We start from the raw sequence: 43,845 nt of genomic DNA, 5'->3' as shown, positions 1-43,845 counted from the left end.
CGCCGGCGTGGTTGCCAAGATCATCGACTAATAAGTCGAAAATCCGGCCAAGACTAGCGCCCATCGCGGATGGGTGCTAGAATAACGGATTCACTGTTAAGTTTTACGTAGGGGCGTAGCTCAATTGGCAGAGCGTCGGTCTCCAAAACCGAAGGTTGGGGGTTCGATGCCCTCCGCCCCTGCCACCGAATCTGGTGCAGGGCACCGAAAGTAAAAAGTAAATGTCTAATCAATCCGTGCAAACCGTTAGCACGACGAACGATAAGTTCAAAGTCGTGTTGGCAGTTGTGGCGCTGGTTGCAGGCGTAGTCGGGTTCTTCTACCTGGCAGGAAAACCAACCTGGGTGCGGGCAGCCGCGCTTGTGGTTGGTTTGCTTATTTCCGCCGCGATCGCGTACACCTCTGCTGCAGGCCGTGATTTCCTGAATTTCGCGAAAGAATCCGTCCGCGAGACCAAGAAGGTCGTGTGGCCGACCCGCAAGGAAGCCACTCAGATTACCTTGATCGTTTTCGCGTTCGTGGTGGTGATGGCGATCTTCCTGTGGGGCACGGATAAGATCCTCGAATTTGTGTTGTACGACCTCATCCTGGGTTGGAAGAAATAATGAGCGAAATTGTACAAGACGAGCCGGGCCAGCCTGAGCAGCCAGTATCGACCCCAGTCAGCAACAAGCGCTGGTATGTCGTGCACGCTTACTCCGGTATGGAGAAAAGCGTCCAGCGCGCCCTGATGGAGCGCGTCGAGCGCGCCGGTATGCAAGAACAGTTCGGCCAGATCCTGGTGCCGACCGAAGAAGTCGTTGAAGTCCGTAACGGTCAGAAGTCCGTTACCGAGCGCCGCTTCTTCCCAGGCTACGTTCTGGTGGAAATGGAAATGACCGACGAAACCTGGCACCTGGTGAAGAACACCAGCAAGGTGACCGGCTTCATCGGCGGCAAGTCGAATAAACCGACCCCGATCCCTGCGCGCGAGATCGAAAAGATCATGACGCAAATGCAGGAAGGCGTGGAAAAGCCACGTCCAAAAGTGCTGTACGAAGTGGGCGAGCAAGTCCGCATCAAGGATGGTCCGTTCACCGACTTCAACGGCAACGTGGAAGAAGTCAACTACGAGAAATCCAAGGTGCGTGTTTCGGTCACCATCTTCGGCCGCGCGACCCCAGTCGAACTCGAATTCGGCCAGGTCGAAAAGATCTAAGTTTCAACGCCGGCCTGAGCGTCTAATCAGGCAAACAAGAGGAGCCCCGCCGCGTGCGGGGCGCTACTACTCAAACCAACGATAGGAAGTGCCCAAATGGCAAAGAAAATCATTGGCTTTATCAAGCTGCAAGTTCCAGCTGGTAAGGCAAACCCATCCCCTCCAATCGGCCCAGCACTGGGTCAGCGCGGTCTGAACATCATGGAATTCTGCAAGGCGTTCAACGCGCAGACCCAAGGTATGGAACCAGGCATGCCAATCCCAGTCGTGATCACTGCGTTCGCTGACAAGTCCTTCACCTTCGTGATGAAGACTCCTCCAGCAACCTTCCTGATCAAGAAGCACTCCGGCGTGCAAAAAGGTTCCGCTAAGCCACATACCGACAAGGTAGGCAAGCTGACCCGCGCTCAAGCTGAAGAAATCGCTAAACTGAAGACCCCGGACCTGACCGCTGCCGATCTGGAAGCCGCTGTGCGCACCATCGCTGGTTCCGCACGTTCGATGGGCATCACCGTAGAGGGCATCTAATCATGGCAAAACTGTCCAAGCGCGCTCAAGCCATCAAGGCTAAAGTAGACCGTACCAAAGTGTACGCCTTCGACAACGCTGTTGCTCTGATTAAAGAACTGGCGACCGCCAAGTTCAACGAATCGATCGACGTGTCCGTCCAGCTGGGCGTGGACCCTAAGAAGTCCGACCAGGTGGTGCGTGGTTCCGTGGTTCTGCCAGCTGGCACCGGTAAGACCGTTCGCGTTGCTGTGTTCGCAACCGGCGACAAGGCTGAGCAAGCTAAAGCTGCCGGCGCTGACGTGGTTGGTATGGAAGACCTGGCTGAGCGCGTCAAAGCCGGCGACATGCCTTTCGACATCGTGATCGCTTCCCCAGACACCATGCGTATCGTTGGTACCCTGGGCCAGATCCTGGGCCCACGTGGCCTGATGCCTAACCCGAAAGTTGGCACCGTTACCCCTGACGTCGCTACCGCTGTGAAGAACGCGAAAGCCGGCCAGGTTCAGTACCGTACCGACAAGGCAGGTATCATCCACGCCACCATCGGCCGCAAGTCGTTCAGCGACGCTGATCTGAAGACCAACCTGGTTGCCCTGATCGACGCCCTGAACAAAGCTAAGCCAGCTTCGTCCAAAGGCGTGTACCTGCGCAAAGTATCCCTGTCGTCCACCATGGGCGGCGGCGTACGCGTAGACCACGCTGGCCTGTCGGCTTAAGTTTTAAAGAATTAAGTCCCAGTCGGAAGACTGGGCGGATCTTTGGGATTGTCGGCGGTGTAAGCCGTCGGCAGGCCTTCAAAGACCGTTGGGCCGGATGCATCAGGTAGGCATCTGGTTAATCGGCCCAAGGGCCCCCCAACGCAGATGGTGTACCCGAACAAGTTTATGTAGTCCCTTGAAAGACTCCTAAACCTCGGACGCCGTTGTTCGAACCGATGCGAGGCGCAAGCCAAGCATTATTTAAGGAGAAGACCGTGGGTCTCAATCTGAATGACAAGAAGGCCGTAGTCGCCGAAGTTTCCGCAAAAGTAGCAACTGCGCAAACTATCGTCGTGGCCGAATACCGTGGCATCCAGGTTGGTCACTTGACTAAACTCCGTGCTAATGCGCGTGCGCAAGGCGTGTACATCCGTGTTCTGAAGAACACCCTGGCACGTCGTGCAGTAGAAGGCACGCAGTTCGCCGCTCTGGCTGACTCCATGACCGGTCCGCTGATCTACTCGATCTCGGATGATGCTGTTGCTGCTGCGAAAGTCATCGCTGACTTCGCAAAAACCAACGACAAGCTGGTCCTGAAAGCCGGTAACTACGCAGGTAAGCAGCTGGATCAAGCCGCTGTTACCGCGCTGGCGAGCATTCCTTCCCGTGAAGTCCTCATTTCGCAGCTGTTGGGCGTTATGCTGGCTCCGGTGTCGGGCTTTGCACGTGGCCTGGCTGCTCTGGCAGCCAAAAAAGAAACCGAAGCCGCTTAATCGCTGGCTTAGTTTCTTAGTCAATACCAATTCTGTAGTATTACAAACAAATTAGGAGTTTCAAATGGCAATTTCCAAAGACGACATCCTGAACGCAGTGTCCGAAATGTCCGTAATGGACCTGAACGAACTGGTTAAGGCATTCGAAGAAAAGTTCGGCGTGTCCGCTGCTGCAATGGCTGCTCCAGCAGCTGGCGGCGCTGCTGCCGGTGGTGCTGCTGCTGAAGAGCAGACCGAATTCAACCTGGTTCTGGCCGATGTTGGCGCGAACAAAGTTGGCGTGATTAAGGCAGTTCGCGAAATCACCGGTCTGGGCCTGAAGGAAGCTAAAGACCTGGTCGACGGCGCACCGAAGACCGTGAAAGAAGCAATGGCTAAGGCCGACGCTGAAGCAGCTAAGAAGAAGCTGGAAGAAGCCGGCGCGAAAGCTGAGCTGAAGTAATTAAACTGGGCAGGGTAACCTGTCTTAGTTTGGGAAGCCAAGGAGGCGGATTTCACCCGGAAGGGTGGGTCCGCCCTTGGCTCCTTTGTCGTCTCTGAAGTAGTTGTTGTTGTTTTTCGTAGTGAATTGAGCCTTGCGTTGCGCCCGCAATGCTGAATTCTCTACCTTTTCCTGTCTCACACGGAGTGTCCATGCACTACTCATTTACTGAGAAGAAACGCATTCGTAAGTCCTTTGCGAAACGCGCCAACGTCCACAACGTTCCGTTCCTGCTGGCTACCCAGCTCGAGTCTTACGAGAACTTCTTGCAAGAGCACACTCCCGTTGCAAACCGCAAGAACGAAGGCCTGCAATCGGCCTTCACGTCGATCTTCCCAATCGTTTCCCACAACGGCTTCGCCCGCCTGGAATTCCTGTCCTACGTCCTGGGTGACCCAGCGTTCGACGTCAAGGAATGCCAGCTGCGCGGCCTGACCTTCGCGTCGCCGCTGCGCGCCAAGGTGCGCCTGGTGATCCTGGACAAGGAATCGCCAACCAAGCCGGTCGTCAAGGAAATGAAGGAACAGGAAGTTTACATGGGCGAGCTGCCCCTGATGACGACCACCGGTTCGTTCGTGATCAACGGCACCGAGCGTGTCATCGTGTCCCAGCTGCACCGTTCGCCAGGCGTGTTCTTCGAGCACGACCGCGGCAAGACCCACTCGTCCGGCAAGCTGCTGTTCTCGGCCCGTATCATCCCTTACCGCGGTTCCTGGCTGGACTTCGAGTTCGACCCGAAAGACATCCTGTACTTCCGCGTCGACCGCCGCCGCAAGATGCCGGTATCGATCCTGCTGAAGGCGATCGGCATGACCCCGGAACAGATCCTGGCGAACTTCTTCGTCTTCGACAACTTCACCCTGCGCTCGGAAGGCGCCGAGATGGAGTTCGTGTCCGAACGCCTGCGCGGTGAAGTCGCGCGCTTCGACATCGTCGATCCGAAGACCGGCAAGACCATCGTCACCAAGGACAAGCGTATCAACGCCAAGCACGTGCGCGAAATCGAAGCGGCTGGCCTGCAACACATCTCCGTACCGGAAGACTACCTGCTGGGCCGCGTGCTGGCCAAGAACATCGTCGACCAGGAAACCGGCGAAGTGGTGGCCCTGGCCAACGACGAGCTGACCGAGGAAACCCTGGGCAAGCTGCGCGACGCCAACATCAACGCGATCCAGACCCTGTACACCAACGACCTGGACCAGGGTGGCTACATCTCGCAGACCCTGCGTATCGACGACACCGCCGACCAGACCGCTGCCCGCGTCGCGATCTACCGCATGATGCGTCCTGGCGAACCGCCAACCGAAGAGTCGGTGGAAGCCCTGTTCAACGGCCTGTTCTACAGCGCCGACCGTTACGACCTGTCGGCCGTGGGCCGCATGAAGTTCAACCGCCGCATCAGCCGCGATGAACTGACCGGTTCCATGACCCTGTCGAACGAAGACGTGCTGGCCGTGATCAAGATCCTGGTTGAGCTGCGCAATGGCCGCGGCGAAGTCGACGATATCGACCACCTGGGTAACCGCCGCGTGCGTTGCGTGGGCGAACTGGCTGAGAACCAGTTCCGCGCCGGCCTGGTACGTGTTGAGCGCGCCGTCAAGGAGCGCCTGGGCCAAGCCGAAGCCGACAACCTGATGCCGCACGACCTGATCAACTCCAAGCCGATCTCGGCTGCTATCCGCGAGTTCTTCGGTTCGTCCCAGCTGTCGCAGTTCATGGACCAGACCAACCCGCTGTCGGAAATCACCCACAAGCGCCGTGTCTCCGCCTTGGGCCCTGGCGGTCTGACCCGCGAACGCGCCGGCTTCGAAGTGCGCGACGTGCACCCGACCCACTACGGCCGCGTGTGCCCGATCGAAACGCCTGAAGGCCCGAACATCGGTCTGATCAACTCGCTGGCACTGTACGCCCGCCTGAACGAATACGGCTTCCTGGAAACCCCATACCGCAAGGTGGAAGGCTCCAAGGTCACCGACAAGATCGACTACCTGTCCGCCATTGAAGAAGGGCGCTACATCATCGCTCAGGCAAACGCCAAAGTGAACGATGCAGGCCAGCTGGTCGACGAACTGGTGTCGGCGCGTGAAGCCGGCGAAACCATCCTGGTTTCCCCAGAGCGCGTGCAGTACATGGACGTTGCGCCAGGCCAGATCGTATCCGTGGCAGCATCGCTGATTCCATTCCTGGAGCACGATGACGCGAACCGTGCACTGATGGGCGCCAACATGCAGCGTCAGGCCGTACCTTGCCTGCGTCCTGAAAAGGCGCTGGTCGGTACCGGTATCGAACGTACCGTTGCAGTCGACTCCGGCACCACCGTGCAAGCACTGCGCGGTGGCGTGGTGGACTACATCGACGCGGGCCGCGTCGTGATCCGCGTGAACGATGAAGAAGCACAGGCTGGTGAAGTCGGTGTGGACATCTACAACCTGATCAAGTACACCCGTTCCAACCAGAACACCAACATCAACCAGCGTCCAATCGTCAAAGTGGGCGACCGTGTGGCCAAGGGCGACGTGATCGCCGACGGCGCATCGACCGACCTGGGCGAACTGGCACTGGGCCAGAACATGACCGTGGCCTTCATGCCATGGAATGGTCTGAACTTCGAAGACTCGATCCTGATCTCGGAAAACGTCGTCAAAGACGACCGCTACACCTCGATCCACATCGAAGAACTGTCCGTGGTTGCGCGTGACACCAAGCTGGGCGCGGAAGAAATCACCCGCGACATCTCGAACCTGGCCGAGAACCAACTGGCTCGCCTGGACGAATCCGGCATCGTGTACATCGGCGCCGAAGTGCAAGCCGGCGACGTGCTGGTCGGTAAGGTGACCCCGAAGGGCGAAACCCAGCTGACTCCAGAAGAAAAGCTGCTGCGCGCGATCTTCGGCGAAAAAGCATCCGACGTGAAAGACACCTCGCTGCGCGTTCCATCCGGCATGGTTGGTACCGTCATCGACGTGCAAGTGTTCACCCGCGAAGGCATCCCACGCGACAAGCGCGCCCAGCAGATCATCGACGACGAACTGAAGCGCTACCGCCTGGACCTGAACGACCAGATGCGTATCGTGGAAGGCGACGCCTTCCAGCGTCTGGAAAAGATGCTGATCAACCAAGTCGTGAACGGCGGCCCTAAGAAGCTGGCGAAAGGTGCCAAGATCACCAAGGACTACCTGGCCGACCTGGACAAGTTCCACTGGTTCGACATCCGCCCTGCCGACGAAGACATGGCCAAGGCCCTGGAAGCCATCAAGGAATCCATCGCCGAGAAGCGCCACCAGTTCGACCTGGCCTTCGAAGAGAAGCGTAAGAAGCTGACCCAGGGCGACGAGCTGCAGCCTGGCGTGCAGAAGATGGTCAAGGTGTACCTGGCCGTCAAGCGTCGCCTGCAGTCGGGCGACAAGATGGCAGGCCGCCACGGTAACAAGGGTGTTGTGTCCCGTATCGTTCCGGTGGAAGACATGCCATACATGGCTGACGGTACCCCGGCAGACGTGGTGCTGAACCCACTGGGCGTTCCGTCCCGTATGAACGTGGGCCAGATCCTGGAAACCCACCTGGGTTGGGCAGCGAAGGGCCTGGGCATCCGTATCGGCGAAATGCTGCAAGCGCAGATCAAGGTCGAAGAGATGCGCAAGTACCTGACCACCGTGTACAACGAGTCCGGCGCCAAGGAAGACATCGCTTCCCTGTCCGACGACGAGATCATGAAGCTGGCCGCCAACCTGAAGAAGGGTGTGCCATTCGCGACTCCGGTGTTCGACGGCGCGCACGAATCCGAAATCCGCCGCATGCTGGACCTGGCGTACCCGGACGACATCGCCAAGCACCTGGGCATGACCCCGTCCAAGAACCAGGTCACCATGTACGACGGCCGCACCGGCGAAGCGTTCGAGCGCAAAGTCACCGTGGGCGTGATGCACATGCTGAAGCTGCACCACCTGGTCGACGACAAGATGCACGCGCGTTCCACCGGCCCTTACTCGCTGGTGACGCAGCAGCCTCTGGGCGGTAAAGCCCAGTTCGGCGGCCAGCGCTTCGGTGAGATGGAGGTGTGGGCACTGGAAGCGTACGGCGCCTCGTACGTGCTGCAGGAAATGCTGACCGTGAAGTCCGACGACGTGAACGGCCGTACCAAAGTGTACGAAAACCTCGTCAAGGGCGACCACGTGATCGATGCCGGCATGCCGGAATCGTTCAACGTGCTGGTGAAAGAGATCCGCTCGCTGGGTATCGACATCGACCTCGAGCGCAACTAATTCGCCTTGCACGCCGCCCCGCTGCAAACGCAGCGGGGCACTTTAAAGAATTCGTCACTATCTGGAGTGATACATGAAAGCCCTGCTCGATTTATTCAAGCAAGTACAGCAAAACGAGTCGTTCGACGCGATCAAGATCGGTCTGGCCTCTCCTGAGAAAATCCGTTCGTGGTCCTACGGCGAAGTCAAAAAGCCTGAGACCATCAACTACCGTACCTTCAAGCCAGAGCGCGATGGCCTGTTCTGCGCCAAGATCTTTGGCCCGATCAAGGACTACGAATGCCTGTGCGGCAAGTACAAGCGCCTGAAGCACCGCGGTGTCATCTGCGAAAAGTGCGGCGTTGAAGTGACCCTGGCCAAGGTGCGCCGTGAGCGCATGGGCCACATCGAACTGGCATCGCCAGTCGCCCACATCTGGTTCCTGAAATCGCTGCCGTCGCGTCTGGGTATGGTCCTGGACATGACCCTGCGCGATATCGAACGCGTGCTGTACTTCGAAGCATACGTTGTGACCGATCCAGGCATGACCCCGCTGAAGAAGTGCCAGATCATGTCGGAAGACGACTACGCCGCCAAGTACGAAGAGTACGGCGACGACTTCACCGCCTTCATGGGCGCTGAAGGTATCCGCGAACTGCTGCGCTCGATCGACATCCACCGCGATGCCGAAGCCCTGCGCGTGGAATTGAAGGAATCCAAGTCCGAAGCCAAGATCAAGAAGTACGCCAAGCGCCTGAAAGTGCTGGAAGCATTCCAGCGTTCCGGCATCAAGCCAGACTGGATGATCATGGAAGTGCTGCCGGTGCTGCCGCCGGAACTGCGCCCACTGGTGCCACTGGATGGCGGCCGCTTCGCGACCTCCGACCTGAACGACCTGTATCGCCGCGTCATCAACCGTAACAACCGTCTGAAGCGCCTGATGGAGCTGCGTGCTCCAGAGATCATCACGCGCAACGAAAAGCGCATGCTGCAAGAAGCGGTCGACTCGCTGCTGGACAACGGCCGTCGCGGCAAAGCGATGACCGGCGCCAACAAGCGTCCGCTGAAGTCGCTGGCTGAAATGATCAAAGGTAAGGGCGGCCGCTTCCGTCAGAACCTGCTGGGTAAGCGCGTCGACTACTCCGGCCGTTCCGTGATCGTGGTGGGTCCACAGCTGAAACTGCACCAGTGCGGTCTGCCAAAGCTGATGGCCCTGGAACTGTTCAAGCCATTCATCTTCAACAAGCTGGAACTGATGGGTCTCGCGACCACCATCAAGGCCGCCAAGAAGCTGGTCGAAGTGCAAGAGCCAGTGGTGTGGGACATCCTGGAAGAAGTGATCCGCGAACATCCGATCATGCTGAACCGTGCACCAACCCTGCACCGTCTCGGTATCCAGGCTTTCGAGCCTGTGCTGATCGAAGGTAAAGCGATCCAGCTGCACCCGCTGGTCTGCGCCGCGTTCAACGCGGACTTCGACGGTGACCAGATGGCAGTCCACGTGCCGCTGTCGATCGAAGCACAGATGGAGGCCCGCACCCTGATGCTGGCTTCGAACAACATCCTGTTCCCATCGAACGGCGAACCATCGATCGTTCCTTCCCAGGATATCGTGCTGGGTCTGTACTACGCGACCCGCGAAGCAGTCAACGCCAAGGGCGAAGGCATGATGTTCCCGGACGTGTCGGAAGTGATCCGCGCGTACGACAACAAGGAAGTGGAACTGGCGACCCGCATCACCGTGCGTATCGTTGAGAATCCAAAGGATCCTGCAACCGGCGAGTTCGTCCGTACCCTGACCCGTTACGAGACCACCGTTGGCCGCGCCATCCTGTCCGAGATCCTGCCGAAGGGCCTGCCATTCAGCGTACTGAACCGTCCGCTGAAGAAGAAAGAGATCTCCAAGCTGATCAACACGTCCTTCCGCAAGTGCGGCCTGCGCGCCACCGTGGTGTTCGCTGACCAGCTGATGCAGTCGGGCTTCCGTCTGGCAACCCGTGCCGGTATCTCCATCTGCGTGGACGATATGCTGGTACCGGACGTCAAGAAGACCATGATCGCGACCGCCGAAGCGGAAGTGAAGCAGATCGAGCAGCAGTACGCTTCCGGTCTGGTCACCGCCGGCGAACGTTACAACAAGGTCGTCGACATCTGGGGCAAGACCTCCGATGAAGTCGGCAAGGCGATGATGGACCAGCTGAAAGTCGAAGACGTGATCCGTCGCGATGGCACCAAGTCGACCCAGGAATCGTTCAACGCGATTTACATGATGGCCGACTCCGGTGCGCGTGGTTCCGCAGCACAGATCCGCCAGCTGGCCGGTATGCGAGGCCTGATGGCCAAGCCGGACGGTTCGATTATCGAGACCCCGATTACCGCGAACTTCCGCGAAGGCCTGAACGTTCTGCAGTACTTCATCTCGACCCACGGCGCCCGTAAAGGTCTGGCCGACACCGCGCTGAAGACCGCGAACTCCGGTTACCTGACCCGTCGTCTGGTCGACGTGACCCAGGATCTGGTGGTGATCGAAGACGATTGCGGCACTTCCAACGGCACCCTGATGAAGGCGATGGTCGAAGGCGGTGAAGTGATCGAAGCCCTGCGCGACCGTATCCTCGGCCGCGTGGCAGGCACCGACATCGTCAACCCTGAAACCCAGGCAACCCTGTACGAAGCCGGCACCCTGCTGGACGAAGACATGGTGGAAGAGATCGAACGCGTCGGTATCGACGAAGTGAAGGTCCGCACCCCGCTGACTTGCGACACCCGCTACGGCCTGTGCGCCAAGTGCTACGGCCGCGACCTGGGCCGCGGCCTGCTGGTCAACGCCGGCGAAGCGGTTGGTGTGGTGGCAGCACAGTCGATCGGTGAACCTGGTACCCAGCTGACCATGCGTACCTTCCACATCGGTGGTGCGGCATCGCGTGCAGCAGTGGCATCCTCGGTGGAAGCCAAGTCGAACGGCACCGTGCGCTTCACCGCGACCATGCGTTACGTCACCAACGGCAAGGGCGCCCAGATCGTCATTTCCCGTTCCGGCGAAGTGCTGATCACCGACGACCACGGCCGTGAGCGCGAGCGCCACAAGGTGCCGTACGGCGCGACCCTGATCGTCAAGGATGGCATGACCGTGAAGGCCGGCGCTCCTCTGGCAACCTGGGACCCGCTGACCCGTCCGATCATTACCGAGTACGCTGGTACCGTCCGCTTCGAGAACGTCGAAGAAGGCGTGACCGTGGCCCGTCAGGTCGACGAAGTGACCGGTCTGGCTACCCTGGTGGTAATCGACGCCAAGCGTCGTGGTTCCCCAGGCAAGGCCCTGCGTCCACAGGTGAAACTGCTGAACGAAGACGGCGGCGAAGTGAAGATCGCCGGCACCGAACACGCAGTGGCGATTGGCTTCCAGGTCGGCGCGCTGATCATGGTGAAAGACGGCCAGCAAGTGTCCGTGGGTGAGGTTCTGGCGCGTATCCCGACCGAATCGCAGAAGACCCGAGACATTACCGGCGGTCTGCCACGCGTGGCGGAACTGTTCGAGGCACGTTCGCCGAAAGACGCGGGCATGCTGGCGGAAGTCACCGGTACCGTGGCCTTCGGTAAGGAAACCAAGGGCAAGCAGCGTCTGGAAATCACCGACATGGACGGCAACAAGCACGAGTTCCTGATTACCAAGGACAAGCAAGTGCTGGTGCACGACGGCCAGGTGGTGAACAAGGGCGAGATGATCGTGGACGGCCCAGCCGATCCGCAAGACATCCTGCGCCTGCTGGGTATCGAAGCGCTGGCACGCTACATCGTTGACGAAGTGCAGGACGTGTACCGTCTGCAGGGCGTGAAGATCAACGACAAGCACATCGAGGTGATCGTTCGCCAGATGCTGCGCCGCGTGCAGATCACCAACGCCGGCGACACCGACTACATCGTCGGCGAGCAGGTGGAGCGTTCCGAGCTGCTGGAAGAAAACGATCGCGTCACCGCGCTGGGCAAGCTGCCAGCCACTTACGAGAACGTACTGCTGGGTATTACCAAGGCATCGCTGTCGACCGACTCCTTCATCTCGGCCGCATCGTTCCAGGAAACCACCCGCGTGCTGACCGAAGCAGCGATCATGGGCAAGCGCGATGGTCTGCGCGGCCTGAAGGAAAACGTCATCGTCGGCCGCCTGATCCCAGGCGGTACCGGCCTGGCCTTCCACCGCGCCCGCAAAGAGAAGGAAGTGTGGGAAGCCGAAGAGCGCAAAGCGCTGCTGGAAGCAGAACGCGCCGCCATCGTGGCCGAACTGCCAGCGGACGAACCGCACCACAGCGACGAAGCGTAATCCGCCTCAGCTAGCTGAAAAAAACGCCACCCTGCAAGGTGGCGTTTTTTTTTAACAGACGCTGCCGCCTATGCTTTTGCCTGTGCGCAGATCAAATCCAAAACTGCAATGGAAGCTGCCGTCCTTCTCGCGCTGGCATGAAACGTTTTCTTTGGTGCGCACACGAACGCCAGAACCTGCCGTGCAGATGTCATGCACATCTGGCGCCATTGCATCAAACATCTTTCGAGCTGCGTCGCCGGAAACAGCGAACGCAATCTTGCTGTCGTGACGCTTTGCCGGAGCTGGATCTCCTAGCCCGAGGCTGTACGTCATATAGCGTCCCTGAATCGGCTTGAATTCCGGGGGGATTTCCTGCTGTGCATGCGCTGCTCCCCAAAGAGTCACTGCGCTAGCTAGAAATGAGAATTTGGACATGGAAGTGATCGCTGTGTTTTGCAGCATGCCGAACTCCTGGAATTTGCTTGTCGTTGAAGAGAATGAGCTGAACTTTGGTATGTTCTTGAAAAAGTTCAATAAGTGCGGCTGTGGCTTGGCGATCATACTGCCGGTCGGTGATGAAACAGGGGAGACGGTTGCCGTCTTTTCGAATCGGACGAATGTCGACTTCCAGGCCGCTTCGGTGTGATGCGTGGGGTTCGAACTTATCACCTCCTGCGAGGCTGATATTCCCGATCCCGAACTTTCTTTTGTCCTTAAAGCTCCATTGACGGGCCACTTCAAGTAGCGCGCTCACGAGACTTGGGTGGGCATATTGCCCACGGCCTCGATCAGGAGTGCCGTAGACATAGTAACCACCACCTTCATAAGCTTGTGGGAGCAGGAAATAGCCACGATTGTCGGTTGGAGCTGTGCTTTCCATTCGGATTCTCCTGAGTTTGACGAAGTTTCAGCTTAGCCAGTTGGACGCCCGCAGTATTGATCTCCGTCACGTTTGCCAATAATGATTGACGTTGCTCATGTTCCACGCTGACTTGGTGTGAGAGCATTGGTCTCACGCTTAGCTGCCTGGCGCGGGAGGCCGAAAGCGCGGAACAGCTTCCAGGAGCAGAACAATGAATGCTGCCAGTAGCCCAATTCAAGTCGAGCACCGAATTGTCGTTGTGCGTGAGCAGAATGTCTTGATTGATGCTGACTTGGCAAAGCTATACGGTGTCGCGACTAAAGTGCTCATCCAGTCTGTCGGGCGGAACCTGGATCGATTCCCACCGGATTTCATGTTCCGGCTTGATGCCGTCGAGTGGGCGAATTTGAGGTCACAAACTGTGACCTCAAACTCTGTTAGGGGTGGGCGGCGCTATGCGCCTTATGCGTTCACCGAGCAAGGTGTCGCGATGCTGTCGACAGTCTTAAATAGCAACCAAGCAATTGCAGTCAATATCGAAATCATGCGGGCATTTGTTCATCTGCGCGAGGCCTGGATAGTTTCGAGGCGGTTGAATGAGCTAGAAGCAACAGTGAAAAATATGGCTCACGATCACGAAGCTTTTGCCAGTACGACGGAGCAGCAAATACAGCAAATCTTCGAGGCCATCCGGCAATTGGTAGTTCCGCCAGAAACAACGAAGAAGCGTTCAATTGGCTTTGTTGAACATGAAGATAAAGCCCGGCCTGACTCCGAGCTAAAGTAGTACCGCCGCGCTAGGGGCTACTTACGGGGGCGAGATAAAGATGCACCGATGCGGGCCTTGATTAGTACTGGCAGGTGATCGGAAGGGAAGCGGCCTGCTCGCGAGTCGGTCAGCGTTGCGTAGCTCAGCACCTTCACGTGCGGGCTGACGAAGATATAGTCGATGCGTTCATCCAGCGGGCTGTCGATTCTGAAGGCGTTGAAGGTGCCGGCCGGACCGTAGGCAGGTGTGGCGCTGATGTCGAATGCATCGGCCAGCACTGACTTCATGGTGCCGATCTGCTCGGTCTCTGGCATGGAATTGAAATCGCCCGCCACGATCACAGGTTCCGCGCCGGCGATCTCCTTCACCTTCTTCAGCATCAGTTTGGCCGATTCGCGGCGTGCCACCTGGCCTTCGTGGTCAAAGTGAACCGAGAAGATGTAGAACTTGCGGCTGGTGTGGCGGTCCTGCAGCTGCGCCCAGGAGGCGATGCGGTGGCAGCACGTTGCGTCCCAGCCCAGCGAGGGACGGTCCGGCGTTTGGCTCAGCCAGAAGTCACCGTTGCGCAGCAGCTTGAAACGCTGGCGTTTGTAGAAGATAGCGGAGTGTTCGCCGGCGTTCTTGCCGTCATCGCGGCCGACGCCAACGTGCGCGTATTCTGGCATGCCGTCGAGGTCGGCGATCTGGTCTGGCAGACCTTCCTGCGTCGCAAGCACATCAAAGTCGTGATAGCGCACCAGGCTTTTCACCAGCTCCTTGCGATGCGGCCAGGCATTGAGGCCGTCCCTCTCGGTATTCATGCGCAGGTTGTAGGTGGCGATGTTCAGGGTCGCGGCCTGCTGCGCGAAGGCGGCAGGCGTCAGCGAGGCCAGGATCACCAGCTTCAGCAAGCTGCGGAGTTTCATCATGCGCACCTATCTCGAAAGTCGGAAAGGCTAGTATATGGCAAGGTGCAGTCTACTGAGAGTGGGGGAAGGGCAAAGGGGCGAGTTTCGTGGCAGCTTACTAATCAATGAACGCCACGTTCGGCGGCGTTCATTGAGGACTTCCATGGCTACTTCTTCGTAGCATCGATGAAGTCGAACTTGCCGTCCGAGACCACCAGGAACTGGCATTCGGCGCCAGCCATGCAGCCGCTGATGTGCTTGTTGCCACCGGCTTGCATGAGGTAGGAGCCGGGACCAACTTTGCTTTCGGCGCCGCTTTCGGTTTTATGGATGAGTGTACCGGTGATGATTGTCAGCTTTAAGTTGTGCGTGTGATGGTGCAAAGGGTGCATGACGCCGGCATCGAACTTGACCAGCATGCCGAAGTTGCCGCCTTTTTTCGGGTCTCCCCACAAGGTCGCAAGCTTGGTCCCAGGCAGGGGGCCGGCTTCCCATTTGATGGCGTCCGCAGGCCAGATCACGTCTTGCTTCGGTTTATCTTTGGCCAGCGCGCCGCTGCCGACCAGTGTGCAAATCGTCAATACCGCTAATGCTGAGCTCTTCATGGTGTGCTCCTAATAGGGTGACGTTGTTGGATGAAGCATCTTCCAGCGTAGCAGATGAAATGGCAATTGCCGGGCTTTTGCAGCCGAGCTCGTGTCCACCAAAGAGCCTGACCCCATGGTGGACACGGGCTGGGCTGTTAGCGGAGTTCGCGCTGGCGGGATTTGGGGAGGGAGGCGAACGCTTTGTCGTAGGACCATTGCACCAGCTCGACCAGGTAGTCTTCCTGGAAGCGGCTGACGTCGACGATGGTGACCCAGTGGTAGCGGCCCATGTAGCGGGCCGGTTTGACACCGGGCATGCCGGTGAGCTCGAGGAAGCGGTCGGGCGTGGCGCGGAAGCTGAAGCGCCACTGTTCGGGCGCGCTGGTTTTGAAGTAGCCGAAGGTCTTGCCGCCGATCTTGTAGCTGAGTACATTGACCGGCGGCGCGTGCAGCAGGCTGTCTGCGCCAGGCAGGCTGGCGCAGTGGGCTTTCAGCTGCTCCGTGTCCATCAGTTCAGCGGTTTGCCGTCGGTGTCGAGGCGGATGATTTCGCCCCAGTTCAACTCGCGGATCGAGGGTTCGATCTTCTTCACGTCGCCGACCACCAGCCACACCACTTCATCGGGCTTGACGTACTTCGGTGCGGCGGCGCCGAGCTGCTGTTCGCTCAGGGCGCGGATATTGCCGGCGTACTTGGCCCAGTGGTCTTCCGGCAGCTTGAGGTTGATCGACTGCAGGGCGGCATTCTCCAGGGACGCCAGGGTTTCGAAGCGGCCTGCCAGGCGCGAGGTCATATTGCGCATGATGCTCTGGTATTCCTCACCCACGATCGGGCGCGCTCCGGCGATGTCCTTGATCTCCTTTTGCAGCTCCAGCATGGACTCTTTGGTCTTGTTGGTCTGCACCGGCGCCTGGATCACGAACGCGCGCTGGCCGCGGACATTCGTCAGGCCGCCTTGCACGCCGTAGCTCCAGTGCTTGTCCAGGCGCAGGTTGCGGTTCAGGCGCGAGGTGGCCATGCCGCCGAAGTTCTGCATCACCGGTTCCATTGCCAGGTCTTCCGCCTGGCCCTGGGTTTGCGACAGGTGGGTGGCGATGATCACGGATTGCGGTGCATCCGGTTTGTCGATCAGGTAGACGCGTTTGTTGGACAGGGGGCTGCCGGCTGCGACTTCCTTCTTCGGTGCGGCGCCGCCGGACCATTTGCCGAAGGCGCTTTCCAGCAGCGGCTTCAGCTTCTCCATGGTGGTGTCGCCGGCGACGACCAGGGTGGCGTTGCCGGGCTTGAACCAGTCGTTGTGCCATTTGGCCAGATCGGCGCGGCTCAGGGCCTCTACCGACTTCTCGTTGCCGCTGGCGGGGCGGCCGTAGGCGCTGTCGTTGCCATAGGCGGCGTAGGAGGCCAGGCGCTGGGCCATAGCGAGGGGATTGGCCTTTTCCTGGCCGATCTGCGCCATGCGGCGCTGCTTCTGCAGCTTGAACTGGTCTTCGGGGAAGGCCGGGTTCAGCGCGGCTTCGGCCATCAGGTCGAGCGAGGCTTTCAGGTTCAGCGAGGTGGAGCTGAGGCGCACCAGCGACAGGTCGGCGGTGGTGGCGGTCAGCAGGCGCGCGCCTTGCGATTCCAGGGCGTCGGAGAACTGGAAGGCGTCGCGCGATTTGGTGCCTTTGTCGAGCAGGTCCAGCGTGAGCGAGGCCAGGCCGGACTTGGCGGCGCTGTCGGCGGAGGAGCCGGCATCCACGGCCAGGGTCACGTTGACGATCGGGGCGCCGTGGCGCTCCATCAGGATCACTTTCAGGCCGTTGGACAGGGTGGCGCGCTGCATCGCGGGGAAGCCGACGTCGGGTGCGCCGCCCAGTGCCGGCAGCACCTTGCGGTCGACATTGGTCTTGCCGGCGGCCAGTTTGGAGGCGGGCGAAACCGTCATCGTGTAGTGGTTGGCGCGCAGCCATTTGTCGCCGCTGGCCTTCACTTCGGCCGGGGTGGCGTCGGCCAGCAGCTTGAGGTTGGCCAGGTAGGCGTCCGGCGAACCGCCGTAGGTCATCGCTTGCGCCAGCACGTCGTTGCGGCCGCCGAAGCCGCCCAGGCGTTCGATATCGCGCGAGAACTCGGCGAAGGTGGCGGTCTTCACGCGCGCCAGTTCGGCGGCGGTCGGGCCTTTGTCGAGCAGCTCTTTCAGCACGGCGTCGATTTCGCGTTCGGCTTCGGCCGCGTCGGCGCCCGGCTTCAGCGTGACGGTGATCTGGAAGATGCCGGTGACTTCGGACGGCATGGCGCCGGCGCTGACGCCGGTGGCCAGGCCTTTGTCGTACATCAGGCGCTTGTTCAGGCGCGCGCTCTTGCTGCCGGCCAGTACATCGGCGAACAGCTGAAGGCGCTGGGCGTCGGCGGTGCCCCAGCCGGGCATGTGGTAGGCGCGGTAGATACGCACTTGCGGCACCTGGTCTTCCATGGTGTCGCGGATGTTGCGGTCCAGCGTAGGGATCCAGCTTTCGGTGCGGGCCAGGGCAGGGCCGGGCGCAATGCCGTCGAAGTATTTCTTCACCAGCTCCAGCGCGCGTTCAGGGGTGATGTCTCCGGACAGCGAGATGACCGCGTTGTTCGGGCCGTAGTAGGTGCGGTACCACTCTTTCACGTCGTCCAGGCTGGCGGCCTGCAGGTCTTCCATGTAGCCGATCACCGGCCAGGAATAGGGGTGCGAGTACGGGTACATGCGTTGCACGATTTCGCTGCGCGCGCGGCCGTAGGGCTGGTTCTCGCCCTGGCGCTTCTCGTTCGATACCACGCCGCGCTCGCGCTCCAGCATTTCCTTGTTGATGTAGTTGCCGAGGAAGCCCATGCGGTCGGCTTCCAGGTACAGGGTACGTTCCAGCGCCGATACCGGCACGTCTTCGAAGAAGTTGGTGCGGTCGTAGTTGGTGGTGCCGTTGCGGTTGGTCGCGCCCAGGTCGTCCATCGCTTCGCGGAAGCCGTGCGGGTAGTTCTCCGAACCATTGAAGAAGAAGTGCTCGAACATGTGGGCAAAGCCGGTCTTGCCGCGCTTCTCGTTGCGCGAGCCCACGTGGTACCACATGTTGACGCCGACAATCGGCACGCTGTGGTCGGTGTGCACGATCAGCGTCAGGCCGTTCTGCAGCGTGAATTTCTTGTACGGGATGGTGTAAGGCTTGAGGTCGAAGGCCGCAGCGCTGGCGGCCGGCTTGGCGGCAGGGGCGCTGGTGGCTGGTGCGGCGACGGTGGCCACCAAAGCGGCGGCGACGGCGAGACGCAGGATCTGGTTCATGGCATACCTTTTTTCTCGGTTTGGATGGGGTGCCGTATTGCGTTGGCAAGTTCCAATACGGCAGAGCCGTTAGCATGCAGAAAATCTTGACGAAAAGCCAGCGTGGCCATGTTTCGTTCTGTATAGGCGAGCACGATGTTGCTTTTGAACCGCGCCAAGCCATGCTAATATTTGGCGCATGATCGCCTCCGCCCTGTTTACCCCTGCCCAGCAGAAGCTGCTGGGCTTATTGTTTGTGCGCGTGAATGAGGGATTCCACCTCAATGAAATCATGCGCCTGACGGGGCTGGGCAGCGCTTCGGCGCAGCGCGAACTCAAGCGCTTGCATGAGTCGGGGCTGATCGTCTCCGAACGCATCGGTAATGTACGCCAATTCCGCCCAAACAAAGATAATCTGGTGTATGCCGAGCTGGCCAGCCTGGTGAAAAAAACCTTCGGCCTGGTCAGCGTCCTGAACTCGGCGCTGGCGCCGATGCGCCGCCAGCTCAGCGTTGCTTTCGTCTACGGTACCACGGTCAAGGAGGCGGAAGACTCGACCGGCGCGGTGGAACTGTTGCTGATTGGCGAAAACACCACGTATGGCGAGCTGCTGAACCGCTTGCCGGTGGCCGAGCGCATCCTGCGCCGCAAGATTTATCCTAACCTGTATTCAGTGGACGACTTCCAGCGCCGCCTGCGCGAGCAGCAGCCTTTCATCCTCAAGATGCTGGAAGACCGCAAGGTATTCGTGCTGGGCGACGATACCGACCTCGATAACATCATCAAAGATATCCATCCGGAGGATGAGCATGGAGACGCGGTACCAGACCTTTAAGGAGTTCTACCCTTTCTACCTGCAGGAGCACGCCAACAGCACCTGCCGCCGCTTGCATTTCATCGGTTCCAGCCTGGTGCTGCTATTGCTGGCCATGGTGACGGTGACCGGGGAACTCAAGCTGCTGTGGCTGGTCCCTGTGGTGGGCTACGGCTTTGCCTGGATCGGCCACTTCTTCTATGAGCACAACCGTCCCGCCACCTTCAAGTACCCCTTGTTCAGCCTAATGGGCGACTGGGTAATGTTCCGCGATATGCTTACCGGCCGGGTGGCGTGGTGATTCCGTGGTGCGCGGCAGGCTGATCGAAATCCGCGTGTAGCGCCCGGCTTCCGATTCGCAGCTGATCTCGCCGCCGAAGGCGGTCACCACCCGTTTGCAGAAGGCCAGGCCCATGCCGGTGCCGCTGCCGCTGCGGCGCGTGGTGTAAAACGGTTCGAACACATGGGGCAGCACGTCGGGCGTGATGCCGCAGCCGGTATCCGTCACCACCAGCCAGTTCTGCACGCCGCGCGAGAAGCATTCCACTTCCACCGAGCCGGGACCATTCAGCTGCAGCGCCTGTAGCGCGTTTTTCAGCAGGTTGTAGAGCACGAACATCAGCAGGACATCCGAGCCGTAGAAGCTGTATTCATTGCTGATGGTGACGCGCACCCGGGCGCGCTCGCTGCCGGAGAAGGGATAGCAGGCCATCGCCTCGTCCACGCATACAGCAACCGAGTGCACGGCGAAGGTTTCGCGCTGCATCACGCCATCGCGCGCCGATGCCAGCAGCATGTCCACGATGAAATTGGAGCGCGATACCTCGGCATCGATGCTGCGCGCGATCTCGCCCAGGTGCTGCAGCTGGCGCTCGCCCAGCGCGCCCTTGTGCTCGGGGCGGTAGCCGGCAATCAGCTCCGGCAGGCAGCGCGACAGCATACGGGTCTGGCTGCGGATGCTGGCCAGCGGCGTGCGCATTTCGTGCGCGATGGTGGCGGCGGCCGCCATCGGGTCGGCCAGCAGGTTGTGGCGCACCATGGCCTGGGCGATCAGGCCCAGCGAAGCGATGATGAAGGCCACGCCCGGCGGGTACATTTCCACGCCGTAGTTGCACAGGTAGTCGATCACCGCGCCGGAGTAGATCACTACGCTCACCAGGCAATAGCGCAGGCGCGTGCGTTCAATCGATACCGCGCGCTGCTGGCGTTTGTAGGGCAGCCAGATCAGGCGGCCCGCCAGCAGCCCGGTTTGCAGCAAGTGCAGCGGGTGCAGCCAGCCGGCTTTGGGGTAGTAGCCGTAGAAGAAGTGCTGCACGCCCGAGAGCACCGCATCGGTGCCGGGCAGTAGCACGCCCAGCAGGCCGGCCAGCAGGTAGCTCAGATAAAGCCAGGGGCGGTCTCCGCGCGCCCCGGTCAGTTCGATGATGAAGTGGTACAGCGTGGTCGGTACGAACAGCACCGCCAGGTAGCCGATACGCGCCAGCACCAGCGCCTGCCCGGGATCGCTGTTCATGAACAGCAGCGCCCAGCTGGCCTGCCAGAAGCAGGTGGTCAGGCAGACGGCGAAAAACGTCAGGGCAAGCTTGCTCGTTCCGCGCGAGCGGAGCACGTACAGCCCATAAGCGATAAACAGGGCTGAGACCAATGCCGGAAAAAGGGCAAACATTGATGTACCTCAGCGAATGAGAAAGATTTGTTGACAGCTTATTGCGAGTAAATGCGCAAGTATTGATATTTATCAATGGTTCATCGTGGGAATCTGCAAAAAGTAATGGTGCTGGCAGTTGCCAGTGCAATTTTGGAGACTTGAGCACATGTACATGCATTCCCCCGAGACTAACGAAGCCCCCGCCGCACAACTCACTTTCCATCACAAGCTGTCGGTGTACCTGAAGGATTCCAATGCTTACGGCAATACCTATTTCGCCCGCTATTTCGAATGGCAGGGCATTTGCCGCGAGAAAATGCTATTCGATTGCATTGCGCGCGACTTGTTGAAAGACGAGGGGGTATGGATTACCAAGCATGCGTCGCAGGACTATATCCAGGAGACTTTCCCGTTCCAGGAGATCGACGTCGAGGTCAATACCTACGATGTGCGGCGCTGCTCGCTGTGGCTGGAGTTCCGCTTTTACTCGAACGGCCATCCGGTCGGCGTGGGGCGCCAGCAAATCGTGTTTGCCAACCACGCCAAGCAGATCACGGTCTTGCCGGAGATTGTGATCCAGCGCCTGAAGCGCTATGCGCTGAAGAAGTAGGCTATTCGTACAGCGTGCCGATGCCCAGCAGGCCTGGCAGCGGCACCACTTGCGCCTGCGCCGGCCAGTCGGCCAGGCGCACCGTGGCGACCTGGTAGGGGCCCATGGTGCGGTTCTCGAACGGCAAGCCGGGCTGGGCGGCGATGCGCTGGCTGTCGGCGCCGCTGCGCAGTTCGACCGCTGCGGTGGCATCGCCGGGGGCATAGATGAATTTGATGCCCTTGCAGTCCTTGCCCAGCAGGCGCAGGCGGTAGCCGGAGGCACGCTGGGCGGAGATCAGCTGCTCGCAGGCTTCGCGCAGCATGCCGATGGAGTAGACGCCGTCCTCGCGCGCGCGGATCGAGTAGCGGCCGCTGAACTGGTAGTAGCCCTTGCGCCGGTTCAGGCGCAGCACGGCATCCTCGTCGAAGGCTTGCTTCAGCATGGGCAGGGTGGCGCGGCCCAGCGCGTCGACCGGGATGTCCAGGCTGGTGGATTCGCCCACCAGCTGGATGCGCAGGCCGTCCATCGGCGTGTCCGGCGCCAGCGGGCGGATCTGCAGGTGGGCCTGGATCAGCGGGCGCTTGGCAACGTAGGGCGCGAAGAAGCTGGCGGCCTTGTAGGCATGGCGGTAGCTGTGCCACTCGGCATCGGCGGCTGCGGGCACCTGCACCACCTGCATATCGTCGCTGGCGCTGGCGCTGGCGGCGTCCGTTGCGTATGCTGCGGCGACGGCCAGCAGGGCGGCGGCGATCAATAGGGGCAAACGGTTCATGGGCAGGCATTGTAGTGCAGGCGGCGCCCGCTACCCCTGCCAAAAGTCATGGCGGCACTGCCCGTGCGCGCCCGCGCCGAGTAAAATTGCGGCGCCATTAATTTTTTGCCATCTATGCCGGCCACCCTCACGACCCGCGTCATCCTGCTCGCCAGCCTGGCCGGCGCCGCCATCGAAATCCTGGTGCCATGGTTCCTCGGCCCGGGCAGTGCCGATTTGTTCAGCCCTGCCGGCGTGCTGGCGCGCCACCTTGCAGGCTGGTTTGCGCCGCCTGCGTCGCTGCTGCGCGCCGGCTCGGACCATGCCGTGGTGGCGCTGCGGATATTCCTCGCGCTGGCCGCGCTGCTATGCGCGGTTTTCGTCGCGGCGACGGCGCTGCGGCTGCGCGGTGCCAGGCGCCCGACGCCCGCCGCCGACCATGGCTTGCTGGCGCTGCAGCTTGGCGTCGCCTGCGCCCTGCATTCGGTGGTGCTGTCGATGGTGCTGGCGGCCATGCTGGCCAGCCATCTGCCACCGCGCCGTGCGCTGGCGGCGCTGGGTGCCATGCTGGGCCTGAATACGCTGTCAATTGGCGTGCTGGCGGTGCTGGCGCTGCAAGGCGATGTCGCTGCCAGCGACCGCAATGCCACGGCGACGGTGCTGTACGTGCTGCTGGAGCAACTGGTGGTGCTGCTCACATTTGCGCTGGGCTGGCTGGCATCGCGCGAACGGCGCAGCCGGCTGGCGCTGGCGGCCAAACACGCCGAGCTGCTGGCGACGCAGGTTCTGCTGTCCGACACCATCCGCGAATCGGAACGCATGCGCATCGCGCGCGACCTGCACGACTCCACCGGCCACCACCTGACTGCGCTCAACCTGCATCTCGATATTGCCCGGCGCAAGGCCGGTGAGCAGGCGGACGCCTCGCTGCTGACGGCGCACGAACTGTCGCGCGACCTGCTGGCGCAAGTGCGTGCGGTGGTCGCGTCCGAGCGCGCGGCTGCCGGCGTCGACTTGCGGCTGGCGCTGGAACGGCTGTGCGCCGGCATCCCGCAGCCGGCCATCACACTGCGCGTGGCGGCGGACATGCCGGCGCCTGCACCGGCGGTGGCGCATGCCATGTTCTGCTGCGTGCAGGAGGCGCTCAGCAACGCCGTGCGCCACGCCAATGCACGCAGCCTCGTGATCGATATCGCCCTGCGCGATGGCTTGCTGCGGGCCGTGATCGAGGATGACGGCGCGGGGCGCGGCACGGCGCAGGAAGGGAACGGCCTGCGCGGCATGAAGGAGCGGCTGGCCATACTGGGCGGGGTGTTGGAAGCAGCAGACCTGCCGCAGCGCGGCTTCGGCCTGCGCATCACTTTGCCGCATGCAGGAGTGCAGCCATGATCCGCGTGGTGCTGGTGGACGACCAGATGCTGGTGCGCAGCGGTATTCGCGGCTTGCTGGACATGACGCCCGATATCCGCGTGGTGGCGGAGGCGGCGGATGGTGCGCAGGCGGCGGCACTGCTGGCGCGCACCGAGGCCGATGTGCTGCTGCTCGATGTGCGCATGCCGCACTGCTCCGGCATCGACCTGCTGCGCAGCGGTGCGACGCTGCCACCGGCCATCCTGCTCACGACCTTTGACGATGAGGGCGCGCTGTTTGACGGCATGCGTGCCGGTGCGCGTGGCTTCCTGCTGAAAGACATTTCGCTGGAGCGCCTGGCGGAAGGCATCCGCACGGTGGCGCAAGGCGGCACCTTGTTCCGTCCCGCGCTGACCGAGCGCACCCGCGCTGCGTTCGAGAGCGCGCGCGGCGTGCCGGAAACCGGCGCGGTGCTGAGCGAACGCGAGACGGAAGTGCTGGCGCTGATGGCGGGCGGCTTAAGCAACGCGGAGATCGCGGCGGCGCTCTCCCTGAGCGAGGGCACGGTGAAAAACCATGTGTCGAGCATCCTGGCCAAGCTGGCGGTACGCGACCGCGTGCGCGCCGTGCTGCATGGCCTGGAAATGGGGTTGATCTGATGCGCGCCGCATGCCTGCTGTTGCTGGCCGCCGCCGCTGCCCCCGGCCAGGCCCGCGCCCAGTCGCCCGTCACCTTGATGCCGGAAGGCAGCCGCGAAGGCATCGTAGGCGCCGCCTACGGTGAGGCGTGGGAACGGCGCGGCAGCAGCAAGCGCCAGGGCTTCGCTTATCCCCTGTTTTACATGCAGTGGAGCAGCGGCGCCTTTATCGAAGGGCTGTCCGCAGGCTGGAAGCTGTCGGACGAGCCGCATTTCCAATATGGCCCGATGCTGAGGTTCAGCAGCCGCGCCCATGGCGAAGGCGGCTCGCAGCCCACGCCGGGCGGCTTTGTGCAGTGGCGCGTTTTGCATGACCTTGAACTGGTCGCCCACACCGGCGTCGGCGCGCGCGATGGCAATGTGAAGGCGGAGCTGGCGCTCAACTGGATCAACACGCTGGATGGCGACCACACGCTGGTGCTGCATGCGGCGACCGAGAAGGATGATGCGCGCAGCAACCGCCTGGGTGCACGCTGGTTCTGGCGGCTGGGACGGCGCCACTCGCTGATGAACTCCGTCACCGGCATCCGGCTGGCGGGGAGCGCCGCCCACGCGCCGGGCGTTGAGCGGCGCAGCAGCGTGGCATGGAGCACTGCGCTGCTGTACAGTTTTTAGAAGCTGTATTTCAGGCCGGCGGAATAGCCGCCGCGCCCGAAGTGCTTGCCCTTATTGGTGACGTCGATGCGGCCGAAGTGTTCGGCCTCCAAAGTCAGCGTGACCTTGTCGGTCAGCTTGTAACCCATGCCCACGCCAAGCAGCGGGGAGAAGCCGCTCTTGCTGTCGGGCGCGCCGGCCAGGTTGTCCATACGGTAGCGCTGCGCCGAGATGCCGGCGCGTCCGAACAGCTCAAAGGAGTCGTTCAGCCGCCAGGTGCCGCGCGCGGCGGCGTACAGCGTGTCGGAGGAAATACCGATGTTGCCGGCGAAGCGGTCCTTGCCGAAGTGGGCATAGCCGGCTTCCAGTGCGAGGCTGTCGCTGAAGTTCATGCCGCCGTATAGCTTGAAGCGCAGCGGGTCGTTGCTGCTTTCGATGCGGCCGGAGGCGGTGTTTAGGTTGGTGTTGCCGGGGGCGATGATGGCAGCGCCGGCGAAGTAGTCTTGCGCGTTGGCGCTGGCGGCCGCGCACAAAGCGAGGATGGTGATGATGCGTTTCATTGATTCCCTTTCAGTGATGGCACGCCATGCATGCCGTGAGCCATCACTGTAGGGAAGGCAGGGCGCGCGCGCACCTGCCGAAAGTCATGCTTTACTTCGCGCTGGCGATCCAGGCATCGACCTTGGTTTCCAGCAGGGCCAGTGGCACCGTGCCGTCGCCCAGCACGATGGCGTGGAATTTGGCCAGCGTGAACTTCTTGCCCAGCGCCTTCTCGGCCTTGGCGCGCAGTTCCTGGATCTTCAGCGAACCAGTCTTGTAGGCCAGTGCCTGCGCCGGCCACACCATGTAGCGTTCGGTCTGGTTGCGCGCGACGGCTTCATCGCCCAAGGTTTCGGTCATGTACTTGATCGACTGCTCGCGGGTCCAGCCCTTGGCGTGCATGCCGGTGTCCACCACCAGGCGCACGGCGCGCAGCATTTCGTCGCTCAGGTGGCCGAAGTACTGGGCCGGGTCTTCGAACATGCCCATTTCCTTGCCCAGGGTCTCGGCGTACAGCGCCCAGCCTTCAGTGAAGGCGGTGTTGCCGCCGAACTTGCGGAACTTCGGCATGTCCAGTTCCTGCATCAGGGCGATGTGGAAGTGGTGGCCTGGTTTGCCTTCGTGCAGGAACAGGGTGTTCATGCCGGTGTTGCCGTATTTTTTAGGATCGGTGACCACCGACCAGAACACGCCTGGGCGCGAGCCATCCAGCGCTGGTGCGGTGTAATGGTCGGAAGCGGTATCGCGGCTCAGTTCAGGCTCCAGGCGCAGGTCCAGCTTGGCCTTCGGGATCAGGGTGAACATGGCGGGCAGCTTGGTGTCCAGCACCTTGTCCAGCTTGCGGTAGACGTCCAGCACTTCCTCGTCCGACTTGAACGGGAAGAACTGCGGCTGCTGCGCGATCCAGCCTGGCAGGCCGGCTGCCGGGCCGTTGTAGCCCAGCTTAGGGCCGACCTTGGCGAACTCGGACTGGATGCGCGCCACTTCGCGCAGGCCGGTCTGGTGGATTTCTTCCGCAGTCTTGCTGGTGGTGGTGGAGTCGGCGATGCGCGCCTTGTACCACGCCGCGCCGTTCGGCAGCGCGTCCCAGCCGGTGCTGGTGCGGCAGGCCGGCAGGTATTCCTTCTCGATGAAGGCGGCCAGCTTGGCGATCGATGGATTCAGCTTGTCGGCCACGGCGGCGCGGTAGGCGGCGGCCAGGCGCTGCTTGTCGGCGTCGCTGAAGCTGGCCGGGAACTTGGTCACCGGGGTGAAGTAGATATTCTTTTCAGGCGTTTCGCTGACCAGTTTCTGGAACTGCGGCAGGGCGGCGGTCATGATGGCTTTCGGCTGGGTGATGCCCTTGGCCATGCCTTCCTTCATGTTCGCGATGGCCTGGTCGATCCAGGCCGGCAGCTGGTTCAGGCGGCTCAGGTAGGCCTCGTATTCCTTGACGGTGGTCAGGGGCTGCGACGCATCGCCGCCGGAGAAGTTGGCCAGGGTGACCGGCATGCTGCTCATATGGTCGATCGGCAGCAGGTGCTCCGGGAACGGCTCGTAGGCCAGATAGGTTTTCAGCTCGAAGACCATCACGTCGTAGTTGATGCGGTCGGCGCGGCTCAGTTGCGCGCGCGGGATGGCTTGCAGGCGCTTGCTGAAGGCGCGGTACAGGTCGAACTGCTTGGCGCGCGTGGCCGGCGCAATCGAGCTGCCAATCTGGTCGTCGAAGCGGTTGTCGCCGTTTTGCGTCGCACCCACCGGGTCGTATTTGGCGATGGCATCGTAATACTCGTCGGCCAGTTCCCACAGCTGCTTTTTCGCCGCCTCATTGCTCTTAGCCGGCGCGCGCTCCACTGCGGCCAGCTTGGCTGCGGCGTTGGCGTGGACAGGGGCATAAGCCAGCAAAACGGCGGCCGCCAGCGCGCCAAGGGTAATACGATGTTTCATTTGTCGTCTCATATAAATGAAGGAGCGACAAGAATACGCGAAGGATCACAGCTGTTCAATATCGGCATATCTAGCCCATATTTTCTGACATGCAGATCGGGTTGGCGACGGGCGGCTTCCGCCCCTTTGCCGCCGGTCGACTTCCAGTGAATGCTAATACTCAGGTCTCTCTATTCGAAACTATCGGTTGCCACGCACCTTCAACTCTTCGAAATAGCTCGGTTGTTAATGGATGGTCACCACCCTGAGCTCGGCCACATAATGCGTTTAATTCCTGGACGGTAGATGTACTCCCCGAGTCTCCAAACGCCAAAATATCTCTGCACGGAAATGCAGCAACAAAACCCTGGGGTGCCAATTCGGAATACCACGTGTCCCAGAATTGGTCGCATAGCAACAGGCTTGCCTCAAAGTTTCCGCCACAAAGAACTGCAAAGATATTTCCGTACTGGTGGACTTCTGCTTTCTCATTAGCGAATCGAGCCAAATTTCCCATGGCGCACTCATCCAACTCTTCGATAGACATTCCTGCGTCAACCAAGTGTCTATTCTGAACGTAGGAAAAATGCTCACCTTCGTCCACAAGATACGCGACCAAAAGGCCATGCCCTATTTGCCTTAATACCGGGCTATCGGCGAAGTCTAAGGCTATTTCATTTAGGCATTCCTCACTTACCTGCATCTTCAAATACGCGATTGCGCGAAGGCAGAAATCCTTGGATTTTGACGAAGTCACAGAACTACTCTCGAATAGAAATCATGTTTCAGAAAATCATCACGGCGGGCCGCTTCTGGCCGGGTGGGGCCAACGGGAACGGATTGTTAAGTTCAATGTACATCTGGAACGGACAAGTCATTGTTAAGGTACTGGATCTTAAGACTTGAATTCGCCCCTTCAACCCATGACTTACACAAGAGCAATGCCTCCTCCACCTTTCTATCCATTTCGGGGTGAAGAAAGACTTGAATAAGAGTAGTCGCAGGTGACGGAGAACCGTACTCCACTTTGTAGGGTTCGCTATTTATGAAGCTAAGATAATTTTCAAGCTTACGCATCAGCCGCTCCCGCGACCGCTGGTCGATTTCCATTGGGGAGGCAACTATTAAGCTCAGTACCGATCGACCATCATCCCATACAGCATGTACATCGAGTGAATCGACGCAAGATATTGGGTGAGATGGATCGTCTAAAAATAAGTTTTCATCCATGTTTAATTTTGAGGCTGCGCCAATTGTTCGAATGGCTGTTTCTGGCCGGTGGCCGTCTAATTATTTCTTGTCTTCGGCTGGGGATTTACTTCTGACGTCAACCCAACCTGGGCGAAGTCCTTTTGCAAATTCCTCCCTGACTTTGGCTAATGAATATTCATCACCCATGTCAGCTTCGATCTCACCGATGCAGCCCCAACAGTCACCGCCGTAATCCATTGAAAGCGGATCGTCTTTCAGGTCCAGTGTTCGGCTGCATATTCCGCATGCTTTAGGCATCTTCAAGTCTCATTCCGCTTAACCTCGGTGACCGACAGCTGCTGGCCGTTAACGCCTTTCGAGGCCAGCAGCATACGCGTCTAGTTGTCTTATGCGACCCTCGGTGAGCTCGATAGCACACGATAGACGCATGTCAGTGGCTCCGTTTCCGCCAGCTGCCAGGGACCAAGCGAACTCGCATTGACTGGCCCTATATTTTCGGAACGCGAGATTAGAAGCTGAAAGTGCCTTTCTCGATTTAGTACGATAATCAAGGTCTTCATCCCACACGGTAATCTTGGCTACAGTGCGCTTCTCAGCTTGAATTAGACGTTCTTCCGCTTCTCTGAACATGGACTCCAGACAGCCTCGCTGTTCCGCGTGCGACGATTCGTCCGAACATCGGTCAGCATTCGCATACGCAGTTCCGACGATCATATACGTCAGGGCTGATAAGAGAAACATCACCTTCTTTTTCACGAGTTCCTTTTAATAGAAAAATAGAATGACCGCTGCTGGCCGATTGTACGCGCTCACCGGGCCGACGCATCCGCCCCATACCGGACCACCATCAGGTACCCACCTGTACGGAGGCGGCCACAGGCTCAGCAATGTTTACCAGACTAGGGCGACACAATCTTAACCACCTCATCCTCATCGATGGCGACTTCTGTGCTGCTGTCGAGTATTGTTCCATCGCCATAGTTCTCAATCACCGGATCCAGGTTTTCCGGCGCATGAAGGATTGTTGGGCCCCTTGAGCAGGCTTGCCGCATCAGGTACTCAGTCAGGCCCTCTGCCTGAATTTCAGGAGGAATCGCTGCGTGCATTTCCCCCAGCAATTCAACAGCCGCTGTCACGATCCATTCTACCGACCGAAATTTTGGGCTGACGATCTGAATATTCTGCGCGTCGGTCTGGTCGAAGAAACCGTGTTGCAGTTTGTGTCGAACATAGGAAAGCGCAGTAATTCCACCTATGATGCGTCTCTCCAAATATGCCTGGCTTTCGCAGGCATCGTAGCGCACCACATTGTCTGGAAACTCGTATCCCTCAGCTTCCAAAAGCGTCTCGGCGATGATGCCTGGCAGTAGCGGTCGCCCATCTTCGTGGCCGACCTCGAACAGGAGAATCTTCTTGAGTTTCTTGATCTCTTTCTGCAGCTCCGTATCGGATTTTTGAACTGCAATCGTCGCTAGATAGTCGTGAATGAAGCGACTGGACGCCTCCATGAGATTGTCCCTGCTCATGTGCGGATGGGATTGCAAGAATCTGTCATCCATATCGAGCATCTTCCAGGCGTGGTTCAGGTCATGGATGAGAAACTCGAGCGGAGATTGCCAGAACTCATCCACATACACAGGTTCGGTCGACACTCCTACCAAATAGACGGCGGTGCCCCGGACCTTCATGAGGTCTGTCGCAGAGATGTTATCGAACGTCGGAATGATGATTGCTTCCGGGATGCGGCTCATCAGGCTTTCGTAGCGGTACCAGTAATTCTTCTGAAAGTGGGTGCTCAAATTCTGTCTGGTACGCCATACCACGTCGAAGAAGCCGACAGCTTCGAACAGTACGCGCAAGGTTGGCGCATACGGACACATCGGTCCATTTTCAATCGTGACGTGATGAAGCTTGTGCAGCACTTGGTCTCGCATGATTCCTAGTGCCGCATTGTTACGGCAACTTTCTTCGACCATTGGGGAATTCAACTGGCTGCGGACATAGTCGACGACCGGCAATAATTCTATGATCGGCGTGTCCGGCCTGTCGTTATTCTGGCTGAAGCGCGCCCTGATATCACGATAAACGTCCAACGGACTCGCTACCGTTTTCCGGATCCATTCGTGATGAGAAACGCCTTCGGTCTTCGTGAAGTTCTTGGCGAGGAGCGCGGCAACAATCTGCTTGTGATGCCTGAAAGCGAATGTGCCTTTTCTTTTGTTGGGCGTGGTAACCAGGCTCTCTGCGATCCATCGCCCCTGCACCCCGTCCGTATTCGATATCTCGACGAGGAAGCCGATGGTATCGACTATATGGCGCGGGTCCGACGGTGCGGTAATGTGTCTGAGGTGATCGCGAAACCCGTGCGATATGGTCCTGTCCATGTAGACTCGGGCTTCCTTGCCGGCCTCGGTCGCGGAAAAGTAGTATTTCCGTCCGTTACGTTCCGAGATTCCATAATGGATGGCGGTGGCTCGCAGCACCTTGGATGCAGTAATCCGTAGCGCAGCAAAAATGTTGCCTGGAATTCCAACATCGTTCAGCTCGTCTTCTTCCTGAAGCAATCCGCCTGGCAGTGCCATGCCTGCGGGGAAAAAGGTCCGGTCCAGGACTAGAAATTCCTTCCCGTTCGGCCTTTCGCGCATCACTAGCACGTCGACGGTCCTGCGAACGAGGGTGCCGTGTTCAATCCGGTCCTTCGCTCGCATCTTAAGCTCTTGATCGGATAGCAGTGCAGCGATCACCTCCGATCGAGGTTCGATGTTCAAATAGCTGGCAATGTAATTTTCGATGTCCTTCTTGCGAATCGGGTCACGCAAGCGATGGAACCAGTAGAGCATATAGATCAGCGACTCGGCATACAGGGCAACCGGAAAACTTTGAGTATCGAGAGTCACCTGATACCGGTCGAGTATGTCGAGCACGATTTCAGTCGGGATGTCGGGCGACGGGATTGCTGCTGAAACTGTTCCAGTATCCTGCGATCCGATCCGCGGCGCGGGCTCGTCAAATGTCATTCCATCTTCCTCAATTCGTAGCATCTACCCTTCCTTTGGCCAGGGAAAAGGCAAAGCATTAGTACCGGTCATGCGGCGCACTCTCCTGACCGTCTGCTTCCGGCCGAACATGGCCCCGTCCAGTCGGCGCGAGATGAACAGTATACGTCGTCTGCGACAGGTATTGAGTCATGTCAAAGCACGCTTGGGCACTGCTACAATGTTGCAAGATCGATAAACGCCGAAGGAGGTAGCCGCATGTCGTATCCGCACATCGTCCGCAAAGCCGCCGCGCAGGAGGCGGAGGGCACGTTCTCGCATCCATGGAATCCCGCATCGGAAATCACCGGTTCGCAGCTGGCGCGCATGGCGGGGCTGAAGCGCAGCATGGTCAGCATCGGGCGCCTGAAGCCGGGCAAGGAGTCGTTTGCCTACCACCTGCACCACAACGAGGAAGAGTGGGTCTACATCCTGTCCGGGCGCGGCACCGCGCATATCGATGGCGAGGATTACGAGCTGGAGCCGGGCGATTTCGTCGGCTTCCCGGCGCCGTCCAAGGCGCACCAGATGATCAACCGTGGCAGCGAGGATCTGGTCTACCTGATGGGCGGCGAGGACCTGCCATGCGAAGTGGCCGACTTCCCCAAGCTGGACCGGCGCATGGTGCGTACCGGCGACAAGATCAAGATCTACAAGCTTTCCGAAGGCAAGGAGTTCGGCCCGCTATGAGCTTCGACGCGGAAATCGCCGCAGCGCGCACGCACATGGCGGCCGGTGAGCTGGAGGCGGCCATGCAGCACCTGGAGCGCGCCCACGTGATCGGCCAGCTGCGTGTCTGGCCGCACGTGCTGTCGCACTGGCTGATGCTGAAGCTCGAACTGCGCCGAGGCCGCCCGCTGGCGGCCTGGGGCCAATTGGTGCGCATCGTACTCGGCGCCATCGGTTCGGCGGTCGGCGTGGTCCCGACCGGGAACACCGGCGGCAGCGATATCAGCATGTTCCAGCGCATGCCCGTGCCGCCCGAGCTGCAGGCGGAAATCGACCAGATGAAATCCAACGAACGGAAATGAGGAAGTCCGAAATGCGTGCTCTGATTTTGGCGGCATTGCTGGCTGCCGCGCCGCTGGCGCAGGCTGACGTGTCGCTGGTGGCGGCGATGAAGGAGAAGGTGCTGTTGTCGGTGAACGGCGCCGCGCCGCGCACCTTTGCGGTTGGGGCGACGCTGCCGGATGGCAGCAAGCTGGTGGCGGTGACGTCGAATTCGGCGACGTTCGAGGACAAGGGGCAGCGCTATACCGTGCGCCTGGGCGAGTTTGCCGCAAGCGGTGCGGGCGCCGGGGGCATCGGGGCGAATGCGCTGGTGCTGGCGCCGGATGCGAACGGCCACTACTCGGTGCAGGGCGAAATCAACGGCAATCCGGTGCGCATGCTGCTCGACACCGGCGCTTCGCTGGTGGCGATCCCGGCGCCGCTGGCGCGCCAGTTTGGCCTGGATTACCGCACCAAGGGGCGCCGCGCATTCACGCAGACGGCCGCCGGCCTGAGCGAGGTGTGGATCGTGAAGCTGGACCGCATCAAGGTGGGCGATTTCGAATTCGCCAATGTGGACGCCTCGGTCAGCGAGGCGGGCCTGCCGGTGATCCTGCTCGGGAACTCCGTCCTCAAGCGGCTTGATATGAAGACGGAGTCGGGGATGCTGACGCTGACAAAGCGTTTTTAGCAAATAGCGCAGCCACCACGTCCGACTGGGTGACGATGCCGGCGAACCGGTCTTCGTGATCGACCACTGGGATATGGTGGAAGCCTGAATCGGCCATCAGCGGCACCAGCTCGGTGATCGGCGTGTCGATGCTGGCAGTGCGCGGATGCTTGACCATGATCTGCCCCACCACTTCCGGCTTTTCCGAATGCGTGGTGCCGGAAGGGCGCAGGAACTCTTTCAGCTGGCGGCGCATGCCGTGATAGTCATCCAGCCCGCCGTGCGTCATGAAGTCGCTGGTGGTGACGATGCCGATCACGCGCCGCACCCGGTTCAGCACCGGCACCGCCGCCACGCGGTGCTGGCGCATCTCGCGCCAGGCGTCCGCCAGCGGCGTGGCGAATTCCGCCGTCACCACATCCTTCGACATGATGTCGCCGCAGGTGATGATGCCGAAGCGGCGCTGGTAGGCGCGCTGCTCGGTTTTCAGGAACAGTTCTTCCAGGTCGTCGCGGCTGATGTCCAGCACTTGGTTGTACTGGCGCAGCACGGCGTCGAGGTCTTCCGGCTGGAAGCCGAAACGCGCCGTCGGCACTTCATCCTTCGTCGCATGCGGATTGGGATGTGCCAGCTGCTGCGTATGCGGATAGCGGCGGCCGGTGAGATTGTTGTAGACCATGGCGGCCAGCACCATCAGCACGCAATCCAGCAGCACCGGCCCGAGTGCGAAGCGGTAGCCCAGCGACTGGATGGCGGGACCGCCGATCACCACCATCAGCGCCACCGCGCCGCCGGGCGGATGCAGGCAGCGCAGCGCAAACATGGCGGCGATCGCGAGCGGCGTCGCCAGCGCGGCGCACAGCGCGCCGGTGCCGAAATACTGCACGCAGGCCGCGCCCACCAGGCCGGACACCACATTGCCGGCGATGACCGGCCAGGGCTGGGCCAGCGGACTGGCGGGGAGGCAGAACAGCAGCACGGCGGACGCGCCCATCGGCGCTACCAGCCAGATCGCGTGGTCGCCCAGCAGGTAATGGGCGACAAAGCTGGTCAGCGCCAGGCCGAGGAAGGCGCCGGCGCTGGAGCGCAAGCGTTCGCGCTGCGAAGTATTGCTGCGCGCCGGCAGCAAGGAGGTCAACCAGGATTTCAGCATCCGGCCATTATCCCACGGCTGGGTTTAATTCTCAGGCGCCCGCGCCGTGTGACACCAGGTCCAGCGGCAGGCTGGTGGTGTACTTGATCTGCTCCATCGAAAAGGCCGACGACACACCGGTCAACTGGGCCGCCTTGATCAGCTTCTTGTAAAAACGGTCATACCCTTCGATATCGGTGGTCACCACCTTCAGCAGGTAGTCGACATCGCCGCTCATGCGGTGGAATTCCTGCACCTCCGGCAGCGCCACCACGGCGGCGGCAAAGCGCGCCAGCCACTTCTCATCGTGCTGGCTGGTGCGCACGCTGACGAATACCGTCACCGGCAAGCCTGCCTTGCGGCGGTTGATGATCGCCACGCGGCGGTCGAAATATCCGTCCTCCTCCAGCCGCTTCAGGCGCTTCCAGCATGGCGTGGTCGAAAGGCCAACCTTTTCCGCCAGCTCAGCCACTGAGAGCGTTCCGTCCACCTGCAGCGCCCCCAGGATCGCGTAATCGTAACGGTCGAGATCATTCATTTTTATTTATATGAATATTTGGAATGCTTATTCTACATTCTCCGTAGTTTGGGGTAATTTTGGAATGGGCAATTCAGCGCTATTTCGTAAACTATTTAGCATGAGCAAAGAAATCTACCTCGACGGGAATGCCACGACCTGCGTGCTGCCGGCTGCGATTGACGCGGCAGTGCAGGCCATGCGTGACTGTTTCGGCAACCCCAGCAGCACCCATGCCACCGGCCTCAAGGCCAAGGCCATGATGGATACCGTGCGCCAGCGCGCCAAACGCCTGCTCGGCGTGGGCAGCGGCCGCATCATGTTCAATAGCGGCGCCACGGAAGGCATCCAGACCGCCGTGCTGTCCGCCCTGTGCGCGCTGCGCGAGCGCCGCGAAAAAGGTGAAACCATCGGCAGCCTGCTGGTGTATGGCGCCACCGAGCACAAGGCCGTGCCGGAAGCGCTGGCGCACTGGAACCGCTTGCTGGGCCTCAACCTCGAACTGAAAAAGCTGCCGGTGGACGGCGAAGGCCGCCACGACCTGGCCGCGCTGCGCGCACTGGCGCCGCAGGCGGCCTTTGTCTGCACCATGGCGGCGAATAACGAAACCGGCGTGGTGAGCGACCTGGCCGGCATCGCCGCCGTGCTGGAAGGCAGCCCGGCGCTGTGGATGGTGGACTGCGTGCAGGGCCTGGGCAAGCTGGCGCTCGACCTGGGCAATACCCGTATCGATTACGCGCCGTTCTCCGGCCACAAGCTGTATGCGCCGAAAGGCATCGGCATGCTGTACGTGCGCGAAGGCGCGCCGTACACGCCGCTGGTGATGGGCGGCGGCCAGGAAGCCGGCCTGCGTTCCGGTACCGAAAACATGGCGGGCATCGCCGCGCTGGGCGCGGTGCTGGCGGCGCTGGAGCAGGGCGGTACCTTCCGCACGCCGGCCGAGCTGCATGGCTTCCGCGACAAGCTGGCGGCCAGCCTGCGCGCCGCTTTCCCGGGCATCGTGTTCAACGCACCGTTCGAGAAGGCACTGCCGACCACCCTGAATTTCTCCGTGCCCGGCCTGTCGAGCAAGGAACTGCTGGACGTGTTCGATGCGGCCAATGTGCGCGTCAGCGCGGGCAGCGCCTGTTCCGCCGCCAAGGCTGCGCCAAGCTATGTGCTGGACGCGATGGGCTTGCCGAATTGGCGCAGCAGCAGCGCGGTGCGCATGTCCTTCGGCCCGCTGGTCAGCGAGGAAACCATTGTCGAAGCCTGCGCGCGCATCGAGCGCTGCGGCCAGGCCTTGCGCGAAGCCGGCATGCTCGACACGCCAACCTCCGGCGCCAGCGTGCCGGAAGGCGTGCTGCAACTGAGCCTGGGCGGCAACCATACCTGGCTGCTGCTGGACGCGCCTTCGCGCCAATGCATCGCGATCGATCACCAGGCCGAACTCGCGGAGCGTGTCGACAGCCTGCTGCGCAGCCATAGCTACCAGTTGGCGGCGCGTATCGGTACGCGTGACGGCATGTGGCCCGGCACGGCCGACAGCATCGCATTCGGCGCGCACGCGCTGCGCCGCGTTGCGCTCGGCGACGGCCAGCAGGTTTTCCTGCTGTGCTGCGGCGACAAAGTGGAGTACGCGTTTACCGGCCTGGCGCCGCTGTCTGCACTCGAAGGCAAAGTGCCTGCCGACGCTCTGCTGTGCGCCGGCCGCGAGGACGTGAATGCCTGCTGCACCAGCCTGCGCGCCGAAGCGCAGGCCGCGGCGGCCAATGCCGATATGAACCTGGACAGCATCAGCCTGGCGCGCTTGCTGGAGTCGCATCCGCAAGCGGTGCTGGTCGATGTGCGCGAAGCGTATGAGCAGGCGGCCTGCATCCCTGGCGGGCGTACGGCGCAGAGCGTGCCGCTGAGCCGCCTGGCGGCCTTCGTGCCGGGCTGGCTGGCTTCGGCCGAGCAGGCGCCGCTGGTGTTCTTCTGCCGCAGCGGCAACCGCAGCGCCAAGGCCGCGCAATGCCTGCGCCGCCTCGGATACCGCAACGCCTTCCACCTGAGCGGCGGCATCGCCCTGGCATCCCCGGCACTCGCGCTGGCGGCCTGAACTACCGATTGAAAGTTGTATCCTGTTTGCGGCGGCCCTCGGGTCGCCGTTTTTTTTCAAACTTAATCTATGTGATGTCGGGAATATTTACAGTGATCCCGTGGCGGAATTCTTGTTTCCAACAAAAACAATGAGTTACCGGTCGGGCACGATAGTTGCTTAATAAAAAGTCAGATTAATCTACGGAAACTAACCATGAAATTAGGCACCTTCCTCGCACTCCTGCTGGCGGCACCAGTCGCATTCGCCACCCCCGTCGTCAACGGCGCCGACCAGAAATACATCAATGGCGGCAATTCCTACACTCTCAACCTGAGCGGCATCACTGAGGCATCGGGTAGTAATGGCCTGCTCACCTTGCGCCTGCACGGCGATTTCAGCGCCGACGACGCAACTGAATACGGCAGCTACACCTTCGATGGCCGTACCGACCTGGGCAGTCTGGTGCTGGGTGGCTTCAACACCTGGACCAATGGCGTCAAGACCAACACGATCACTGGCCTGGAGTACAAGGCGTTTTCGAACCTGGGCTCGGGCAATTATATGGACCTGACCTGGACTTTCAAAGTCAGCGATACCCTGCTGAACAGCCTGATTAATGACAAGGCGCTGCAGGTCAAAGTCGATACCGGCCCAGGCGTGGTGAAAAATGGCGTCAATGTGGACTTCGTGAGCGCCGGCCTGCAGTTCGCCGCGGCTGCGAATGAAGTGCCAGAACCAGCATCGCTGGCCCTGTCCGGCATGGGCCTCGGCCTGCTGGCGCTGGTGCGCCGCCGCCGCAAGTCGGCCTGATTGTTTCGAGCCAAGTAAAAACGGCGACCATCTGGTCGCCGTTTTTTTTAGAGCTTCATCTCGAGCATCGCGCGGAACAGCACGCTGGTCGGGGTGATCGTGGTGTCGCTGCGGCGGCCGCCCGCATCCACATAGATCGACTGGTTCAGGTTGTCCTGGTGCAGTGTGTTGGAAGCCGACAGGCGCAGCTGGGTCTTCGGCGTGAACTTCCACAAGCCGTACACGTCCAGTGCGCGCTTCGGCACCGAGTAAGCGTACTGCTTGTCGGAGATGCGCACTTCGCCGCCGCCCTGGTAGCTGAAGGAGCCGCCCAGGGTCAGTGGCATGGTGTCCAGCTTCCAGTCGGCGCCGACGGTACCGCTGATCGGCACTTGCTGGTCGAGGCGGTTGTTCGGGCCCGGCACGGTGTCCAGCTTGGACCAGCTGCGGGTCAGGTTGGCGCGCATTTCCACGGCCGGCGCTTCCTTCATCAGCGAGCGCAGCGGCAGCTTGGCTTCCAGTTCGATGCCGTAAGTGTTGGCGGTGCCGGCGTTGACCGGGCGCGAGACCCAGGCGTTGTCGATGAAGTCGACGCGGCGGCGGGTAATGTCCTCGATGCGGCGCGCATAGGTGCTGGCGGTCAGCAGGCCGCCGCCTTCACCCAGGAAGTGTTCATAGGCCAGGTCCAGGCCCCAGGCCAGTTCCGGCTTCAGCTCCGGGTTGCCCATGAAGTCCGGCGTGGTGGAGGTGTTGTTGTTGGCGGTGAAGCGGCGCGGGATCAGGTCGCCCACGCCCGGCGCCTTGTAGGTGCGGGTCAGGCCGAAGCGTACCTGGTCCTTCTTCTTCTCGCCCAGCTTGTACAGGGTCTGGAACAGCGGGCTCAGCACGCTGGAGTTGCTGTCGATGCTGCCGTAGTCGCTGCCGGTGCTCTTGATGTTCACGCCTTCCCAGCGCAGGCCGAAGTACACCGACCAGCGGTCGGTCACATTCCATTCATCCTGCGCATAGGCCGCCACGCGGGTCACGTCGGCCGAGAACACCTCGTCCAGGTTCTGCGCCAGCTTGGACAGGTCGCTGCCGACCGGCGCGCGGAAGTAGGTTTCGCGCTGGATGCGGTCTTCATCGCGCTTGCTGTAGCCGATGTCCCAGCCGGTGGCCAGGGCGTGGCCCGGGATCAGCGGGCTGGAATACTTGCCGGTGGTGGTGAATCCCTTGTCGGTGGCGCCCGACGTCACGGTGCGGTTGCGGTCGAATTCCTTGCCGCTCTGGTGGTTCGGCGCCTCGACATTGCGGTGGTTGTAGTTGAGGCCGGCCTTCATGTCGATCTTGGCGCCATCGGCCAGCGGGTGTGCCCAGCTCAGGTCGGTGCGGAACATTTCCGCGTCGGAGCGGATGTTTTGGTCCAGGCTGCTGAACATCGGATCGTCGCCGAAGATGGTGCGTACGCGCTCGGTGTTGCTGCCCTTGAAGCGGTTGACGGCCAGGAAGGTTTGCGAGGTGATCACGTCGCCCGGCTTGATCGCGTAGTTGACGCGCGGGGCGATGTTGAAGTTGCGGAACCAGCCCTGGCTATTGGTCTCGCCGTTCAGCAGTAGCGGACGGCTGCCGCTCGCTTCGGTGATCGAACGGCTTGGACGCTCGAAGTCGCCGTGCAGGAAACCGCCGCCGATCGAATACGACCATGGGCCCTTGCGGTCGGACATCTGCAGGTTGACGCTGACACCCGGCTGGCCGTTATCCGACTGGATGCCGGTCTTGATTTCGGTCTGGGCGGTAGTGATCGCCTTCTTCAGCACGATATTGATGCCGCCGGCAATCGCCTGGGTGCTGTATTCCGCGGTAGCGGCGCGCATCACTTCAATGCGCTCGATCATGTCCGGGGTCAGCGAATCGAGCGAGAAGCCGGGTGGCGCGGGTTCGCCGTTCAGCATGATGGAGGTGTAGCCGCTGCCCAGGCCGCGCATGCGGATATTGCCGCCACGGCCCTGCACGCCGTCCATGGTCACGCCCGGCAGGCGCTTCAGCACCTCGCCGATGCTGGTGTCGCCGTTCTTCAGGATCTCCTCCTGCGTCACCACGATCTTGGTGGCGGTGTCATTGCGGCGCACCTCGGTCGCCATGCTGCCCTTGACCTCCACTTTCGGCATGACTTTGTCGGCCGCTGGAGCGGCTTGCTCCTGGGCGTAGGCGGTATTGAGTGCTTGTACAACGAGTAAGAGGGGCAGGGCGATTTTCTTCATACAAATAGCAGTGGCTTTTTGGGAAACGCGACAGGATAGGCGGAAACGTCCGGTTAAGGGAAGACGGATACAAACAGATAACAAGCTGAACTGTACAGAGTACCAATAATTGCCATGTGACAAATGCGACGAACTGCGCTTTTTGGGGGATGAGCTGCGTGCCGTGCGCCTGACTAATATTGTTTGAAACATACTGATTGTCTGCACGGCAGTTCTAAGAATAATGTGAGGCCACCCCTTGAAAGAGCATCATTACCTATGGCCGGCCGCGAGTGCCGGGTTCAAGGAATCGGAATCGGGCTCCCTGCCCAAGGGCGCCGGCGAGGAAGACGATCTGCCGCTGCGTGCCGAGCTGTTCAGCGCACAGCAGATGGAGCACCATGGCCGCGCGCTGGCCGCCAGCCATGTGCTGAGCACGCGCGGCGGCGGCGACCGCCTGCTGGCGCGGCTGAGCGAAAACGCGGCGCTGATCGGCTCCACCTGCGAAGGCCTGACCGAGGCGGTGAAAGAAGGGCGCCAGGTCACGCCAGCCTCCGAATGGCTGCTCGATAACTTCTACCTGATCGAAGACCAGATCCGCACGGCGCGGCGCCACTTGCCGAAAGACTACAGCAAGGAGCTGCCACGCCTGGCCAAAGGGGCGCCGGAAGGCACGCCGCGCGTGTACCAGATCGCGCTGGAAATCATCGCCCACGGCGACGGGCGGGTCGACCCGGAAAGCCTGTGCCGCTTTGTCGAGGCTTACCAGGAAGTGGCGACCCTGAAACTGGGCGAGCTGTGGGCGATCCCGATCATGCTGCGCCTGGCGCTGATCGAAAACCTGCGGCGCGTGGCGGCGCGGGTGGCGGACAACCGCTTCCAGCGCGACCTGGCCAATAGCTGGGCCGACCAGTTCCTGGAAATCGCCGACAAGAACCCCAGCGGCCTGATCCTGCTGGTGGCCGATATGGCGCGCTCCGAGCCGCCCGTCAGCAGCGCCTTCGTGGCCGAGCTGGCGCGCCGCCTGCAGGGACAAAGCCCGGTGCTCACGCTGGCCCTGAACTGGATCACCTACCGCCTGGCCGAGACGGGCCAGACCATCGAACAACTGATCCAGGCCGAGATCCACCTGCAGGCAGCCGAGCAGGTGTCGATCGCCAACAGCATCGGCAGCCTGCGCTTCCTGGGCACCATGGACTGGCAGGAGTTCGTCGAAACCATGAGCGTGGTCGAGCAGACCTTGCGGCAGGACCCCTCGGGCACTTACGGCGACATGGACTTCTCCACGCGCGACCAGTACCGCCACTGCGTGGAACGCATGGCACGCTATTCGCCCGCCACCGAGGCGGAGGTGGCGCAGCAGGCGCTCGAGCTGGCGCGCGCGCGCGCCGGCGACCACGACGTGCGCCTGCACCACGTCGGCTATTACCTAGTCGGCCATGGCAGCCTGCTGCTTGAGCGCCAGGTGGGCGTGCGCCTGCCGCCGCTGCGTTCCCTGAAGCGCACCCTGCGCACCGCGCCGCTGTTGTCCTACCTGGGAGCGGTCGGCGTGCTGTCGGTGACCGCCACCGCCCTGATGCTGGAACGCGCCTGGCGCGACGGCGTGCAGCCGTGGGCGCTGCTGGTGCTGGCCATCCTGGGCCTGATGGGCAGCAGCCAGCTGGCGCTGGCCCTGGTCAACTGGGCCGCCACCCTGTTCGTGGAACCGCGCCCCTTGCCGCGCATGGACTTCCGCGAGGGCATCCCATCCGATGCGCGCACCATGGTGGTGGTGCCGACCCTGCTGTTCGACCGCGACAACGTCGATGAGCTGTGCGAGCAGCTGGAAGTGCGCTTCCTGGCCAACCGCGACCCCAACCTGCGTTTCTGCCTGCTGACCGATTTCGCCGACGCGCAGGAAGAGAGCCTGCCCGGTGATGCCGCGCTGACCGAGCGTGCGGCGGCCAATATCGCGCGCCTGAACCTGAAATACACGGAGGAGGGCGCGGCGGCGCCTTTCCTGCTGCTGCACCGTCCGCGCCGCTGGAACCCGTCTGAGCGGGCCTGGATGGGCGAGGAGCGCAAGCGCGGCAAGCTGGCGGACCTGAACCGCTTCCTGCGCGGCGGCGCGGCGCACGCCTTCAGCCTGATCGTCGGCGACATCGGCGACCTGGAATCCTTCAATTACGTGATCACGCTCGACAGCGACACCCAGCTGCCGCGCGACGCGGCGCGCCAGTTCGTGGCCACCATGCGCCACCCGCTCAATGTGCCGCGCATCGACCCGCGCCTGCGCCGGGTGGTGGCCGGCTACGGCATCCTGCAGCCGCGCGTGGCGGTCAGCCTGCCGAGCGAAGACGCTTCGCGCTATGAAAAGCTGTGCGGCGGCGAGCCGGGCATCGATCCCTACACCCGCACGGTGAGCGATGTGTACCAGGACGTGTTTGCGGAAGGTTCCTTCATCGGCAAGGGCATCTACGATGTCGACGTGTTCGAAGAAGTGCTGGGCGGGCGCTGCCCCGACAACCGCATCCTGAGCCACGACCTGCTGGAAGGCTGCTACCTGCGCGCCGGCCTGCTCAGCGACGCCCAGCTGTACGAGCACTACCCGGCGCGCTATGGCGACGACGTCAGCCGCCGCCAGCGCTGGATGCGCGGCGACTGGCAGCTGCTGCCCTGGCTGATGCGGCGCGTGCCGCTGGCCAGCGGCGCGCGCGAAGCCAACCCGCTGTCGGCGCTGTCGCGCTGGAAGCTGTTCGACAACCTGCGCCGCAGCCTGGTGGCGCCGGTGCTGACGCTGTCGCTGCTGATGGCCTTCGCCAGCATGCCGCACCCGTGGTTCTGGGCCGGCGCGGTGCTGGCCATCATCTTCCTGCCGCCGCTGGTGAGCGCGCTGTACGACCTGCTGCGCAAGCCGCAGGATACGTTGTGGGGCCAGCACGTGCCGGCCTCGCTGGCGCGCAGCGGCATGCAGTTCGCGCACGCCGTGCTGACGCTGGTGTTCCTGCCGTATGAAGCCTACGTCAGCCTGGATGCGATTGCGCGCACCATGTGGCGCCTGCTGGTGTCGCGCCGCCGCCTGCTGCAATGGCGCGCCTCGGCCCTGTCGCGGGTGGGCACCGAGCTGGCGCGCAACTGGCGCGCGATGTGGATTTCACCGGTGCTGGCGCTGGGCGCCGGCGCCTACCTGCTGGCGCTGCGGCCGCGCGCCTTCGAGGCGGCGCTGATCTTCCTGCTGGCCTGGTTGGTCGCGCCGCTGGTGGCGTGGTGGATCAGCCTGCCCATCGCCCGGGTGCAGACCGCGCTGGACGAGGAGCAGAACCTGTTCCTGCACAAGCTCGCGCGTCGCACCTGGCTGTGGTTCGAGACCTTCGTCGGCCCGGAAGACAACTGGCTGCCGCCGGACAATATGCAGGAGCATCCGAGCCAGGTGGTGGCGCACCGCACCTCGCCCACCAATATGGGCATGGCGCTGCTGGCCAACCTGACCGCGTTCGACTTTGGCTACATCACGGCCACCCAGCTGGCGGCGCGCACCGCCAGCACGCTGGACAGCATGGCGCAGCTGGAGCGCCACCTCGGCCACTTCTACAACTGGTACGACACCCAGTCCATGAAGCCGCTGCACCCGGTGTATATCTCCACCGTCGACAGCGGCAACCTGGCGGGCCACCTGCTGACCTTGCAGGCCGGCCTGGTCGGCGTGGGCGAATTGCCGATCGTGCATCCGAACCTGGGGCGCGGCCTGGCCACCACCTGCGCCCTGCTGCGCGAGGCGGCGGCC

36 protein-coding genes, 1 tRNA gene and 1 pseudogene are annotated in these 43,845 nt (G+C 61.3%); 22 read left to right on the top strand and 16 right to left on the bottom strand.

Features of this window, described 5'->3' with window-relative positions:
- The first annotated feature begins 109 nt into the window (after positions 1-109).
- The 9 genes from AAHE99_RS24285 (at position 110) to rpoC (ending at position 12,219) form a co-directional block, all read left to right on the top strand.
- Positions 110-185: transfer RNA gene (locus AAHE99_RS24285), tRNA-Trp, on the top strand.
- A gap of 36 nt (positions 186-221) precedes the next feature.
- A complete protein-coding gene (gene secE, locus AAHE99_RS24280) occupies positions 222-605 on the top strand; it encodes a preprotein translocase subunit SecE (RefSeq protein WP_342120243.1) in 384 nt (127 codons plus the stop codon).
- Entirely contained in the window at positions 605-1,198 is a 594-nt protein-coding gene (gene nusG / locus AAHE99_RS24275; protein ID WP_342120239.1) for a transcription termination/antitermination protein NusG, read from the top strand. Before secE ends, nusG begins: the two co-directional genes overlap by 1 nt.
- A 96-nt stretch (positions 1,199-1,294) precedes the next feature.
- Complete coding sequence (gene rplK, locus AAHE99_RS24270) at positions 1,295-1,726, top strand: 50S ribosomal protein L11 (protein WP_090436078.1); 432 nt, start codon at positions 1,295-1,297, stop codon at positions 1,724-1,726.
- 2 nt (positions 1,727-1,728) lie between these two features.
- Positions 1,729-2,424, top strand: coding sequence for a 50S ribosomal protein L1 (rplA, locus tag AAHE99_RS24265; RefSeq protein WP_342120233.1), 696 nt, complete (start codon positions 1,729-1,731; stop codon positions 2,422-2,424).
- Positions 2,425-2,681: 257 nt separating this feature from the next.
- Entirely contained in the window at positions 2,682-3,179 is a 498-nt protein-coding gene (gene rplJ / locus AAHE99_RS24260; protein WP_161027672.1) for a 50S ribosomal protein L10, read from the top strand.
- 64 nt (positions 3,180-3,243) lie between these two features.
- Positions 3,244-3,621: a 50S ribosomal protein L7/L12 gene (rplL, locus tag AAHE99_RS24255; protein WP_342120228.1), complete on the top strand. Its 378-nt coding sequence runs from the start codon at positions 3,244-3,246 to the stop codon at positions 3,619-3,621.
- A 191-nt stretch (positions 3,622-3,812) separates the two neighbouring features.
- Positions 3,813-7,922, top strand: coding sequence for a DNA-directed RNA polymerase subunit beta (gene rpoB, locus AAHE99_RS24250; protein WP_342120227.1), 4,110 nt, complete (start codon positions 3,813-3,815; stop codon positions 7,920-7,922).
- 73 nt (positions 7,923-7,995) lie between these two features.
- The gene (gene rpoC / locus AAHE99_RS24245; RefSeq protein WP_342120225.1) at positions 7,996-12,219 is read left to right on the top strand and encodes a DNA-directed RNA polymerase subunit beta'; all 4,224 of its coding nucleotides are present in this window, start codon (positions 7,996-7,998) and stop codon (positions 12,217-12,219) included.
- Between the two features lie 51 nt (positions 12,220-12,270).
- Here the strand turns inward: rpoC and AAHE99_RS24240 are convergent, their stop codons facing one another.
- Both AAHE99_RS24240 and AAHE99_RS24235 read right to left on the bottom strand, forming a co-directional pair.
- Complete coding sequence (locus AAHE99_RS24240) at positions 12,271-12,663, bottom strand: hypothetical protein (RefSeq protein WP_342120223.1); 393 nt, start codon at positions 12,661-12,663, stop codon at positions 12,271-12,273.
- Positions 12,611-13,081 carry a penicillin-insensitive murein endopeptidase gene (locus AAHE99_RS24235; protein ID WP_342120222.1) on the bottom strand — a complete coding sequence of 157 codons (471 nt, stop codon included), beginning with the start codon at positions 13,079-13,081 and terminating at the stop codon, positions 12,611-12,613. The genes AAHE99_RS24240 and AAHE99_RS24235 overlap by 53 nt, the downstream gene beginning before the upstream one ends.
- A gap of 193 nt (positions 13,082-13,274) precedes the next feature.
- Here AAHE99_RS24235 and AAHE99_RS24230 point away from each other — a divergent pair, with 193 nt between their 5' ends.
- Complete coding sequence (locus AAHE99_RS24230; protein ID WP_342120220.1) at positions 13,275-13,850, top strand: ORF6N domain-containing protein; 576 nt, start codon at positions 13,275-13,277, stop codon at positions 13,848-13,850.
- Between the two features lie 17 nt (positions 13,851-13,867).
- Here AAHE99_RS24230 and AAHE99_RS24225 read toward each other — a convergent pair whose 3' ends face one another.
- The 4 genes from AAHE99_RS24225 to AAHE99_RS24210 form a co-directional block, all read right to left on the bottom strand.
- Entirely contained in the window at positions 13,868-14,740 is an 873-nt protein-coding gene (locus AAHE99_RS24225) for an endonuclease/exonuclease/phosphatase family protein (RefSeq protein WP_342120217.1), read from the bottom strand.
- 146 nt (positions 14,741-14,886) lie between these two features.
- The gene (locus tag AAHE99_RS24220) at positions 14,887-15,324 is read right to left on the bottom strand and encodes a DUF4437 domain-containing protein (protein WP_342120215.1); all 438 of its coding nucleotides are present in this window, start codon (positions 15,322-15,324) and stop codon (positions 14,887-14,889) included.
- Between the two features lie 137 nt (positions 15,325-15,461).
- Entirely contained in the window at positions 15,462-15,815 is a 354-nt protein-coding gene (locus AAHE99_RS24215; RefSeq protein WP_342120214.1) for an MmcQ/YjbR family DNA-binding protein, read from the bottom strand.
- A complete protein-coding gene (locus AAHE99_RS24210) occupies positions 15,815-18,586 on the bottom strand; it encodes a M16 family metallopeptidase (RefSeq protein ID WP_342120212.1) in 2,772 nt (923 codons plus the stop codon). Before AAHE99_RS24210 ends, AAHE99_RS24215 begins: the two co-directional genes overlap by 1 nt.
- Positions 18,587-18,764: 178 nt before the next feature.
- On the opposite strand from AAHE99_RS24210, the gene AAHE99_RS24205 reads away from it, so the two are divergent.
- Positions 18,765-19,400 (top strand): ArsR family transcriptional regulator, encoded by a 636-nt coding sequence (locus AAHE99_RS24205; RefSeq protein ID WP_342120210.1) that lies wholly within the window; start codon positions 18,765-18,767, stop codon positions 19,398-19,400.
- A complete protein-coding gene (locus tag AAHE99_RS24200) occupies positions 19,369-19,680 on the top strand; it encodes a DUF962 domain-containing protein (protein WP_342120208.1) in 312 nt (103 codons plus the stop codon). The genes AAHE99_RS24205 and AAHE99_RS24200 overlap by 32 nt, the downstream gene beginning before the upstream one ends.
- On the opposite strand, the gene AAHE99_RS24195 is transcribed toward AAHE99_RS24200, so the two are convergent.
- Positions 19,624-21,045 (bottom strand): sensor histidine kinase, encoded by a 1,422-nt coding sequence (locus AAHE99_RS24195; protein ID WP_342120206.1) that lies wholly within the window; start codon positions 21,043-21,045, stop codon positions 19,624-19,626. The genes AAHE99_RS24200 and AAHE99_RS24195 overlap by 57 nt on opposite strands.
- Before the next feature lie 148 nt (positions 21,046-21,193).
- On the opposite strand from AAHE99_RS24195, the gene AAHE99_RS24190 reads away from it, so the two are divergent.
- Entirely contained in the window at positions 21,194-21,637 is a 444-nt protein-coding gene (locus AAHE99_RS24190; RefSeq protein ID WP_342120203.1) for an acyl-CoA thioesterase, read from the top strand.
- A 1-nt stretch (position 21,638) separates the two neighbouring features.
- On the opposite strand, the gene AAHE99_RS24185 is transcribed toward AAHE99_RS24190, so the two are convergent.
- Complete coding sequence (locus AAHE99_RS24185; protein WP_342120200.1) at positions 21,639-22,391, bottom strand: hypothetical protein; 753 nt, start codon at positions 22,389-22,391, stop codon at positions 21,639-21,641.
- 114 nt (positions 22,392-22,505) lie between these two features.
- On the opposite strand from AAHE99_RS24185, the gene AAHE99_RS24180 reads away from it, so the two are divergent.
- Genes AAHE99_RS24180 through AAHE99_RS24170 form a run of 3 tightly spaced genes read left to right on the top strand, consistent with a single transcriptional unit; the run spans position 22,506 to position 25,032 of the window.
- On the top strand, positions 22,506-23,759 hold the full coding sequence (locus AAHE99_RS24180) for a sensor histidine kinase (RefSeq protein WP_342120197.1): 1,254 nt from the start codon (positions 22,506-22,508) through the stop codon (positions 23,757-23,759).
- On the top strand, positions 23,756-24,379 hold the full coding sequence (locus AAHE99_RS24175) for a response regulator transcription factor (protein ID WP_342120194.1): 624 nt from the start codon (positions 23,756-23,758) through the stop codon (positions 24,377-24,379). The genes AAHE99_RS24180 and AAHE99_RS24175 overlap by 4 nt, the downstream gene beginning before the upstream one ends.
- Entirely contained in the window at positions 24,379-25,032 is a 654-nt protein-coding gene (locus AAHE99_RS24170) for a hypothetical protein (RefSeq protein WP_342120192.1), read from the top strand. Before AAHE99_RS24175 ends, AAHE99_RS24170 begins: the two co-directional genes overlap by 1 nt.
- On the opposite strand, the gene AAHE99_RS24165 is transcribed toward AAHE99_RS24170, so the two are convergent.
- From AAHE99_RS24165 to AAHE99_RS24150, 5 genes are all read right to left on the bottom strand, one after another.
- Positions 25,029-25,571, bottom strand: a complete 543-nt coding sequence (locus AAHE99_RS24165; protein ID WP_342120190.1) for an outer membrane protein — start codon at positions 25,569-25,571, stop codon at positions 25,029-25,031. The genes AAHE99_RS24170 and AAHE99_RS24165 overlap by 4 nt on opposite strands.
- A gap of 91 nt (positions 25,572-25,662) precedes the next feature.
- A complete protein-coding gene (locus tag AAHE99_RS24160; protein WP_342120188.1) occupies positions 25,663-27,477 on the bottom strand; it encodes a DUF885 domain-containing protein in 1,815 nt (604 codons plus the stop codon).
- A 1,269-nt stretch (positions 27,478-28,746) separates the two neighbouring features.
- Positions 28,747-28,971, bottom strand: a complete 225-nt coding sequence (locus AAHE99_RS24155) for a hypothetical protein (RefSeq protein ID WP_342120186.1) — start codon at positions 28,969-28,971, stop codon at positions 28,747-28,749.
- A gap of 42 nt (positions 28,972-29,013) precedes the next feature.
- Positions 29,014-29,382 (bottom strand): lysozyme inhibitor LprI family protein, encoded by a 369-nt coding sequence (locus AAHE99_RS26830; protein ID WP_446728957.1) that lies wholly within the window; start codon positions 29,380-29,382, stop codon positions 29,014-29,016.
- Positions 29,383-29,567: 185 nt separating this feature from the next.
- A complete protein-coding gene (locus AAHE99_RS24150) occupies positions 29,568-31,709 on the bottom strand; it encodes a hypothetical protein (RefSeq protein ID WP_342120184.1) in 2,142 nt (713 codons plus the stop codon).
- 213 nt (positions 31,710-31,922) lie between these two features.
- Between AAHE99_RS24150 and AAHE99_RS24145 the strand changes: the two genes are divergently transcribed.
- From AAHE99_RS24145 to AAHE99_RS24135, 3 genes are read left to right on the top strand one after another with little or no spacing between them, the layout of a single operon-like run.
- Positions 31,923-32,393 carry a cupin domain-containing protein gene (locus AAHE99_RS24145; RefSeq protein ID WP_342120182.1) on the top strand — a complete coding sequence of 157 codons (471 nt, stop codon included), beginning with the start codon at positions 31,923-31,925 and terminating at the stop codon, positions 32,391-32,393.
- A complete protein-coding gene (locus AAHE99_RS24140) occupies positions 32,390-32,734 on the top strand; it encodes a DUF3703 domain-containing protein (RefSeq protein ID WP_342120181.1) in 345 nt (114 codons plus the stop codon). The genes AAHE99_RS24145 and AAHE99_RS24140 overlap by 4 nt, the downstream gene beginning before the upstream one ends.
- An 11-nt stretch (positions 32,735-32,745) precedes the next feature.
- Positions 32,746-33,384, top strand: a complete 639-nt coding sequence (locus AAHE99_RS24135) for a retropepsin-like aspartic protease family protein (protein WP_342120179.1) — start codon at positions 32,746-32,748, stop codon at positions 33,382-33,384.
- Here AAHE99_RS24135 and AAHE99_RS24130 read toward each other — a convergent pair.
- A complete protein-coding gene (locus AAHE99_RS24130; protein ID WP_342120177.1) occupies positions 33,326-34,516 on the bottom strand; it encodes an HPP family protein in 1,191 nt (396 codons plus the stop codon). The genes AAHE99_RS24135 and AAHE99_RS24130 overlap by 59 nt on opposite strands.
- A gap of 31 nt (positions 34,517-34,547) precedes the next feature.
- Positions 34,548-35,033, bottom strand: a complete 486-nt coding sequence (locus AAHE99_RS24125) for an Lrp/AsnC family transcriptional regulator (RefSeq protein ID WP_342120175.1) — start codon at positions 35,031-35,033, stop codon at positions 34,548-34,550.
- A 100-nt stretch (positions 35,034-35,133) separates the two neighbouring features.
- On the opposite strand from AAHE99_RS24125, the gene AAHE99_RS24120 reads away from it, so the two are divergent.
- A complete protein-coding gene (locus tag AAHE99_RS24120; RefSeq protein WP_342120173.1) occupies positions 35,134-37,092 on the top strand; it encodes an aminotransferase class V-fold PLP-dependent enzyme in 1,959 nt (652 codons plus the stop codon).
- 195 nt (positions 37,093-37,287) lie between these two features.
- Positions 37,288-37,884 carry a PEP-CTERM sorting domain-containing protein gene (locus AAHE99_RS24115; protein ID WP_342120171.1) on the top strand — a complete coding sequence of 199 codons (597 nt, stop codon included), beginning with the start codon at positions 37,288-37,290 and terminating at the stop codon, positions 37,882-37,884.
- 47 nt (positions 37,885-37,931) lie between these two features.
- Here the strand turns inward: AAHE99_RS24115 and AAHE99_RS24110 are convergent, their stop codons facing one another.
- A complete protein-coding gene (locus tag AAHE99_RS24110; protein WP_342120169.1) occupies positions 37,932-40,103 on the bottom strand; it encodes a TonB-dependent receptor plug domain-containing protein in 2,172 nt (723 codons plus the stop codon).
- Positions 40,104-40,341: 238 nt separating this feature from the next.
- Here AAHE99_RS24110 and AAHE99_RS24105 point away from each other — a divergent pair.
- Positions 40,342-43,845: pseudogene (locus AAHE99_RS24105) on the top strand (cyclic beta 1-2 glucan synthetase); the annotation flags it as partial.

This window comes from Pseudoduganella sp. OTU4001, assembly GCF_038440195.1.
Lineage (GTDB): Bacteria > Pseudomonadota > Gammaproteobacteria > Burkholderiales > Burkholderiaceae_D > Rugamonas.
This window is presented reverse-complemented; position numbering and strand designations above follow the sequence as displayed.

Excerpts from the sequence above, each read along its gene's own strand:
- secE (WP_342120243.1), top strand. The coding sequence starts at position 222 with ATGTCTAATCAATCCGTGCAAACCGTTAGCACGACGAACGATAAGTTC.
- nusG (WP_342120239.1), top strand. The coding sequence starts at position 605 with ATGAGCGAAATTGTACAAGACGAGCCGGGCCAGCCTGAGCAGCCAGTA.
- rplK (WP_090436078.1), top strand. The coding sequence starts at position 1,295 with ATGGCAAAGAAAATCATTGGCTTTATCAAGCTGCAAGTTCCAGCTGGT.
- rplA (WP_342120233.1), top strand. The coding sequence starts at position 1,729 with ATGGCAAAACTGTCCAAGCGCGCTCAAGCCATCAAGGCTAAAGTAGAC.
- rplL (WP_342120228.1), top strand. The coding sequence starts at position 3,244 with ATGGCAATTTCCAAAGACGACATCCTGAACGCAGTGTCCGAAATGTCC.
- rpoB (WP_342120227.1), top strand. The coding sequence starts at position 3,813 with ATGCACTACTCATTTACTGAGAAGAAACGCATTCGTAAGTCCTTTGCG.
- rpoC (WP_342120225.1), top strand. The coding sequence starts at position 7,996 with ATGAAAGCCCTGCTCGATTTATTCAAGCAAGTACAGCAAAACGAGTCG.
- AAHE99_RS24240 (WP_342120223.1), bottom strand. The coding sequence starts at position 12,663 with ATGCTGCAAAACACAGCGATCACTTCCATGTCCAAATTCTCATTTCTA.
- AAHE99_RS24235 (WP_342120222.1), bottom strand. The coding sequence starts at position 13,081 with ATGGAAAGCACAGCTCCAACCGACAATCGTGGCTATTTCCTGCTCCCA.
- AAHE99_RS24230 (WP_342120220.1), top strand. The coding sequence starts at position 13,275 with ATGAATGCTGCCAGTAGCCCAATTCAAGTCGAGCACCGAATTGTCGTT.
- AAHE99_RS24225 (WP_342120217.1), bottom strand. The coding sequence starts at position 14,740 with ATGATGAAACTCCGCAGCTTGCTGAAGCTGGTGATCCTGGCCTCGCTG.
- AAHE99_RS24220 (WP_342120215.1), bottom strand. The coding sequence starts at position 15,324 with ATGAAGAGCTCAGCATTAGCGGTATTGACGATTTGCACACTGGTCGGC.
- AAHE99_RS24215 (WP_342120214.1), bottom strand. The coding sequence starts at position 15,815 with ATGGACACGGAGCAGCTGAAAGCCCACTGCGCCAGCCTGCCTGGCGCA.
- AAHE99_RS24210 (WP_342120212.1), bottom strand. The coding sequence starts at position 18,586 with ATGAACCAGATCCTGCGTCTCGCCGTCGCCGCCGCTTTGGTGGCCACC.
- AAHE99_RS24205 (WP_342120210.1), top strand. The coding sequence starts at position 18,765 with ATGATCGCCTCCGCCCTGTTTACCCCTGCCCAGCAGAAGCTGCTGGGC.
- AAHE99_RS24200 (WP_342120208.1), top strand. The coding sequence starts at position 19,369 with ATGAGCATGGAGACGCGGTACCAGACCTTTAAGGAGTTCTACCCTTTC.
- AAHE99_RS24195 (WP_342120206.1), bottom strand. The coding sequence starts at position 21,045 with ATGTTTGCCCTTTTTCCGGCATTGGTCTCAGCCCTGTTTATCGCTTAT.
- AAHE99_RS24190 (WP_342120203.1), top strand. The coding sequence starts at position 21,194 with ATGTACATGCATTCCCCCGAGACTAACGAAGCCCCCGCCGCACAACTC.
- AAHE99_RS24185 (WP_342120200.1), bottom strand. The coding sequence starts at position 22,391 with ATGAACCGTTTGCCCCTATTGATCGCCGCCGCCCTGCTGGCCGTCGCC.
- AAHE99_RS24180 (WP_342120197.1), top strand. The coding sequence starts at position 22,506 with ATGCCGGCCACCCTCACGACCCGCGTCATCCTGCTCGCCAGCCTGGCC.
- AAHE99_RS24175 (WP_342120194.1), top strand. The coding sequence starts at position 23,756 with ATGATCCGCGTGGTGCTGGTGGACGACCAGATGCTGGTGCGCAGCGGT.
- AAHE99_RS24170 (WP_342120192.1), top strand. The coding sequence starts at position 24,379 with ATGCGCGCCGCATGCCTGCTGTTGCTGGCCGCCGCCGCTGCCCCCGGC.
- AAHE99_RS24165 (WP_342120190.1), bottom strand. The coding sequence starts at position 25,571 with ATGAAACGCATCATCACCATCCTCGCTTTGTGCGCGGCCGCCAGCGCC.
- AAHE99_RS24160 (WP_342120188.1), bottom strand. The coding sequence starts at position 27,477 with ATGAAACATCGTATTACCCTTGGCGCGCTGGCGGCCGCCGTTTTGCTG.
- AAHE99_RS26830 (WP_446728957.1), bottom strand. The coding sequence starts at position 29,382 with ATGATCGTCGGAACTGCGTATGCGAATGCTGACCGATGTTCGGACGAA.
- AAHE99_RS24150 (WP_342120184.1), bottom strand. The coding sequence starts at position 31,709 with ATGCTACGAATTGAGGAAGATGGAATGACATTTGACGAGCCCGCGCCG.
- AAHE99_RS24145 (WP_342120182.1), top strand. The coding sequence starts at position 31,923 with ATGTCGTATCCGCACATCGTCCGCAAAGCCGCCGCGCAGGAGGCGGAG.
- AAHE99_RS24140 (WP_342120181.1), top strand. The coding sequence starts at position 32,390 with ATGAGCTTCGACGCGGAAATCGCCGCAGCGCGCACGCACATGGCGGCC.
- AAHE99_RS24135 (WP_342120179.1), top strand. The coding sequence starts at position 32,746 with ATGCGTGCTCTGATTTTGGCGGCATTGCTGGCTGCCGCGCCGCTGGCG.
- AAHE99_RS24130 (WP_342120177.1), bottom strand. The coding sequence starts at position 34,516 with ATGCTGAAATCCTGGTTGACCTCCTTGCTGCCGGCGCGCAGCAATACT.
- AAHE99_RS24125 (WP_342120175.1), bottom strand. The coding sequence starts at position 35,033 with ATGAATGATCTCGACCGTTACGATTACGCGATCCTGGGGGCGCTGCAG.
- AAHE99_RS24120 (WP_342120173.1), top strand. The coding sequence starts at position 35,134 with ATGAGCAAAGAAATCTACCTCGACGGGAATGCCACGACCTGCGTGCTG.
- AAHE99_RS24115 (WP_342120171.1), top strand. The coding sequence starts at position 37,288 with ATGAAATTAGGCACCTTCCTCGCACTCCTGCTGGCGGCACCAGTCGCA.
- AAHE99_RS24110 (WP_342120169.1), bottom strand. The coding sequence starts at position 40,103 with ATGAAGAAAATCGCCCTGCCCCTCTTACTCGTTGTACAAGCACTCAAT.